General features: G+C 64.3%; 60 protein-coding genes (1 of these 60 only partly in view). 22 read left to right on the forward strand and 38 right to left on the reverse strand.

Annotation, left to right across the window (positions count from 1 at the left end):
* Positions 1-98, reverse strand: a 98-nt coding sequence (locus IE126_RS21975; protein ID WP_139283883.1) for a GTP-binding protein, incomplete at its 3' end; no start/stop codon positions are given.
* 90 nt (positions 99-188) lie between these two features.
* Positions 189-794 carry a hypothetical protein gene (locus tag IE126_RS21980; protein WP_108128394.1) on the reverse strand — a complete coding sequence of 202 codons (606 nt, stop codon included), beginning with the start codon at positions 792-794 and terminating at the stop codon, positions 189-191.
* Between the two features lie 112 nt (positions 795-906).
* Here IE126_RS21980 and IE126_RS21985 point away from each other — a divergent pair, with 112 nt between their 5' ends.
* Complete coding sequence (locus tag IE126_RS21985; protein WP_054303073.1) at positions 907-2,259, forward strand: cytochrome P450; 1,353 nt, start codon at positions 907-909, stop codon at positions 2,257-2,259.
* A 120-nt stretch (positions 2,260-2,379) separates the two neighbouring features.
* Here IE126_RS21985 and IE126_RS21990 read toward each other — a convergent pair whose 3' ends face one another.
* Together IE126_RS21990 and greA are read right to left on the reverse strand one after the other, a co-directional pair.
* Positions 2,380-3,369, reverse strand: coding sequence for a hypothetical protein (locus tag IE126_RS21990; protein ID WP_189382273.1), 990 nt, complete (start codon positions 3,367-3,369; stop codon positions 2,380-2,382).
* Between the two features lie 15 nt (positions 3,370-3,384).
* Positions 3,385-3,855 carry a transcription elongation factor GreA gene (gene greA, locus IE126_RS21995; RefSeq protein ID WP_054303075.1) on the reverse strand — a complete coding sequence of 157 codons (471 nt, stop codon included), beginning with the start codon at positions 3,853-3,855 and terminating at the stop codon, positions 3,385-3,387.
* A 286-nt stretch (positions 3,856-4,141) separates the two neighbouring features.
* Between greA and IE126_RS22000 the strand changes: the two genes are divergently transcribed.
* Positions 4,142-5,785: an electron transfer flavoprotein-ubiquinone oxidoreductase gene (locus IE126_RS22000; RefSeq protein ID WP_189382274.1), complete on the forward strand. Its 1,644-nt coding sequence runs from the start codon at positions 4,142-4,144 to the stop codon at positions 5,783-5,785.
* Positions 5,786-5,861: 76 nt separating this feature from the next.
* On the opposite strand, the gene IE126_RS22005 is transcribed toward IE126_RS22000, so the two are convergent.
* On the reverse strand, positions 5,862-6,533 hold the full coding sequence (locus tag IE126_RS22005) for a hypothetical protein (RefSeq protein ID WP_189382275.1): 672 nt from the start codon (positions 6,531-6,533) through the stop codon (positions 5,862-5,864).
* 189 nt (positions 6,534-6,722) lie between these two features.
* Positions 6,723-8,522, reverse strand: a complete 1,800-nt coding sequence (gene lepA, locus IE126_RS22010) for a translation elongation factor 4 (protein WP_189382276.1) — start codon at positions 8,520-8,522, stop codon at positions 6,723-6,725.
* Between the two features lie 321 nt (positions 8,523-8,843).
* Between lepA and IE126_RS22015 the strand changes: the two genes are divergently transcribed.
* From IE126_RS22015 to IE126_RS22030, 4 genes are all read left to right on the forward strand, one after another.
* Positions 8,844-9,992, forward strand: coding sequence for a Hint domain-containing protein (locus tag IE126_RS22015; protein WP_229825792.1), 1,149 nt, complete (start codon positions 8,844-8,846; stop codon positions 9,990-9,992).
* A gap of 185 nt (positions 9,993-10,177) precedes the next feature.
* Positions 10,178-10,492, forward strand: coding sequence for a hypothetical protein (locus IE126_RS22020; protein ID WP_054303080.1), 315 nt, complete (start codon positions 10,178-10,180; stop codon positions 10,490-10,492).
* A gap of 6 nt (positions 10,493-10,498) precedes the next feature.
* Positions 10,499-11,524: a DUF2332 domain-containing protein gene (locus IE126_RS22025; RefSeq protein WP_189382277.1), complete on the forward strand. Its 1,026-nt coding sequence runs from the start codon at positions 10,499-10,501 to the stop codon at positions 11,522-11,524.
* 38 nt (positions 11,525-11,562) lie between these two features.
* The gene (locus IE126_RS22030; RefSeq protein ID WP_189382278.1) at positions 11,563-12,261 is read left to right on the forward strand and encodes an NAD-dependent deacylase; all 699 of its coding nucleotides are present in this window, start codon (positions 11,563-11,565) and stop codon (positions 12,259-12,261) included.
* A 4-nt stretch (positions 12,262-12,265) separates the two neighbouring features.
* On the opposite strand, the gene IE126_RS22035 is transcribed toward IE126_RS22030, so the two are convergent.
* The 5 genes from IE126_RS22035 to IE126_RS22055 form a co-directional block, all read right to left on the reverse strand.
* Entirely contained in the window at positions 12,266-12,778 is a 513-nt protein-coding gene (locus IE126_RS22035; protein WP_082400953.1) for a copper chaperone PCu(A)C, read from the reverse strand.
* Between the two features lie 39 nt (positions 12,779-12,817).
* Positions 12,818-13,168, reverse strand: coding sequence for a hypothetical protein (locus IE126_RS22040; RefSeq protein WP_054303082.1), 351 nt, complete (start codon positions 13,166-13,168; stop codon positions 12,818-12,820).
* A gap of 121 nt (positions 13,169-13,289) precedes the next feature.
* Positions 13,290-13,577: a 50S ribosomal protein L28 gene (gene rpmB / locus IE126_RS22045; protein ID WP_054303083.1), complete on the reverse strand. Its 288-nt coding sequence runs from the start codon at positions 13,575-13,577 to the stop codon at positions 13,290-13,292.
* A 104-nt stretch (positions 13,578-13,681) separates the two neighbouring features.
* A complete protein-coding gene (locus IE126_RS26120) occupies positions 13,682-14,461 on the reverse strand; it encodes a methylated-DNA--[protein]-cysteine S-methyltransferase (RefSeq protein WP_229825796.1) in 780 nt (259 codons plus the stop codon).
* A complete protein-coding gene (locus IE126_RS22055) occupies positions 14,458-15,138 on the reverse strand; it encodes a thiamine diphosphokinase (RefSeq protein WP_189382279.1) in 681 nt (226 codons plus the stop codon). Before IE126_RS22055 ends, IE126_RS26120 begins: the two co-directional genes overlap by 4 nt.
* A gap of 137 nt (positions 15,139-15,275) precedes the next feature.
* On the opposite strand from IE126_RS22055, the gene IE126_RS22060 reads away from it, so the two are divergent.
* Positions 15,276-17,411, forward strand: coding sequence for a hypothetical protein (locus IE126_RS22060; RefSeq protein ID WP_189382281.1), 2,136 nt, complete (start codon positions 15,276-15,278; stop codon positions 17,409-17,411).
* 92 nt (positions 17,412-17,503) lie between these two features.
* Here IE126_RS22060 and IE126_RS22065 read toward each other — a convergent pair whose 3' ends face one another.
* The 3 genes from IE126_RS22065 to pdxR all read right to left on the reverse strand — a co-directional run bounded on the left by IE126_RS22065 (position 17,504) and on the right by pdxR (position 20,510).
* Positions 17,504-17,731 (reverse strand): DUF2842 domain-containing protein, encoded by a 228-nt coding sequence (locus tag IE126_RS22065; RefSeq protein ID WP_407646077.1) that lies wholly within the window; start codon positions 17,729-17,731, stop codon positions 17,504-17,506.
* Between the two features lie 10 nt (positions 17,732-17,741).
* Positions 17,742-19,034, reverse strand: coding sequence for an adenylosuccinate synthase (locus IE126_RS22070; RefSeq protein WP_054303088.1), 1,293 nt, complete (start codon positions 19,032-19,034; stop codon positions 17,742-17,744).
* Between the two features lie 84 nt (positions 19,035-19,118).
* Positions 19,119-20,510: a MocR-like pyridoxine biosynthesis transcription factor PdxR gene (gene pdxR, locus IE126_RS22075; protein ID WP_189382285.1), complete on the reverse strand. Its 1,392-nt coding sequence runs from the start codon at positions 20,508-20,510 to the stop codon at positions 19,119-19,121.
* 81 nt (positions 20,511-20,591) lie between these two features.
* On the opposite strand from pdxR, the gene IE126_RS22080 reads away from it, so the two are divergent.
* The 3 genes from IE126_RS22080 (at position 20,592) to IE126_RS22090 (ending at position 23,712) form a co-directional block, all read left to right on the forward strand.
* On the forward strand, positions 20,592-21,302 hold the full coding sequence (locus IE126_RS22080; protein WP_189382287.1) for a pyridoxamine 5'-phosphate oxidase family protein: 711 nt from the start codon (positions 20,592-20,594) through the stop codon (positions 21,300-21,302).
* A 208-nt stretch (positions 21,303-21,510) separates the two neighbouring features.
* Positions 21,511-21,909 (forward strand): preprotein translocase subunit SecG, encoded by a 399-nt coding sequence (secG, locus tag IE126_RS22085; protein ID WP_054303091.1) that lies wholly within the window; start codon positions 21,511-21,513, stop codon positions 21,907-21,909.
* Positions 21,910-22,068: 159 nt separating this feature from the next.
* Positions 22,069-23,712 (forward strand): CTP synthase, encoded by a 1,644-nt coding sequence (locus IE126_RS22090; protein WP_108128383.1) that lies wholly within the window; start codon positions 22,069-22,071, stop codon positions 23,710-23,712.
* Positions 23,713-23,730: 18 nt separating this feature from the next.
* Here the strand turns inward: IE126_RS22090 and IE126_RS22095 are convergent, their stop codons facing one another.
* From IE126_RS22095 to IE126_RS22105, 3 genes are all read right to left on the reverse strand, one after another.
* Positions 23,731-24,195, reverse strand: a complete 465-nt coding sequence (locus IE126_RS22095) for a DUF1203 domain-containing protein (RefSeq protein ID WP_189382289.1) — start codon at positions 24,193-24,195, stop codon at positions 23,731-23,733.
* 67 nt (positions 24,196-24,262) lie between these two features.
* Complete coding sequence (locus IE126_RS22100; RefSeq protein WP_054303094.1) at positions 24,263-24,649, reverse strand: HIT domain-containing protein; 387 nt, start codon at positions 24,647-24,649, stop codon at positions 24,263-24,265.
* A gap of 5 nt (positions 24,650-24,654) precedes the next feature.
* Positions 24,655-26,232 (reverse strand): DUF5928 domain-containing protein, encoded by a 1,578-nt coding sequence (locus tag IE126_RS22105; protein WP_054303095.1) that lies wholly within the window; start codon positions 26,230-26,232, stop codon positions 24,655-24,657.
* Positions 26,233-26,379: 147 nt separating this feature from the next.
* Here IE126_RS22105 and IE126_RS22110 point away from each other — a divergent pair, with 147 nt between their 5' ends.
* Positions 26,380-27,198, forward strand: coding sequence for a sulfotransferase family protein (locus IE126_RS22110; protein WP_054303096.1), 819 nt, complete (start codon positions 26,380-26,382; stop codon positions 27,196-27,198).
* 36 nt (positions 27,199-27,234) lie between these two features.
* On the opposite strand, the gene IE126_RS22115 is transcribed toward IE126_RS22110, so the two are convergent.
* The 7 genes from IE126_RS22115 to IE126_RS22145 all read right to left on the reverse strand — a co-directional run bounded on the left by IE126_RS22115 (position 27,235) and on the right by IE126_RS22145 (position 34,461).
* Positions 27,235-27,888 carry a DUF1523 family protein gene (locus IE126_RS22115; RefSeq protein WP_152968413.1) on the reverse strand — a complete coding sequence of 218 codons (654 nt, stop codon included), beginning with the start codon at positions 27,886-27,888 and terminating at the stop codon, positions 27,235-27,237.
* A 15-nt stretch (positions 27,889-27,903) separates the two neighbouring features.
* Positions 27,904-28,170 (reverse strand): hypothetical protein, encoded by a 267-nt coding sequence (locus IE126_RS22120; protein ID WP_054303097.1) that lies wholly within the window; start codon positions 28,168-28,170, stop codon positions 27,904-27,906.
* The gene (locus IE126_RS22125; RefSeq protein ID WP_189382291.1) at positions 28,167-29,537 is read right to left on the reverse strand and encodes a DUF6638 family protein; all 1,371 of its coding nucleotides are present in this window, start codon (positions 29,535-29,537) and stop codon (positions 28,167-28,169) included. Before IE126_RS22125 ends, IE126_RS22120 begins: the two co-directional genes overlap by 4 nt.
* A gap of 76 nt (positions 29,538-29,613) precedes the next feature.
* Positions 29,614-31,545 carry an AAA family ATPase gene (locus tag IE126_RS22130; RefSeq protein ID WP_189382293.1) on the reverse strand — a complete coding sequence of 644 codons (1,932 nt, stop codon included), beginning with the start codon at positions 31,543-31,545 and terminating at the stop codon, positions 29,614-29,616.
* 2 nt (positions 31,546-31,547) lie between these two features.
* A complete protein-coding gene (locus IE126_RS22135; protein ID WP_229825800.1) occupies positions 31,548-32,678 on the reverse strand; it encodes a hypothetical protein in 1,131 nt (376 codons plus the stop codon).
* Positions 32,679-33,752 (reverse strand): hypothetical protein, encoded by a 1,074-nt coding sequence (locus IE126_RS22140; protein WP_189382295.1) that lies wholly within the window; start codon positions 33,750-33,752, stop codon positions 32,679-32,681.
* 130 nt (positions 33,753-33,882) lie between these two features.
* Positions 33,883-34,461, reverse strand: coding sequence for a cyclase family protein (locus IE126_RS22145; RefSeq protein WP_189382297.1), 579 nt, complete (start codon positions 34,459-34,461; stop codon positions 33,883-33,885).
* A gap of 36 nt (positions 34,462-34,497) precedes the next feature.
* Between IE126_RS22145 and IE126_RS22150 the strand changes: the two genes are divergently transcribed.
* Both IE126_RS22150 and hemC read left to right on the forward strand, forming a co-directional pair.
* Entirely contained in the window at positions 34,498-35,793 is a 1,296-nt protein-coding gene (locus tag IE126_RS22150; RefSeq protein ID WP_189382299.1) for an acetylornithine deacetylase/succinyl-diaminopimelate desuccinylase family protein, read from the forward strand.
* A gap of 39 nt (positions 35,794-35,832) precedes the next feature.
* The gene (gene hemC / locus IE126_RS22155) at positions 35,833-36,789 is read left to right on the forward strand and encodes a hydroxymethylbilane synthase (protein ID WP_189382301.1); all 957 of its coding nucleotides are present in this window, start codon (positions 35,833-35,835) and stop codon (positions 36,787-36,789) included.
* A 72-nt stretch (positions 36,790-36,861) separates the two neighbouring features.
* On the opposite strand, the gene ccoS is transcribed toward hemC, so the two are convergent.
* The 6 genes from ccoS to IE126_RS22185 all read right to left on the reverse strand — a co-directional run bounded on the left by ccoS (position 36,862) and on the right by IE126_RS22185 (position 43,188).
* Positions 36,862-37,020 carry a cbb3-type cytochrome oxidase assembly protein CcoS gene (ccoS, locus tag IE126_RS22160; protein WP_108128375.1) on the reverse strand — a complete coding sequence of 53 codons (159 nt, stop codon included), beginning with the start codon at positions 37,018-37,020 and terminating at the stop codon, positions 36,862-36,864.
* A 7-nt stretch (positions 37,021-37,027) separates the two neighbouring features.
* On the reverse strand, positions 37,028-39,247 hold the full coding sequence (locus IE126_RS22165) for a heavy metal translocating P-type ATPase (RefSeq protein WP_189382303.1): 2,220 nt from the start codon (positions 39,245-39,247) through the stop codon (positions 37,028-37,030).
* Positions 39,248-39,250: 3 nt separating this feature from the next.
* Positions 39,251-39,706, reverse strand: coding sequence for a FixH family protein (locus IE126_RS22170; RefSeq protein ID WP_108128373.1), 456 nt, complete (start codon positions 39,704-39,706; stop codon positions 39,251-39,253).
* Position 39,707: 1 nt separating this feature from the next.
* Positions 39,708-41,129, reverse strand: coding sequence for a cytochrome c oxidase accessory protein CcoG (gene ccoG / locus IE126_RS22175; RefSeq protein ID WP_108128372.1), 1,422 nt, complete (start codon positions 41,127-41,129; stop codon positions 39,708-39,710).
* 750 nt (positions 41,130-41,879) lie between these two features.
* Positions 41,880-42,737 carry a sigma-70 family RNA polymerase sigma factor gene (locus tag IE126_RS22180; protein ID WP_054303159.1) on the reverse strand — a complete coding sequence of 286 codons (858 nt, stop codon included), beginning with the start codon at positions 42,735-42,737 and terminating at the stop codon, positions 41,880-41,882.
* Positions 42,727-43,188 carry a carboxymuconolactone decarboxylase family protein gene (locus IE126_RS22185; protein ID WP_229825801.1) on the reverse strand — a complete coding sequence of 154 codons (462 nt, stop codon included), beginning with the start codon at positions 43,186-43,188 and terminating at the stop codon, positions 42,727-42,729. Before IE126_RS22185 ends, IE126_RS22180 begins: the two co-directional genes overlap by 11 nt.
* An 861-nt stretch (positions 43,189-44,049) precedes the next feature.
* Here IE126_RS22185 and IE126_RS22190 point away from each other — a divergent pair.
* The gene (locus IE126_RS22190; RefSeq protein WP_229825803.1) at positions 44,050-44,760 is read left to right on the forward strand and encodes a phage major capsid protein; all 711 of its coding nucleotides are present in this window, start codon (positions 44,050-44,052) and stop codon (positions 44,758-44,760) included.
* A gap of 11 nt (positions 44,761-44,771) precedes the next feature.
* On the forward strand, positions 44,772-45,326 hold the full coding sequence (locus IE126_RS22195) for a hypothetical protein (protein WP_189382305.1): 555 nt from the start codon (positions 44,772-44,774) through the stop codon (positions 45,324-45,326).
* On the opposite strand, the gene IE126_RS22200 is transcribed toward IE126_RS22195, so the two are convergent.
* Both IE126_RS22200 and IE126_RS22205 read right to left on the reverse strand, forming a co-directional pair.
* Positions 45,291-45,755, reverse strand: coding sequence for a hypothetical protein (locus IE126_RS22200; RefSeq protein WP_189382307.1), 465 nt, complete (start codon positions 45,753-45,755; stop codon positions 45,291-45,293). The genes IE126_RS22195 and IE126_RS22200 overlap by 36 nt on opposite strands.
* Positions 45,756-45,768: 13 nt before the next feature.
* Positions 45,769-45,948: a hypothetical protein gene (locus IE126_RS22205; protein ID WP_189382309.1), complete on the reverse strand. Its 180-nt coding sequence runs from the start codon at positions 45,946-45,948 to the stop codon at positions 45,769-45,771.
* Between the two features lie 29 nt (positions 45,949-45,977).
* On the opposite strand from IE126_RS22205, the gene IE126_RS22210 reads away from it, so the two are divergent.
* Together IE126_RS22210 and IE126_RS22215 are read left to right on the forward strand one after the other, a co-directional pair.
* Positions 45,978-46,379, forward strand: coding sequence for a hypothetical protein (locus tag IE126_RS22210; RefSeq protein ID WP_189382311.1), 402 nt, complete (start codon positions 45,978-45,980; stop codon positions 46,377-46,379).
* A gap of 126 nt (positions 46,380-46,505) precedes the next feature.
* A complete protein-coding gene (locus IE126_RS22215) occupies positions 46,506-46,745 on the forward strand; it encodes a hypothetical protein (RefSeq protein WP_189382313.1) in 240 nt (79 codons plus the stop codon).
* A 543-nt stretch (positions 46,746-47,288) separates the two neighbouring features.
* Here IE126_RS22215 and IE126_RS22220 read toward each other — a convergent pair.
* Entirely contained in the window at positions 47,289-47,531 is a 243-nt protein-coding gene (locus IE126_RS22220; protein ID WP_229825804.1) for a helix-turn-helix domain-containing protein, read from the reverse strand.
* A gap of 79 nt (positions 47,532-47,610) precedes the next feature.
* Between IE126_RS22220 and IE126_RS22225 the strand changes: the two genes are divergently transcribed.
* Together IE126_RS22225 and IE126_RS22230 are read left to right on the forward strand one after the other, a co-directional pair.
* Positions 47,611-47,925 carry a hypothetical protein gene (locus tag IE126_RS22225; protein ID WP_054303112.1) on the forward strand — a complete coding sequence of 105 codons (315 nt, stop codon included), beginning with the start codon at positions 47,611-47,613 and terminating at the stop codon, positions 47,923-47,925.
* A gap of 31 nt (positions 47,926-47,956) precedes the next feature.
* Positions 47,957-48,490, forward strand: a complete 534-nt coding sequence (locus tag IE126_RS22230; RefSeq protein ID WP_152968417.1) for a hypothetical protein — start codon at positions 47,957-47,959, stop codon at positions 48,488-48,490.
* Between the two features lie 397 nt (positions 48,491-48,887).
* Here IE126_RS22230 and IE126_RS22235 read toward each other — a convergent pair whose 3' ends face one another.
* From IE126_RS22235 to IE126_RS22245, 3 genes are all read right to left on the reverse strand, one after another.
* The gene (locus tag IE126_RS22235) at positions 48,888-49,697 is read right to left on the reverse strand and encodes a hypothetical protein (protein ID WP_229825805.1); all 810 of its coding nucleotides are present in this window, start codon (positions 49,695-49,697) and stop codon (positions 48,888-48,890) included.
* Positions 49,698-49,713: 16 nt separating this feature from the next.
* Positions 49,714-50,442 carry a HupE/UreJ family protein gene (locus IE126_RS22240; RefSeq protein ID WP_189382317.1) on the reverse strand — a complete coding sequence of 243 codons (729 nt, stop codon included), beginning with the start codon at positions 50,440-50,442 and terminating at the stop codon, positions 49,714-49,716.
* A 74-nt stretch (positions 50,443-50,516) separates the two neighbouring features.
* The gene (locus tag IE126_RS22245) at positions 50,517-50,813 is read right to left on the reverse strand and encodes a hypothetical protein (RefSeq protein WP_189382319.1); all 297 of its coding nucleotides are present in this window, start codon (positions 50,811-50,813) and stop codon (positions 50,517-50,519) included.
* Between the two features lie 124 nt (positions 50,814-50,937).
* On the opposite strand from IE126_RS22245, the gene IE126_RS22250 reads away from it, so the two are divergent.
* The 3 genes from IE126_RS22250 to IE126_RS22260 are packed head-to-tail and all read left to right on the forward strand — an operon-like array spanning position 50,938 to position 52,945.
* Entirely contained in the window at positions 50,938-51,195 is a 258-nt protein-coding gene (locus tag IE126_RS22250; RefSeq protein WP_189382320.1) for a metal-sensing transcriptional repressor, read from the forward strand.
* Between the two features lie 6 nt (positions 51,196-51,201).
* Positions 51,202-52,509: an MFS transporter gene (locus tag IE126_RS22255; protein WP_189382322.1), complete on the forward strand. Its 1,308-nt coding sequence runs from the start codon at positions 51,202-51,204 to the stop codon at positions 52,507-52,509.
* Between the two features lies 1 nt (position 52,510).
* Positions 52,511-52,945, forward strand: coding sequence for a YqaA family protein (locus tag IE126_RS22260; protein ID WP_189382324.1), 435 nt, complete (start codon positions 52,511-52,513; stop codon positions 52,943-52,945).
* On the opposite strand, the gene chrA is transcribed toward IE126_RS22260, so the two are convergent.
* Both chrA and IE126_RS22270 read right to left on the reverse strand, forming a co-directional pair.
* A complete protein-coding gene (gene chrA / locus IE126_RS22265) occupies positions 52,942-54,321 on the reverse strand; it encodes a chromate efflux transporter (protein ID WP_189382326.1) in 1,380 nt (459 codons plus the stop codon). The two genes, IE126_RS22260 and chrA, sit on opposite strands and share 4 nt — an antisense overlap.
* Positions 54,318-54,726: the 3' end of a chromate resistance protein ChrB domain-containing protein gene (locus IE126_RS22270; RefSeq protein ID WP_189382328.1), read on the reverse strand. It continues 428 nt past the right edge of the window; the window shows 409 of its 837 coding nt (coding positions 429-837); its start codon lies beyond the right edge, outside the window — the gene reads right to left on this strand; the stop codon is at positions 54,318-54,320. The genes chrA and IE126_RS22270 overlap by 4 nt, the downstream gene beginning before the upstream one ends.

Below are 54,726 nucleotides of genomic sequence, written 5' to 3' on the forward strand. Positions count from 1 at the left end.
GTGATCGCAGCGGTCAGCGTCGTCTTCCCGTGGTCAACGTGGCCAATCGTGCCAATGTTGACGTGCGGTTTGTTCCGTTCAAACTTTGCCTTTGCCATGGGGGCCCTCGCGGTCTGTGGGGCCCTGAGGACAAGGCCCGTAATCTACACCGGGCGCGACTTAGCCATGAAAGCCGGGAAAATCAAGTATCACTTGCCTTCGGCGCCTGTATCTTCGGCGGCTGCGGCATCCCCGGTCTTCGGCTTTTTGCCCTTTGCAGGCAGGTCAAACCATTCAGGGTTGTCGAGGAACCACTTCTCCACCGCCCTGGCCGCGTTGAAGGACAGCGCCGCCATCTGCTGCTCACGCGTCTTGGTCAGCCCGGAACCCACGACGCTGTCGCCATCGAGGTTCTCGAAAATGGTCATTTTCTTGCCCTCGGCATTCAGCTTCTTCTGTTTCGCGTCATCCCAGACATTCGCCGTGATCGCCAGCACCGACTTGGGCGACAGCACCACCGGAACCCCGGGAGGAGCAAGGGCATAGGCATCGACCGAGATGCCGATATTGTAGATCCGCTTGCCCTCGTAGCGCCCGAAACGATCATCCACCGCCTTCTTCATGGCGGCTTCCCATTCCTCCACCGTCGCCTCGCGGGAAATCGGCACCTTCTGCATCTTGTCGGCCACGACAATGTTGTGCCCCAGCACGAAATCCCCCAGGTCTGCAGGCGGATCGGACAGGTCGTTCTTCGCACAGGCCGCCGTCAGCAGCAGCATCAGAGGCAAGGCAAGGCGGCGGGCAGGTCGCGACATCGGCATTCTCCGGTCTGGGTGCCCTCCGATTACCCGCTTGCCACCGACCATGCAACGACGCGGAATTGCCTCGGGCAATCCCGTGCCTATATCCTGGGAACAGGAGGTCCAGATGGATTCAACCACCGCCCTGCCCGTCCGCGTGCCGCTCGCGACCAGGCCTCTGGGCATTCTCGGCTCGCTGCGCGCCGGACGCCGCAACGTGCTGGAACTGATCCCCGAAATCGCCACCCATGCCCCGATCCTGTCGGGCCGCACCGGCAAGCGCTGGCATATGGTGATGGACCCCGGCGCGCTGCGGCAGATCCTGCGCGACCGGGTGCAGGATTACCCGAAATCCGTGGTCACCAAACTGCTGCTGGAACCCGCCATCGGCGACAGCCTCTTCGTGGCCGAAGGGCAAAGCTGGCTCTGGCAGCGCCGCACCGCCGCGCCGGTCTTCTCGCATCGCAACGTCGCAGCTCTCGCCCCGGTGATGACCGCCGCCGCCGAAGCGGCAAGCGCCCGCATCGCCGCCGCCGGGCCGCGCGCGGTCGATCTGTTCGACGAAATGGTGCGCACCACCTTCGACGTCATCTCCGATGTGACCTTCGCCGGCGGCGACGGGCTGAACCCCGCCGCCGTCCATCTCGCCATCGAGGATTATATCGCAGGCACCGCCAGGGTCTCGCTGCTCGACATCCTCGGCCTGCCCGGCTGGGTGCCTCGCCCCTCGCGCCTGCAAGCCCGCAACCGCATGGGGGCCATGAAACAGATGGCCGATTCCACCATAGCGAACCGCCGGACCCGCGGCCCCTCCATCCCGCCCGACCTGCTGGACCTGCTGCTCGCCGGGCAAGACCCGGAAACCGGCCGCCGGATGACCACGGCAGAGTTGCGCGACAACCTGCTGACCTTCATCGTCGCAGGCCATGAAACCACCGCCCTCACCTTGTCCTGGGCGCTCTACCTCGCGGCTTTCGACCCCGCCCGGCAGGCGCGCGCGCGGGAAGAAGCGCAGGCCCGCCTCGGCACCCGCGCCGCGACGGCGGACGATCTGCCCCACTTGCCCTTCATCCGCGCCATGGTCGAGGAAACCCTGCGCCTTTACCCGCCCGCCGCTTTCCTCTCGCGCACCGCACAAGAAATGGACCGGCTCTGCGGGCGCGAGATCCGGCCGGGCGATACGGTGATCCTGCCGATCTACGCGCTGCATCGCCATCACAGGCTCTGGCATGACCCCGACAGCTTCCACCCCGAACGCTTCCTCGACAGCCGCCCCGAACGCTTCGCCTTCCTGCCGTTCGGCGACGGCCCCCGCATCTGCATCGGCGCCAGCTTCGCCATGCAGGAGGCCGTGATCATCCTTGCCACCCTGCTTGCACGCTTCGCCTTCGCTCCGGTGCCTGGCAAGCGCCCAAATCCCGTGATGATCCTTACCCTGCGTCCCGAAGGCGGCGTATGGCTCTCCGCCACCCCGGTCTGATATTTGCTTCCTGCAAAAATACTCCCACCGGAGGCACAGCCGAGGCGATCCGCCAAAGGCGGACGACGAGATAAAAGACGCGCGGGCCCACAAGGGCCCGTTCCGCCTGAAAAGCGCGGGCTACTCGAAAACCCCCGCCACCCGGCCGAACAGCATGAAGGCGCGCGCGGTGCGGGTATCCGCCAGATCAACCAGTTCGGCATCGGTGGCGTTCTTCTCGAATTCAGTAAAAGTCCGGTCGAACGTCCGCAGGAAGTGATGCGCCGCATCGCGGAAGATCGGGTCTTCCCGCATCCGCCCTGCCGTCAGCGCCAGCGACGAACGGTCGCGAATCCCGCCCAGCCCTGAAATTGCCCGCCCGCGTTCGCCTTGGGCGAAACTGCGCCACAGTTCGGGCCGCGCCCGATCCGGCTTCAGGTCATCCATATAGATGCCTTCCTGCGCCAGCAGCGTCAGCACATCCTGCGCGGCGCGGATCAGCTTGGCGACCGTGCGATCCTCCAGTGCCAGACGAAGCGCCCGAAACCCGTCACGGTCATCGGGGTTCTCGGGGAATTGCAGCGCGCGGATGAATTCAGCCACCGACAGCGGCGCACGAAGATCCTCCGCCGGAGTTCCCAGCGCCAGCGCCGGCTGATCCTCGGCCGCAGCGCTCCTTGACGGGGCGACCAGCGCCGCCTTGCGGTCCGCCGAGGCCTGTACAAGCGAGGCATCGCGGCGCGAGGTGAAGGTGGCCAGCACCGTCTCGGCCGTTTTGGCCGCACGCTCGATCTCCTGCAACTTCTGCTCGACGGAAGGCTGCACCTGACTCTGCACCCAGGTTGCCCGCATGGTTTCAACCGAAGCCTGCAACCGCGCGGCTTCGGCCCGCAGATCCTGCACCGACCGGAGCGTCGTAACCCCGATCCAGATCAGCGCGATGGGCAGGAACACCATGACCAGCGTCATCACCAGATCAAGCGTCCCGCCTTCCCCCGGCCCGGCCAGAAGATAGGCGGCGACAGCCACCACCCAGATCACGCTCAGCGCAGCGGCCACGGCCTCCACACGCGAAAACCGGGCGCCGGTCTCTGCCGCGCCACCCATCGGGCTGTCATGCGGTTCGGGCATGGTGCCTCCCTCGCCTCAGATATAACGGACGCTCAGCACTTCGTAACTGCGGTCGCCGCCCGGCGTCTTGACCTCGACACTGTCGCCTTCGTCCTTGCCGATCAGTGCCCGCGCCAGCGGCGAGCGGATGTTCAGCAGCCCGCGCTCCAGATCCGCCTCGACTTCACCGACGATCTGATAGGTCTTTTCCTGATCCGTGTCCTCGTCCACCAGCGTTACCGTGGCGCCAAACTTGATCGGCCCCGACAGTTTCGCGGTGTCGATCACCTCGGCCAGCGACAGCGTGCCCTCAAGCTCCTTGATGCGGCCTTCGATGAAGCTCTGCTTTTCGCGGGCGGAATGGTATTCGGCGTTTTCCGACAGGTCACCCAGCTCGCGCGCCTCGGCAATGGCCTGGATGATGGCGGGACGCTCCACCGATTTCAGGTGCTTCAGTTCGCCATCCAGCGTGTCGAACCCTGCGCGGGTCATCGGAATCTTTTCCATCGGTCTCTCACCAAAAAACAAAGCCACGGCCCGGCCAGGCCATGACTCTCCGTCGTCTTGGCCTCACCAGACCGCACCGGCGCCGCAAATGCAAGGGGCCGCGGCAGGGAAACGACAGATCGGCGGATGGTTGCGTCACAGGCACCGCAAGAATATTTCTCCTATGCCGCGATGCAGCGCTTTGATGTTGCGTCACGATTGACGGGCGCTTTCCCTTGGGGCAGACAAAACCCCGGACAAATCCAGCAAGCGGCGCGTGGCGCCCGTAGCCACAGGGGAGACGCGGATGGCAGAGATCGAACGCGAGAGCATGGAATACGATGTCGTGATCGTAGGGGGCGGGCCTGCTGGTCTGTCAGCGGCGATCCGGCTGAAACAGCTCGACCCCGATCTGAATGTCGTGCTGTTAGAGAAAGGGTCCGAGGTCGGCGCGCATATCCTGTCCGGTGCCGTGCTGGATACCTGCGGGCTGGATGCCCTGCTGCCCGACTGGCAGTCGATGGACGCCCCGATCAAGACCGAGGTGAAAGAAGACAATTTCTACATCCTCGGCCCGGCCGGGCAGGCGCGCATCCCGAACTGGCCGATGCCGCCCTTCATGAACAACCACGGCAAGTACATCGTCTCGATGGCAAATGTCTGCCGCTGGATGGCGGGCGTGGCCGAGGGGCTGGGGGTCGAGATCTTTCCGGGCATGTCCTGTTCGCAACTGGTCTACGAAGGTGACCGGGTGGTCGGCGTCGTCGCCGGCGAGTTCGGCCTGGGTGAAGACGGCCAGCCCGGCCCGAACTACGAGCCGGGGATGGAGTTGCGTGGCAAATACGTCTTCCTCGCGGAAGGCGTGCGCGGTTCGCTGTCGAAGGAGGTCATCGCGAAATATGACCTGTCGAAGGGCCATTGCCCGCAGAAATTCGGCATCGGCATGAAAGAGATCTGGGAGATCGACCCCGCCAAGCACCGCGAGGGCACGGTCACTCACACGATGGGCTGGCCGCTCGGGTCGAATGCCGGGGGTGGTTCGTTCATCTACCACCTTGAAAACAATCAGGTCTATGTCGGCTTTGTGGTTCACCTGAACTACGCCAACCCGCATCTCTATCCCTATATGGAATTCCAGCGCTTCAAGCATCACCCGATGGTGGCTGATCTGCTGGCAGGCGGGAAACGCGTGGCCTATGGCGCTCGTGCGATCAGCGAGGGCGGTTGGCAGTCCATGCCCAAGATGGTGGCGCCGGGCGTGGCGCTGCTGGGCTGTTCGGTCGGCATGGTGAACGTGCCCCGCATCAAGGGCAACCATAACGCCATGCTGTCGGGCAAAGCCGCCGCCGAAGCCGCCTTTGACGCGATCAAGGCAGGCCGCGAGGGCGACGAACTTGCTGCCTATGAAACCGAAGTCCGCACCGGCCCGATCGGCAAGGATCTGAAGAAGGTCCGCAACGTCAAGCCGCTGTGGTCGAAATTCGGCCTCGTCGCCTCGCTGATGGGCGGCGGCGCCGATATGTGGCTCAACACCATCGGCCTGACGCTGTTCGGTACGCTGAAACACGGCAAGACCGACGCGCAGGCCACCGGAAAGGCGAAGGATTTCAAGAAAATCGATTATCCGAAGCCCGATGGCAAACTGTCCTTCGACCGGCTGACCAACGTGGCCTTCAGCTTCACCAACCACGATGAAAGCCAGCCCGCGCATCTGAAGCTGAAAGACCCGTCGCTGCCGATCCGCGTTAACCTGCCCGAATATGACGAACCGGCGCAACGCTACTGCCCCGCTGGCGTCTACGAGGTGATCGGCGAAGGCGCCGAGGCGCGGTTCCAGATCAACTTCCAGAACTGCGTCCACTGCAAGACCTGCGATATCAAGGACCCGACGCAGAACATCAACTGGACCACGCCACAGGGCGGTGACGGCCCGAACTACCCGAACATGTAAGGCAATAGCGGCAGGGGAAACCCTGCCGCTTTTCATTGCAGGACATGCCCCCGCAGCGCTCACCGCAATCCGGCTGTCACCTCAGCATTCTGATATGCAGCTTGCCTTCAACCACCGCGAACAGATGGTCGCGATCATCCTCAGCCGAATACCACTTCCCAAGAAAACCTGTCTTGTCGAGCGCCTCGGCACGTCGCCACATGCAAGCGTTCATCTCCTCGACAATGGCGACATGCCTGTTCCGGTCTTCTTCTGTATTGATGCCATTTCGGAACGATCTGATCACCAGGTCATAGGCCGCGCGACAGGCCGCCGCCTCGCTGTCGATCTGCGCCATAAAATCCCGGCCGGTTTGTTGGCCTACGGTCGCCCCATATGGCACCGGCCTAAAACGATTCTCCGGCGGATAGTCCTCGACCTCACGGGAAGAACCTGTCTGACGTTTCATGCGCGTCTTTTGGCCGTCCTCCTCAAAGGAACAGAACGTAACCCAGCAGTCGCTGCGTTTGATAAGCGCGTGGCGCTTTGCGACACGAGAGCTCCCGCCGGTCAGCGAACTGATGCGTTCCCCCGAAACCTCGCTGACAATCTCTTGGTGCCGACGGCCATTATAAACCCGCGTTCCCTGCGGCGTGGGTGAGCCACACTCGATGCGGGGTTGCCAGTCCTCTTCCGCCACCGCGCGCCCGGCAGGCACGAGCAGCAGCATCCCCGTGATGAGCCTGAAGATTACCGCAAATCCCGACATCCGGCCCGCCCCTGAGGAGATTCGGCCCAAGCTGCCCGGCAGGCAGTCCAGACGTCAACCAGAGATTGCAGACATGGCGGCTTGCGTTGCGGAAACAGGCCAGAGAGCGCCACGCGTATCAAGCGCCCTTTATGGAGACCGACATACCCCCGATACGGTCAGGGGCATGCGCCCTAAATACGCTATGCCTCAGCTATCCATCTTGAGCGCATTGATGAAGGCGCTTTGCGGGATTTCCACTTTCCCGAACTGGCGCATCTTCTTCTTGCCCTCTTTCTGCTTCTCCAAGAGCTTCTTCTTCCGGGTCGCGTCGCCGCCATAGCATTTCGCGGTCACGTCCTTGCGCATGGCGCTGATCGTTTCGCGCGCGATGACACGGCCGCCAATCGCCGCTTGGATCGGGATCTTGAACATGTGACGGGGGATCAGCTCTTTCAGCTTCTCCACCATCACGCGCCCCCGCGCCTCGGCCCGGTCGCGGTGAACCATGATCGCCAGCGCATCCACCGGCTCGTCGTTCACCAGAATGGACATCTTCACCAGATTGTCCTCCCGGTATTCCGACAGTTGATAGTCAAACGAAGCATAGCCCTTGGTCACCGACTTCAGCCGATCATAGAAATCGAACACCACCTCGGCCAGAGGCAGGTCATATTCGACCATCGCGCGGCTGCCCGCATAGGTAAGGTTCAGCTGGATACCCCGGCGATCCTGGCAAAGCTTCAGGATGTCGCCCAGATATTCGTCGGGCACCATGATCGTGGCCTTGATGCGCGGCTCTTCGATATGGTCGATATAGGTCAGGTCGGGCATGTCAGCGGGGTTGTGCAACTCGCGCACCTCGCCATCCTTCATGTGCAGCTTGAAGACCACAGAAGGCGCGGTGGTGATCAGGTCGAGGTCATATTCCCGCTCCAGCCGGTCGCGCACGACCTCCAGATGCAGAAGCCCGAGGAAGCCCATGCGGAACCCAAAGCCAAGCGCGGCCGAGGTTTCCATTTCATAACTGAAGCTCGCGTCGTTCAGCGCCAGCTTTTCGATGGCGTCACGCAACGCCTCGAAGTCATTGGCATCGACCGGGAAAAGACCGCAGAACACCACCGGCTGCGCGGGTTTGAACCCCGGCAGCGGCGCGTCGCAGGGCTTGCGCTCATGCGTGATCGTATCGCCCACGCGGGTGTCGCGCACCTGCTTGATCGAAGCGGTCAGCACGCCGATCTCGCCCGGCCCCAGTTCGGGAATATCCACCATCTGCGGTTTCAGCACCGCCAGCTTGTCGATGCCGTAAACCGCGCCGGTCTGCATCATCTTGACCCGGTCGCCCTTCCTGATCACGCCGTCGATGACGCGGATCATGACGACGACACCCAGATAGGCGTCATACCAGCTGTCGACCAGCATAGCCTTCAGCGGCGCATCGCGGTCGCCCTTGGGTGCGGGCAGGCGCTTCACAATAGCCTCCAGCACATCCGGAATGCCGAGGCCGGTCTTGGCAGAAATCGGGATCGCATCCGAGGCGTCGATGCCGATCACATCCTCGATGTTTTCCTTGACCCGCTCGGGGTCGGCGGCAGGCAGGTCGACCTTGTTCAGCACCGGCACGATATCATGACCTGCGTCAATCGCCTGATAGACATTGGCCAGCGTCTGCGCCTCGACCCCCTGCGACGCATCCACCACCAGAAGCGAGCCCTCGACCGCGCGCATCGACCGGCTGACCTCATAGGCGAAGTCGACGTGGCCGGGCGTGTCGATCAGGTTCAGGACGTAGGTATTGCCATCCTTCGCCGGATATTCGATCCGCACCGTGTTGGCCTTGATGGTGATGCCGCGCTCGCGCTCGATGTCCATGCTGTCCAGCATCTGCGCCTTCATGTCGCGCGCAGCCACCGTGCCGGTCATCTGGATGAGCCGGTCGGCGAGGGTGGATTTGCCGTGGTCGATATGGGCCACGATCGAGAAATTGCGGATACGGTCAAGCTGGGTCATGGGCGCGCATATATCCTGTCATGCAAGGGCCGGGAAGGGGGATTTGCGTGCCGGGGATCAGCGGGGGATCGGGCAGGATCGGCTCCCGTCAGGGGGGAATTTTTGGCCCCTCACAGCACGCCCGACCCGTTTCCATTCCGGAAACAGCCAGATCTTGCCATGATATCCTGCAATTGCATGAATTTCTTAAAGTAAACACGCCTTCGCCACGAATTTTGCACGATTTGACATTCGCCGCGGCCCTTCCCATCCCCTGTAGCTGCGGGCCGCTGCCATGCTCCGCCGCCCGGCAAGGGCGTTACCAGTTCGGGGGAATTTGCGATGCCGACCAGTACGGTCAATTGGCTATGGATCGGGAACCTGCCCGCCATCGACAGCACAGCTTCCAGCAATGTCACTCAAAGCCAGCTCAATGCCGCAGGGATGAACGACTATTCCGTCACCGGACCGGGGCATATCGCGCCGGTGGCGGTTACGGGCACCACCACCAGCAGCGGCGGGGCGCAGGTTTTCACCGCACCGTTCAACCAGACCAACAATTTCCTCAGCCAGTTCAGCTTCGACAGCCCGACAACGCCGGGCACGATCAGCGGCCAGACGATCCAGACCACCTTCCGGGGCGACATTACCATCACTCTGCCCGACGGCAGCACCTCCGGCCAGGTGGCGACCATCGTGCAGATGACAAACGGCGACCTGTTTCTGCGGCCCAACGCCAATTACCTGCCCGACTGGGATGGCATCAACGCGCTGCGGTCCATCACCATCAATCAGGCGACACCGTTCCCGAACAACACGGTTCTGAACGCGGTTATCTCGTTCGATCCTGATATTTTCGATATCGAAATCCCCTGTTTCACGGCAGGCACGCTGATCCGCACCCGCGATGGCCTGCGCGCCATCGAAAGTCTTGCCGTCGGTGATCTGGTGGAAACCGCCGATCACGGGGCACAGGCGCTGCGCTGGATCGGCACGCGAAGCCTGTCTTCCGCCGAACTGGCCGCGTCGGCACATTTGCGGCCGGTGCGCATCGCCGCCGGGGCGCTCGGCCCCGGTCAGCCGGAGCGCGAGATGCATGTGTCACCACAGCACCGGATGCTGGTCCGCTCGCGGATCGCGCAGCGGATGTTCGAGACCGAAGAGGTATTGGTTGCCGCCTGCCATCTGATCGGTCTGCCGGGCATTACGCGCGATGACAGCCTGCGACCCGTCACCTATGTGCATCTGATGTTCGACCGGCATGAAATCCTCTTTGCCGACGGCGCCCCCAGCGAAAGCCTGTATCCGGGCCCGATGGCGATGCGCGCTCTGGGCAATGAGGCAGCGCAGGAAATCCTTGCACTGTTCCCGGAACTGGCGATTCTCGACAGCGGCTGGCTGCGCCCGGCGCGGGTGCTGGTGCCCGGTCGGCGGGGGCGTCAGATGGCCGAAAGGCACCTGCGCAATCACACGGCCCTACTGGCTGCCTGAGCTTCAGGCCACATCATCTTGCGGCGGGGTGCCCTGCGCCCCGCATCATCCGGCGCTGCCCCCGCCGTTTCGGCCAATTTTCGCCGGTTTGCGCCAGATCATTGATAAATTTGCCCCGAATCGTCATAATTGTTGCCAGAAAATGACCGGGGCGGACCCTCGTCCCGGCGGCATGAGGCAGAGACATGAAGAAACTGGTTCTGGCAGGCGCCTTTGGCGCATTGGTGCTTCCCGTCATGGCGACTTCCGTATTTGCAGGCTCGATCGAACGGGCTTGCCTGCGCTCTGATCGCGGCTCGGCCAACCCGGCCATCTGCGGCTGCATCCAGCAGGTCGCCGACATGACGCTGACGGGCCGCGACCAGCGGAAGGCCGCCAAGATGATGGCAGACCCGGATCTGGCACATGAGGTCTGGATTTCGAAACGCGAAGCCGATGACGCGTTCTGGGAGCGTTACAAATCTTTCGGCCAGACCGCCGAGGCCTATTGCGCCGGCTGACCCTCCGTGGCTGACCGTCTGCCTGCGGCCTTTGCCGAGCAGGCAGCGAGTTGCGCCGCGCTTGGCTCACCCTTCATGGAGCGGCTTATGCGCCATCTGGCGGCGCATTGGCCTGATGACACCGATCTGGCGCGTCGTTTCGTGGACTGGCCGGGGGAGATCGGGCCGCGCGGTGCCTCCCTGCCCCTTCGGCTGGCCAGCGGCCTGCATGCGCTTGTGCTGACCGGGCAGGATGACGCGCTGGCGGCGGCTTATCCCGGCGGCGCTGGCGGCGATCTCGGGCTGGCACTGGATGCTGCCCTCCACCGGCATGATGCCTTCCTGAGCCAGTGGTGCAACCGCGCGCCGCAGACCAATGAAATCTGCCGCTCTGCCGTGCTGATTGCCGTGGCGCACTGGCTGACCGCGCGGTTCGGCCTGCCCATCGTATTGTCGGAACTGGGCGCGAGCGCCGGGCTGAACCTGATGTTCGACCGCTACGCCCTGGATATTGCCGGGCGGCGCTTCGGCCCGGCGGATGCCGTTTTGCGATTGAAACCCGACTGGCACGGGCCACTGCCCCCTGCCACACCACCCGTCATCGCCCGGCGGCGCGGCGTCGATCTGGCCCCGCTGCGTGCTGACCGGCCGGAGGATGAACTGCGCCTGCTGTCCTGCCTTTGGCCCGATCAGGCCGACCGGCTGTCGCGCACGCGCGCTGCCTTGCAGGTGCAGGACGCGACCGTCGATCAGGCGGATGCGGTGGAATGGCTGGAACAGCGGCTGACATCAACCAGCCCCGGCCATCTGCATCTGGTCTGTCATACGGTTGCCTGGCAATATTTTCCGCCCGAGGCGCAGCGGCGGGGCACAGGGTTACTTGAAGCAGCAGGCGCGCGTGCGACGCCCGACACCCCTTTGGCCTGGTTCGGGATGGAAGCGGATGCGGGGGCAGAGGGCGCCGGACTGCGCCTGCGTCTCTGGCCCGGCGATCTGGACCTTGCGATGGGCCGGGCGGGTTTTCATGGACAGTGGGTCAACTGGTCCGGCTGACCGCGAAACCATCAGCAGCCCCGCAGGAGCACACCGCAATGGAAACCATCGTCATCCTGACCGGCGCCGGGATCAGCGCGGAAAGCGGGTTGGGCACCTTCCGCGACAAGAATGGCCTCTGGACCCGCTATGACCTGAACGAGGTTGCCACGCCCGAAGGCTTCGCCCGGAATCCCGCGTTGGTGCACGATTTCTATAATGCCCGCCGGGCAAATGCGCGTGCAGCGCATCCGAATGCTGCGCATGAGGCGCTGGCGCGTCTGCAACGCCACTGGCCCGGCAAGGTGCGGATCGTGACGCAGAATGTGGATGACCTGCATGAACGCGCAGGGTCGTCCGATGTCCTTCACATGCATGGCGCACTGGAGGGCGCGCTCTGCGCCGCTTGTGGCCATCGCTGGCCAGCCCCCGCCGCGATGCATCCCGCAACGCCCTGCCCCACCTGCCACGCGCGACAGGTCCGCCCCGACATCGTCTGGTTCGGCGAATATCCGTATCACATGGAAACAGTGTGGGACTTGCTGCGCCGCGCTGATCTGTTCGTCGCGATCGGCAGTTCAGGCACGGTCTACCCCGCAGCGGCCTTCGCACAGGATGCAGCCCGCGCGGGCGCGCATTGTCTTGAACTGAATACCGAGGCGAGCGCCGTCGCCCCGGATTTTCACGAGATCAGGCTTGGCCCCGCCACGCAGCTTGTCCCGCTCTGGGTGGACGAGGTGCTGGACCGGCGGGGTTGAAGGCTCAGTTCGAGGCGCCCGTCTGGCCGTGGTTCATCTTGCTGTGGTCGTGGCCCATGCCGCCGCCCATCTGCATGCCATCCTGACGCTCAAGATCCACCGGAATTTCGACGGTCATTTCACCTGCCTTCTCGAACGTCAGGGTCACGCTGACCATATCGCCCTGCTTCAGTTCGCGCGTCAGGCCCAGCAGCATAACGTGATCGCCGCCACGCGCCAGCGCATGTTCGCTGTGGGCGGGAACGGCAAAGCCTTCCTCCACTTTCATCATCTTCATAACGCCATCGCCCATGTCCTTGTGGGTATGGAGCTCAACCTTCTGCGCCACATCCGACGCGGCCGAGACCAGACGGTCATCCGCATCGCCATGGTTCTCGATCACCATGAAAGCTGCTCCGGACTTGGACATCATGGACGAGGTGCGCGCATAGGCATCCTTCACCTCGATATCCCCGGCAAAAGCCGGAAGGGCAACGCAGAGGGCGGCAACGCTCAGAAGCGATTTGAAAAGGGTCATTTGTTCTGTCCTTTGATTGAGGTCTGTGTCGGAAAGAGATCACGACAGGACAGGTGGACCCCGCGCCGAAGGCCGGGGCCGGGCTTGCGCCATTTCCGCATGCGGAGCCGGCCATTCCGCCCGGGTGATCCGGCCTGCGGGCCGCTCCGGGGGCGGCAGTGACCCCGGCGGGGCGGCAGAGGCGCCGATGACGCAATCGGGGCAAAGATGCACCGGCCCGACAGGCCGGCCGGCGGCGTCCACACTCAGCAGCCGGGTCTGGCCCTCAGAGCAGATTTCCATTTCGGACACAGCCACCGGCAGCGCCCGCGCCACGCCAAGCCCGAGCGCACCGGCCACAAAGGCCAGCAGCACGAGCATTCCGGTCAGATGTCGGATAAAACGGCGCATGACCTTGCCTAGCGCAGCGCCCCGGATTTGACCAGCGCGGCAATGCCCCTGCGGCATCCTGCCCGCACCAAAAGCAAAACCCCGCCAAAGGCGGGGCTTCAACATCCGACCGAAGTCAGGATCAGGCGGCAGCCTGAGCCTTCTCAATCTCTTTCTTGATCTTCAGCGCCTTGGCCGAAAGCTCGTCATCCTTGGCTTTCGCGAGGAAAGCATCCAGGCCGCCACGATGATCGACGGTCCGCAGCGCGGCCGAGGACACGCGCAGCTTGAACGACTGGCCCAGAACGTCCGAGATCAGGGTGACGTCATTCAGGTTCGGCAGGAAGCGCCGTTTGGTCTTGTTGTTGGCGTGGCTGATGTTGTTACCAACCATCGGGCCTTTACCGCTCAGTTCGCAGACGCGCGACATCGTCTTGTTCCTTGTCTTTCGGACCTGTGCCCCGTTGAGCGGCGGCCCGGAGTAACACCCAAAGCGCCCGCAAAGCTGCGGGTACCGAATTCCATCGCAGCCCTTTAGGCGGAAATCCGGTCAGCGTCAAGCGATTCACCGCCCGGAGCCTGCGCGCTTTCCAGCCCGAGCAGGTACTGTTTGCGCCACAACCCACCGCCATAGCCGGTCAGGCTGCCGTCCGAGCCCAGGATTCGGTGGCAGGGGATGAGAATCGCCACCGGATTGGCCCCGTTGGCCGCAGCAGCCGCCCGAACGGCGTCGGGCCTGCCGATCCGGGCCGCAAGATCGGCATATCGGATCGTGACGCCGGGCGGAATACGGCGCAACTCGTGCCAGACCCTGATCTGAAAGGGCGTGCCGAGCGGAGCCAGCGGCAAGTCAGCCGCACCGAAATCTCCGGCGAAATAACGCTGCAAACCATGCGCCAGCCTCTCGGTCATCGTGGATTGCCCCGGAGCGATTCGTCCCTTTGCCGCGCGGGCAAGCGCCCTGATCTCCCGGGCCAGCACCGGGCGCGAGGTGAATTCCAGCAGGCGGACGGCCTGCGCGTCGCAGATCGCCAGCATTTCGCCCAGAGGTGTCGGCAACAAAGCGGCATGCAGCACGACAGGCCCGTCGTCACCGCCGCCAAGCCGCACCAGCGCCCCGGCCAGCCCCGCGTCAAACCCGTTGGCCCGCTGATCCAGCGGGTCGCAATCCGGGCAGGGCCGCAATCCGGCCGCAAGGCAGGTAGCGGGGTTGTCACAGACCTCTGCCCCCTGACGCGGGGCCAGACGACAGCCGGTCCGGCAGAAAACCCCGGCAGCGCCTGCTGCCAACCACCCCGTCGATTCGCCTTTCATGCCACCGCCCCCAGCAGGCCCGTCAAAGCGGCATCCAGACGACCGCGCGGCAGAATCGCCAGCATCCCCGGCCCATCCAGCCGCAATTGCACCGGCCCTTCGGCCACTTCGTTGGAGGTGCCGATCATCCCGTCCGGCGCAAAGGCAATTCCGTCGATAGGCCAGCGCAACCCCGTGCTGCATCCGGAAACGGGCATCATCGGAAACAGCGACAGCCTGTCCCCCGCCCGCAGATTCAGACGAATTTGTGGCGGAACCGCAAAGATTACATCCTCGGGCGTCAGAAGCAGACAAGGCATTGGGTTGGGGCGGGCAGCATGGGCCACCAGCACCGACAGCACCGCAAGCTCATGGTCCATCCGCCCCCCCGTCGCGCCCAGGGCCAGCACGAACGGCGCGCGAATGGATCGCAGCGCCTTGTCGAAATCGGTGGTCATCTGCTCGGTGATCGGGTGCAAGACATCCGCCAGCGACTCTCTCGCGCGCGCGGAAAGGGAATCGAGGTCACCAATTACGGCCTGCGGCTCCACTCCCAGACCCAGTGCCCGGTCAGCCCCACCATCGGCAGCCACAATCACAGGCGCCCGCCGCAGCGCCATCCGCAACTCGGCCCGCCGCACCGGACCGCCCGCCACAAGCGTGACCGGATCGGAGGATTCGACAATGACCGCATTCATGGGGATACTGTTCCGAAATAAGGCAGGCACCGGCGCCACGGGCCATAATCAATCCTTCAAATTACCCCGGTCTGTCCACGGAATTGAGCGGCCGGAAGGTAAATTGGGGTCATAGGTTAGTAGAAGGCGAGCATCCGATGGTCGGAGCAAGTAAAATTCTTACGGTGTCCTATGGCACGTTTTCCTGCACGCTGGAGGGATTCGATGACCCCTTCAACACGATGAAGGCGATTGCCGAGTATTTCCGTGATCTCGCCGCCGAAGACCGCTATTTCGGCGCCGAACCGCCAACCCCCGATGCGGCGATGCTGCACCGGATTGCCGAACGCGAGATCCAGCGCCGGGTCGAGGCAAAGATCCAGGAAAACGGCGTGATCCTGCGGGCAGGCGATTCCGATATCCCGGCCAAGACCGCGATCAGCGCACCCGTTGCCTCCGCACCTGCCGCGCCGGCGCCTCAGGTTGCCGCCGAGGAGACGCCTCCTGCCCCGAGAGCGGCAGAACCTGAGCCCGCGCCGCAATCGGAAAGCGTTGCCGCCAAGCTTTCGCGCATCCGCCGCGCCGTGGCCGAAGCCAAGGTGCCTGCCGCTGCCGTGGTGACGGCCGCGCCCGCTGCTGCCGAATATTTCGAGAATGAGGCCGCAGAGGATGTGCCGGCGACTCCGGTTGCGGAATTGCCTGTCGACGACGTTGTGGAAGAAGATTCTCTGGCCCTGTCTGACCCCGACATGGCCGATCTCGCCCTGCCCGAGCCCGCCGAAATCGAAGATGTGGCCGAATCGGTGGCTGAGCCGGTCGTGGATGACAGCGAAGATTTCACCTCGCCCGAACCCGAAGCCGATTTCGGCGCCGAAGATGCACTGCTGGCCAATCTGGCGGGTCTCGATACGCATGTCGACGAAGACGCCGCTGCTGCGCAAGACTCCGAAGTTTCTGACGAGCAGTCCGAAGACATCCTCGCCGCCCTGCAAGTCGAGGCAGAAGCCGAGATCCTGGCAGAGCCCGAGATGGCCCGTGACAGCGATGACGAAGCAGATGACGGTGATGATCTTGATGATCTGCTGGCAAAGCTGAACGCACCTGCCACCGCCCCGGCAGCGAATCTGGCTGACAGCCTGGATGACGATGATTTCCTGTCGGAGGACGAGGAGGAGATCACGCCGGACGCCGCGCCGGAGCCGGAAGCCCAGGCAGAACCTGCCGAGGCTGCGACCGCCCCTGAAGCGGCCGAACTGCAAGAAGATGAAACCGGCGGCACCGCTTCGGAACGTATCCAGCGCGCTCGTGCCCGTGTCATCCGCATCCGCCGCACGACGCCGCAACCCGCCGACGATGCCGAAGAGGTGATGGAAGCCACCACCCGGCCCGCCGAGGAGGACGCCCCGCTGTCGCCCGAGGCCGAAGCCGATCTGCTGCGCGAACTTGGCGAAGTCGAAGCGGAGCTCGGCGCAGAAACGCCCGATCTGCCGCCGCCGAGCGCCCCCGTGCCGCATGAACCTACCGCCATTCGCCCGGTCCGGCCGGTACGTCCGGCGATTGCCCCGCGCCGCAACGCGCTGGCAGACGGCGAACCCGAAGGCGAGGCTGCTATGTCACGGCTGATTGCCGAGACGAACAACCAGATGCAGGGGGCGGAGAATCGCCGTCGCCTGTCGGCCATCGCCCATCTCAAGGCCGCCGTGGCCGCCACCGTGGCCGAGCGCCGCGCCGGGGCTGCCAAGCCGGTGAACGATACCGAACGGCAAGATCCCTATCGCGAGGATTTGTCCCGCATCGTACGTCCGTCCGCCCCGAACGCGACCCGGCCCAGCCCGCTGGTTCTGGTTTCGGAACAGCGCATAGACCGCGCGCCGGTGGCCGAACCTGCGCCGCGCCCGGCCGAGGTTGGCCCGATCCGTCCGCGCCGCATCGCGGGTTCCGCCGCCCTGGCCGAAGAAGAAGATGACGAGCTGGAGAACGAGGACAACCTCTTCGCCGACACCCGTGGCTTCGCGGAATTTGCAGAACGCCTTGGTGCGCAGGATCTGGGGGCGCTTCTGGAGGCCGCCGCCGCCTATGCCGCCTGTGTCGAGGGCCGCCCGCAATTCACCCGGCCACAGATCATGCGGCAGGTCGCCAGCCTCTCGGACTCCGAATCGAGCCTGCGCGAGGACAGCCTGCGCAGCTTCGGGACGCTGCTGCGCACCGGCCGTATCGTGAAGGTCCGCCGGGGCCAGTATGCACTGGCAGAAGATTCGCACTATCTGGCCGAGGCCCGCAAACTGGTGGGTTGAGCCAAAGGCTCACCCCCTTTTCCGGGTCCGACGGGCTGCCACCCTCCCCGGACAGGCGAAAGGCGGAAGGTTTCCCTTCCGCCTTTCCCTTTTCAGTCGTTCTGTGCCGGGGGCGCATCCGGGTCAGCCTGGCCGATTCCCCTGAAGATGAACCTGAATGGCAGCATCCACAGGAAGCCGAGCCCGACATAGACCAGGAACTCCACCCAGATCGGCGGCCGGTCCAGTGCCCCCATGATCCCCCAGACCGCGCCAATATAAAACGGCAGACCGACCAGAAGGATCACCAGCGCAAGGCGCTTGCGGACGCGATAGCCCATTGCCACGGGATCAATCCTCGAAAGGATCGGTGACGAGAATGGTGTCGTCCCGTTCCGGGCTGGTCGACAGCATCGCCACCGGGCAACCGATCAGCTCTTCGACACGGCGAACGTATTTGATCGCGGCGCCCGGCAGATCGGCCCAGCTGCGCGCGCCTTCGGTCGATTCGCTCCAGCCCTCGATTTCCTCATAAACCGGGGTGCAGCGCGCCTGCTGATCGGCGGCGGTCGGCAGATAATCCAGCGCCTGCCCGTCCAGCATGTAGCCGGTGCAGATCTTGATCGTCTCGAACCCGTCCAGCACGTCCAGCTTGGTCAGCGCGATGCCGTTGATGCCGGAAATCGCGCAGGTCTGCCGCACCAGCGCCGCATCGAACCAGCCACAGCGGCGCTTGCGCCCGGTCACCGTACCGAACTCATGGCCCCGCGTCCCCAGACGTTCGCCATCGGCATCATGCAGCTCGGTCGGGAACGGGCCTTCACCGACACGGGTGGTATAGGCTTTCACGATCCCCAGAACGAAGTCGATGGCATTCGGCCCAAGACCCACGCCCGTCGCCGCCTGCCCCGCGATCACGTTCGACGAGGTGACATAGGGATAGGTACCAAAGTCGATGTCCAGCAACGAACCCTGCGCGCCTTCGAACAGGATGCGTTTGCCCGCGCGGCGCAGCTCGTTCATCACTTTCCAGACCGGCGCGGCATACTGCAGGATCTCGCCCGCGATGGCGTTCAGCGCGGCGATCAGCGCATCACGGTCCACCGGCTCCAGCCCCAGACCGGCGCGCAGCGCATTGTGATGCACCAGCGCCCGGTCGACGCGCAGTTCCAGCGTCGCCTGATCGGCCAGATCGGCGACACGGATCACCCGCCGCCCCACCTTGTCCTCATAACACGGTCCGATCCCACGCCCGGTGGTGCCGATTTTGCCGACTGCGACCTGCGCCTCTCGCGCGCGGTCCAGTTCGCCATGATAGGGCATGATGAGCGGGGTGTTTTCCGCGATCATCAGCGTCTCGGGGGTGATGGTCACGCCCTGCTCGCGGATCTTGGCGATCTCTGACACCAGATGCCAGGGGTCCAGCACCACGCCATTGCCAATGACCGACAGCTTGCCGCCGCGCACCACACCCGAGGGCAGCGCATTCAGCTTGTAGACCTTGCCGTCGATGACGAGCGTATGGCCCGCGTTGTGGCCGCCCTGAAACCGCGCGATCACATCGGCGCGCTCGCTCAGCCAGTCAACGATCTTGCCTTTTCCCTCGTCGCCCCATTGGGCACCGACGACGACGACATTGGCCATGTCCAGACTCCTTCGGAGGTGTGAAACCGGCGCCGGTATATAGAGGCCGCGCGCGCGATGACAGCAGAAAATGCCCGCTGCACCTCAGGTCAGACCAGCCGCCGCCAGACCGCGCCGCACTGCCGCCGCCAGCGTTTCGGGCTCGTGGCCGGAAAAGCCGATGACCAGCCCCTTGCGACCGCCGGGCTGCATCGACATCGCAGAAAGCGACCGCGCGCCAAGCCCTGCGGCCCGGGCCAGGCCCGCCAGTCGCAGATCGTCGGCGGTATCGGAGAGCGACACGACCAGATGCAGGCCCTGCTCGGGGATGCGGACCCGATGCCCTGTCGCTGCGAGTTCGGATACCAGCGCATCCCGCGCCGCCCGGACCCGCCGCCGCGCGCGTTTCAGATGCTGCGCGAAATGGCCCGCAGCCAGAAACTCGGCCATTGCCGCCTGCGTCAGTGCCGAAGGCGCCCGGTCGGCCCGCCCGCGCAGTGCAATCACCGGCGCCAGCAGTGGCTCGGGCAAAACCATATAGCCCAGCCGCAGCCCCGGCATCAGCGCTTTCGAAAAGGTGCCGACATAGATCACCCGGCCCCGCCCATCCATGCCCTGCATCGCGGCCAGGGGCGGCCCGGCAAAGCGGAACTCGCTGTCATAATCATCCTCGACGACCCAGGCACCGGCCTCTGCCGCCCAGTCCAGAAGCGCCAGACGCCGCCGCATGGTTAAAACCACCCCCAGCGGAAACTGGTGCGAGGGCGTGACATAGGCCGCCCGCGCCCCGGCACAAAGTACCCGTCCCGCCGCGACATCCAGCCCCTCGTCATCCACCGGCACCGGCACCAGCCGTTGCGCCGCGAACGCCGCCTTGGCCGAAGGATAACCCGGATCTTCCATCCAGACCGGATCACCGGGCGCCAGCACCGCCCGCGCCACCAGATCCAGCGCCCCTTGTGCCCCGGTGGTGATCACCACTTGCGCCGGGTCCAGCCGCAACCCCCGCGCCGCACGCAGATAGGCGGCGACCTCGGCCCGCAATGTCGCATCGCCCTGCGGATCGCCATAATGGAACAGCGCTGCCGGTGGCCGCGCCAGAACCCGCGCAAGGATGGCCCGCAGGCGGTCAAGACTTTGCGGATCGGGAAATCCCAGACCCAGATCGCCCGGCAGGTCGCGCGCCACAAAGACCGGAGGCACCGGCGCCGGACCCGCCGGCACCAGGCACGGCACCGCCTCGGCCACGAAGGTGCCAGACCCGACCTTTGCCTCGGTGAAGCCCTCGGCCGCCAGCATCTCGAACGCCGCCACCACCGCCCCGCGCGCCACCCCCAGCCGCGCCGCCAGATCGCGCGTGGGCGGCAATTTGGTACCCGACGGCAGGGCACCCTCCTCGATCCGCTGCCGAAGAGCCGCATATATCGCCCGTGCCCTCGGTCCCTGCTCTGGCAGAATGGGCATCAGCGCCGACCAGTCCGGTCTATTGGTCTGCATAATTTTCCCCTGATTGGATCTCTGTCAAACCAATTCTGCCCCTTACATCTGCTGCAAACAACCGGCTTCGACAGGTAGACCATGACCGCCCCCTACACCCCCGGCCCGCGCAGCCGCATCAAACGCAACCCCAAACGCGGCAGCTATGACCGCGCCACCGTCCACGCGATCCTCGACAGCGCCATGCTGGCTCATGTCGCCTATACGATCGACGGCCAGCCCTATTGCACGCCCACGATCCACTGGCGCGATGGGGAAACGCTTTACTGGCATGGCTCCTCCGCCAGCCGCATGCTGCGCGCCCAGGGCCCCGGACTGCCGGTCTGCGTTACCGTCACCCATCTGGACGGGCTGGTGCTGGCCCGTTCGGCCTTCAACCATTCTGCCAACTTCCGTTGCGCCATGGTCTTTGGCAAAGCTCACCTTGTCGACGACGCGGCGGAAAAGGAACGCGCCCTCTACGCTGTGACAGACCGCCTGTTCCCCGGCCGCAATGCCGAATTGCGCCCGATGACCACACAGGAAATCAAGGCCACCTCCGTCGTCCGCATGGAGATAGAGGAAGCCAGCGCCAAAGTGCGGGGCGTCAATGTCGGCGATGACGAGGAGGATGGCACCTGGCCGGTCTGGGCCGGGGTGATCCCGGTGACGACGGTGATCGGCCCCCCCGAACCCTCGCCCGTCCTTCCCGACACCATCCCCCTGCCCGCACATCTGAGCGCCTTCGCAGCGGGACGCGCCCTTGATACCGTCCTGCAAGACAGCTTCACCCGCTGGCAGGAAGAAAGCTGAGCGCCGTTCGCCGTCCCGCCCGGCCTCTGCCGCCTGCTTCTTGTCCAAATACTCAATCAACACCGCCATCCCGAACGCCTTCGGGGTGGCGAACCCGGCACAATCACACCTGACCGGCACAACACCGCCCCCTGCGGCGCACCTGTGCCCTTGCGCCCTTGGCCCCTTCCGCCTAGATAGGCGCGTCAGCACCGAAAACGGCGGGACCATGCAAAACGTCATCCTCACCATCCATCTGATCCTCGCGCTCCTGCTCATCGGCGTCGTGCTGTTGCAGCGGTCGGAGGGTGGCGGCCTTGGCATGGGTGGCGGTGGCGGTGGGGTCGTTTCGGCCCGCGGCGCAGCCAACGCCCTGACGAAGCTGACCTGGATCTTTGCGACGGCTTTTATCGTGACCTCGCTCACGCTGACGATCATGGCAGCGCGTCAGGCCGACGGTGGCTCGGTTATCGACCAGATCGGCGGCTCTGCCCCGGCAAAAGCCCCGGCTGAGCAACAGCCTGCCTCGCCCCTTGGCACCGATCTGCTGCCGCCCGGCACCACCGATGCGCCGCTTACGCCGCCGCGCGCCGATCAGCCGGTCGAAGCCCCCGCGCAGAACAACTGACGGTCACTAATCCTAGGCATATCGCCGCGGCTGCAAACAGCATCTAGCGGGCCTGTTGCGCTTTGCCGAAAATCCGGCTAAGCCATGGCTCCCGTGATGCTGCGATTCCGATGTTGCGAATCGCCTTACCTTTCGAGCGTTTCACGGGAGACCCGCACAATGGCACGTTACATCTTCATCACCGGCGGTGTGGTGTCCTCGCTCGGCAAGGGGCTTGCCTCTGCGGCGCTTGGGGCGCTGTTGCAGGCGCGGGGCTATTCGGTGCGGCTGCGCAAGCTCGATCCCTATCTGAACGTCGATCCGGGCACCATGTCGCCGTTTGAACATGGCGAGGTCTTCGTGACCGACGATGGCGCCGAAACCGACCTCGATCTTGGCCATTACGAACGCTTCACCGGCGTTTCGGCCCGCAAGACCGATTCCATCTCCTCCGGCCGGATCTATTCCAATGTGCTGGAGAAGGAACGCCGGGGCGATTACCTCGGCAAGACGATCCAGGTGATTCCCCACGTCACCAACGAGATCAAGGATTTCCTCCGCATCGGCGAGGAAGAGGTTGATTTCATGCTCTGTGAAATCGGCGGCACCGTGGGCGACATCGAAGGTCTGCCCTTCTTCGAGGCGATCCGCCAGTTCATCCACGAACGCCCGCGCGGCCAGTGCATCCTGATGCACCTGACGCTGTTGCCCTATCTGGCGGCCAGCGGCGAATTGAAAACCAAGCCGACCCAGCACAGCGTGAAGGAACTGCAATCCATCGGTCTTGCCCCCGATGTGCTGGTCTGCCGTTCCGAACATCCGATCCCGGAAAAGGAGCGCGCCAAGATCGCGCTGTTCTGCAATGTGCGCCCCGAAGCGGTGATCCCGGCCTATGACCTGAAAACGATCTACGAGGCGCCACTGGCCTATCATCGCGAGGGGCTGGACCAGGCGGTGCTGGATGCCTTCGGCATCGCCCCGGCGCCCCGCCCGAATCTTGCCCGATGGGAAGATGTGATGGACCGTCTGACCCATGCCGAGGGTGAGGTGCGCATCGCCATCGTCGGCAAATACACCCAGTTGGAAGATGCCTACAAATCCATTGCCGAGGCGCTGACCCACGGCGGCATGGCCAACCGGACCCGCGTGAAAGCCGAATGGATCGACAGCGAGATCTTCGAACGCGAAGACCCCGCCCCGCATCTGGAACGTTTCCAGGCCATCCTCGTGCCCGGCGGCTTTGGCGAACGCGGCACCGAAGGCAAGATTCGCGCCGCGCAATATGCCCGTGAAAAGGGCCTCCCCTATCTGGGCATCTGCCTTGGCATGCAGATGGCGGTGATCGAGGCCGCGCGCAATCTGGCCGGGATGACCGATGCAGGTTCCGAGGAGTTTGACCACGAGGCCGGCGCAAAGCGGTTCACCCCGGTGGTCTATCACCTGAAGGAATGGGTGCAGGGCAATCACAAGGTCGAACGCAAGGTCGGTGACGACAAGGGCGGCACCATGCGGCTTGGCGCCTATAACGCCAGTCTCAAGGATGGCTCCAATGTCGCCCGCGTCTATGGCGCAACCGAGATCGAGGAACGCCACCGCCACCGCTACGAGGTGGATATCCGCTACAAGGACAAACTGGAAAGCTGCGGGCTGATCTTCTCGGGCATGTCGCCCGATGGCCGTCTGCCGGAAATCGTTGAGGTGAAGGACCACCCGTGGTTCATCGGCGTGCAGTTCCACCCGGAACTGAAATCGAAGCCTTTCGCCCCGCATCCGCTGTTCGCCGATTTCGTGCGCGCGGCGGTCGAGGTCAGCCGACTGGTCTGACCTCGTGCGGCCTGCCGCTCAGGCCCGGTCGATCCGGCACTGGTAGCAATTGTTCCGGGCCGACCGGACATGCAGATAGGCGATGCGCGGATCATCCAGCCGTGCCTTCGCCTCGGCGATCAGGCGATCGGTCGGTACCACCGCGCCCGTGCCATAGACGATACGGTCGTCCTGGCCGTAGCCCCGGATGATGTAATCCGGCGAGGCCAGCATTGCGGGCAGATCCGCCCCGCCGCCCTGATGGCAATCTTCCGCACACAGAAAGATCGGCCCGCATTCGGCATAGGGCTGCATGACCGGGAAGGGCCGATGCGCCAGCACCAGCATCGGCGCACCTTCGGGGATCATGCTCAGGCAATGGCGGCAGGGGTTGCCGCTGCCCTGCGCGATATGGCGCTCCGGCGCCATATGGTTGGCATCTGCACCGCCCGCTTGCAGGCGGCGCACGGTTTCGGTGGCAAGGGCTGTGAAGTGTATCGGCATGGGTCTCCTCCGGGGTTTTGGCCAGACTGACGCTTGGCAGCCCCGGAAACGACCCGAAGTCTGCGCATTAGCCCTCGGCGCGCGCCACCATCCGCCCCATGGGGCGGCCCCCCAGGATATGCAGGTGGAAATGCGGGACTTCCTGCACGCCATGCTCCCCGGCATTGGTGATGGCGCGGAACCCCTCGCCCCCCTCGCCCGGCTGAATGCCCAGCAGCGCACAGACCTTGGCCACCGTACGGTGGAAATCCGCGATCTCGGCATCCGAGGCGTCGCGGGCAAAGTGATCGTAGGTCACATAGGCGCCTTTCGGGATCACCAGCACATGCACCGGCGCCTGCGGTGCGATGTCGTGGAAGGCCAGCGTATGCGCGGTTTCCAGCACCGTCCGGTTGGGAATCTCGCCACGCAGGATACGGGCGAAGATGTTCTGCGGGTCATAGGTGTAGGGCATCGGTTTCAGTCCACGAACAGATAATGGGTTTCTGCGATTTCTTGCGCCTTGCCGCGCGACACACCCAGAAAGGCGGCCAGCGGTCCGGCATTATCCTCTACCGTGGCAGCCTGCCGGATACGATGGAAATTCTCGAAATCCGCGTCGCGGATACGGTCGCTTTCAAAGCGCACGTCATAGCGGATGGTCGGCAGCAGCCTATCCAGAACCTCTTGTGGCGTCCTGTCCCCTGCAAGCCCCACCCGCCGGGCGTGGCCCAGAAGATAGTCGTCGGTAAAGTCGCATTCGATTTCCAGCAGCCGCACGTTAGAGCGGTCATTGTAGAAATCCTGCATCAGCTCCACATTCGCGGGGTCGATGCACAGCACCAGCTTGTCGGTATCCCAGTAATCGAACAGCATCCGCACCAGCGCCCGGCGATGGCGCGTGCGCTTTTCCAGAGTAGACTGGATCCCGCCCAGATCGGGCAACGGGGTCGATGCCTCGCTGAACACATAATCCACCGCCGCCAGCCCGGTAACATCGCGGATGCGCTGCACCAGCCGCTTGGCAACGTGCCATTTCTTGCAGGTGACAATCAGCAGCGTGCGTTCGCGTCCAAGGCTCGCCTCGGTCTCCCAGAAGCGCGGAGCGAAACGACGGCCGATCCGGCCCCGGCCAGTCAGAAACTTGTAGAGGCTGCGCCCCTCGTTCGACACCGGGAAATGCACCCCTTCAGAGGTGTACAGGTTGCCCAGCCGCTCTTTCAGCTCCTGCGCATCGACCGAGATCTTGCGGGCGAACAGATAATCCTGCGCGATCAGAAGATCATACTGATCGTTGTAGAAGTTCACCGGCATTCCGTAGTCAGTGAACATCAGGAAGGTAAGCGTCCGGGTGCGGATTTCCTCGTGCGGGACCAGATGGCGCACAAGCGTCTGAAAGAAGGTTTCATCGGGAATCCAGGTGGTGCGGAAGAATCGCATCACATCCTTCCGCTTGCGGCAGAAATCCAGAATCCATTCCACCGTGCGGCGGCGCAGGCACCACCACTGGCTGCCGATCTGGATGGTCAGATCCTCGGGGATCGTCCGCTCCAGCCCGAATTTCTGCTGTAGCCCCATCGAGGTGTAGAACAGCCATTTCTGGGTCCGTTCGTTGAACCAGTGGCGGTAGATCAGCCGCTCGCCCTTGATGCCGGTCTTGATCCAGTCCGAAGAGAAGAAATCGAAGCTCTCGATGTAGTCGGCTTCTTCACGATCCAGGAAATCATGGGCATATTCGGCGGTCTTGATCGGCATGCAGTCGCCCGACAGCATGTAGAAATGCGTCGCGCGCGGAAAATCCTCGACCGCCGCGCGCACTGCCTGCAACGAGGCATCGACCAGGCTCCACTCCCCCCAGCCGCATTTGAGCCGCTTCCGCGCGAAGGTCACCGAGGGGTTGTTCGCCAGCGCGGAACGGATCTGGTCAAAATCTTCCCGCTTCGCGCGGGCATCGAAATGGATCGAGATATAGTCACCAGCCGCCGTCAGGCGCTGCGCCTGAGCGATGATCCCTTCAGGGTCCTTGTGGCACAACAAAATATAGGCAATCTTTGCCATGCAGGAAACCTGACCCCGATGCTATTCGTCACTGTTTCCATAAAATGCTTTACTGGTCATTGAAAAGACAGTGTTTGTTTGCTTTTTGTGACGAGTAAGACAGAAGCCCCGCCCCCGCGGGGCGAAAGGTGTTTGGAGGCGTGGCCGATGGGGTTCCCGGGAACCTGGATGACGGAAAGCGAAAGTGTGGTGTATCGGGTCGTGCCCAAGTGTGCCTGCTCGTCCATCGGGCAGATCATGTTCTATTCCGACCATGGCAAGTTCTTCGACGGCGACATCCACGATTCGACCAAGGGCCTCCACAAATGGAGCCAGGAGGCCAGCCAACCCCTGATCGAGGCGAATGTGAAGGGGCACAAGAGCTATGCCTTCACCTGCGTGCGCAACCCCTATACCCGCATCCTGTCGAGCTTCTTCGACAAGATCTGCGGCATCCAGCGCAATGGCAAACGCTATCGCGGCAACCTTGTACCGCTTCTGATCCAGAAATACGGCATCGAGGTCGGTGGCGACGATGGCAAACAGGAGTTCGACCAGATCGCGAGCTTCCGCCGCTTCCTGCTGTTCGCGCGCGATACGATCCGCTGGCGCAAACCGATGGAGCCGGACATCCACTGGTCGGCGATGTCGGGCCATATCTCGACCTTCATCGTCAACGGCGGCCAGTATGACCACATCTTCTTCACCGAAAAATTCGATGAAGGCATGCAGGTCGTGCTGGACAACATCAAGAGCAAGAAAAAGGTCAACCTGAAGAAGATCCCGAAGTTCAACGAAAGCGAGGGGCATGGCCCCAAGCGGTTGCACCCGGTGGAAGACTACTTCGATGACCTGTCGCGCCATCTGGTCTGGGAAATCTACAAGCGCGATTTCCAGCTGTTCAAATACGATTTCGACAATCCGGGCAACAAGATGCCGATTGGCGAGATTGACCTGGACGAGGTTCACGCCAAGCTCGGCGACTGAGCAGGACGCCGGGGGCCAAGGCCCCCGGCCCTACCGTCATTTCCTGCCGAACAACCGCCCCCAGAAGCCTCGCGCCCGGTCCCGCGCCGCATCGGCCCGCGCATCCACCGCATCCAGCGTGTTGTTCAGATCATCCATTGCCGGTTCGATCATCCGCTCCTTGAACTGGGCCCACATGCGCCACAGCATCAGGACCAGCAGACCCAGCAGCACCAGAACCACGATGTTGACCCAGGGGATCAGTCGCACATCCGGCCCCGCGACGGCCTTGATCTTCACCGCATTGGGATAGATCGAGAAGATCGGCAGCCGCCAGCCGTAATGCGTGACCGCCACCCATTCCGGCTTGTCCTTGGGCGAGATGGCATTGGTCGCCTCGGCCTGAAGGTTGGAGCTGTCGTATTTGAAATAGGGCGGCCAGATCCAGCCGGTATCCTCGTTGCGATAGACCATCGGCCCACCATCGGGATAGACCGCCTCGATGAAACGGATGTCACGCCGGTCCACCGTATTGGTGGTCGTGCCGCTGTCGGGCGAGGCGTAGAAGATCGAGTTCGCCCCCACTTCGGTCAGCCGGTTGTAGGTGCCGGTGATCCGCACGATATCCCGCTGCGGCAAAGTGTAGTGCAGGAAGGCCGCCACGATGATCAGCACCGTGATGCGGAAGCCCCATTTGATATATTTCCACATGCCAAGGGCACTCCTTCAGTCGTAATTCACGAAATAGATGGCCAGTGCCATGCCGATCATCGGCAGGATATAAACCAGCCAGACGAGCTTCAGCTTCAGGCTGCGCCCGTAGTCCTTCATCTGCGCTTCGACCCAGGCATCGCGGTCGCCCGTCATCGCCTCGGCCTCGAACTGCTTTTCCAGCCTCTCGCGCCGGGTGGACCGGAAGTAGATCTTCAGCAGCCAGTAGAAGGCCGTCAGGACGACAAGGCCAAGAAGCCAGGCACGCAGAATACCGATCATCCCCTCCCCCTCACCGCCCCCCAGGGCCCGACACGTTGCAACAGATCGGGCGCCGGTTTCGGCCCCTCACGCATTTCCGGGCGCTGCAACTCATCCATCCCCGGCTCCGGCCCGAACAGCGCGCGTCGGGCACCCTGCCGGTCCACCAGATACTCCCGCTCCAGAAAATCCGCCACATATTGCCGCTTGCGGTCGCTCCAGCCGCGGTAGCTGTCGTAGAACAGTTCCTTGTGGGTGATGTAAAGCTGCCGCACGTCCAACGGCGCCAGCTCGGCCAGAAGCATGTTCACCAGATCGCGAAGGCGACCCGGCCTTGCCCGCAACGTATAGAAATAGGCCGGATGTTCCGAGGTGAGCCGCGGCCAGTCCCCCGCCCCTTCCACCCAGCGCAGCAGCGCGCCCAACCCCTGAAACTCCGCCGGCAGCGCCGCACCCAGCCGATGCGCGATCTTGCGCAGATCGGCCCGCGTCGCCTGCCCCAGATCAAGGTTCAGCGCGTCTGCCGCATCGACCAGAATGAAATCCATCTTCTGCCGCAGGATCGCCGCCACATCCGTGCCCCGCGCCTGCACAATAGGTTCGACCAGCTTGTTCCGCTCCAGCCAATCGGCAATCGCGTTCCGGTCCCCCAGATCCATCACCGGCGCCACTGGCAGGGCGCCGAGCCCCGCTTTCGGCGCGCGTGTGATTACCCCCGGAAAGGCCAGGTCGCGGAAGATATACAGGCCGCCGAAATGCGCGGTCCAGAAATCAGGCTGTTCAAAGCTCATGGCGGGCAACGAGATTGGAACCCGCGTCACATCGCCAGTCTTTTTGGCAAGTTCGATCATCTGCGCGATCAGCACATCGTCGCGCCAGCCTTCCGGCTCGCGCCGGAACCGATCCACCAGCGCGGCAAGCTTGCCCGCATCGCGCACATGACCACCGATAGTGTCGGCCTGCACCGTCACCCGCCGCATGTCGAACAGCCGCGCCGGGGTGGACACCTCGTAAACGCTGTTCTCCAACTCTCCGGCCACCGCATCGCGCGCGGTCAGCGCGAACAACTGCGCCTCGTTCGCCTCGATGAACTGTTGCAGGATGCCGCGCGATGTTGAAAACCTGATATGCAGCAGCGGCGCCGTTTTCTGCGCCGTGGTCAGCAGGATGAACTGCCGGTTGCAGCCATTGGGGTTGAGATAAAGATCATCGCCCAGCTCATCGCCGATCTCCGGCGAATAGCCGGAGATGTCGATGTGAAAATCGGTCAGCGTCGTATCCTTGCCCGTCAGATGCCGCAGCGCCCGCCGATAGCGTTCTACCAGCGCAGGCGAAGAGACCTCGACCAGATTGCCGAACATCAGGCCCTTTTCAATCAGCCGCCGCACCGCAACCCGCTCCTTTCATCTGTTCCCAAATATCCCCGGGGCGCTCCGCAGGCGCGGGGGCAGGGCCCCCAAACGCTCATCCCCGCCCCTCCAGATAGCGCCGCTTCGCCTCTTCCTGCCGGCCGAAATCACGGACCATGGCGCTGATCGCAGCCTCGTCCGATTTGTCCGCATAGCGGAATTCCGAATCCGCGTAGCGGTTGATCTCCTGCACCACCATTTCCACCGTGATTGGCGTCATCAGGCTTCGGATCATCTCCATCTTCCGCTCATAAGGCTGAAACAGGAACAGGTCGGGGGTTTCCATCCAGGCGTCGGGCAGTTCGAAATCCATTGCCCGCACCTTCACCGCGTCGGTGATGTTCTTGATCGCCCGCCCGGTGAAACGGTCATCGGCCTGCTGGATCGCCTTGAGGTAAGTGCCAAGCTTCGCGATCGTGTCCAGCGGCCCGATGTCAGCCGCCACCTTGTCGAACACCCGGATCAGGCCGTCCTCCTGCGGGCGGGCGTGTTTTTCGAAACTCGCCGCCACGGCGCGCTTGATCTCCTGCGCGGCAAACAGGTCATGCTCCCCCAGCGGAATCGCATGGTTCTTGCCCAGCAGCAGCGCGAGGATGTCGATGTAATCCTCGCGGCTTTGTGGTCCGTCCACCAGAAACCGCGCGCCCGCCCGCTGACGCAGCGCGTCATCGACGTTTTCGGGATAGTTCGAGAACATGCCAAAGGTGCAATTGCCGCGCACCACGGTATTGGCGCCGGCGAAGGCCTCCATGAACACCGCCGTCACCTCCTGCTGGCCCGCGCTCGACTGCCGGTCGCCGCGCTTGCCCGCGATCTGGTCGATGTCGTCGATGGTGCCGAAGGCAATCACCGCCGGGTCGATGACATTGGTGATGAAGGCCTTGGCGTTCTGCCCTGATTTGCCCTGATAGCTGTCGATCTGGTCTATCGAGAAGTTCTGATAGCGGAACGGGTAGCCCGCGACCTTGCAGTAATCGTTCAACAGCCCCGCCATCATCTGAATAAGCGTGGTCTTGCCTGTGCCCGGTTTGCCGTCGCCCATGAAGGTGAAGATGAAGCCGCCCAGTTCCGCGAAGGGGTTGAGCTTCCGGCTGAAATCATAGGCCATCAGCATCTTGGCCAGCCGCATCGCCTGATATTTGGCGATATGGTTGCCGACCACCTCGGTCGGTTTCCTGAACTGCATGGTCAGTGCCGTGCCCTTCGCGGCGCGGGCGGGGCTGAAGCCTGCAAGGGTCAGCCCGTCCGCCTCCACCCGCCAGCTTTGAGCGGCAAACAGTGCGGCAGGTGCCACGCCCTCGACGCGGGAGGCGACGCGGGTCATCAGCGCCTCGCAGAAGGCAGCGATGGTGGCGATCAGGCGTGGGTCATCCGTGCCATGGGTGGCGATGTCCTGATCCAGCTCCCACAGCGCACCTTGCAGCGCGAGCGGTGCGTTGTCGGTCAGGATCTCCTCGACCGTGCCCAGTTCCACCGTCACCTCGCCCAGCGCAGGCGCCAGCAGATAGGCCGTGGCATTGGCGAAGGCATGCAGCACCACCAGCGCCTCGGCAGCCAGCAGCGCGGTAAACTCGGCCCGGCGCGGTTCGGGCAGGCGGGCCTCAAGGTTGGCACGTTTCAACTCGGCCAGCGCGGAGCCTTGCGCAAAGGTTTCCCCCATGGCCAGCGCAATGGCGAGACCCCGCCGCAGCGCCGCAAGCGCCTGCGCCTCGGGCGGCGTCACCAGACCCCCGCCCAAAGCCTCGATCCGTTCGACCAGCCGCACGCCGCCGGGCCGGGCCACGGGCCGCGCCGCCATCCCCGGCACGGTCGACCGGAAACGCGGCCGCGCCCCGATCCCGGGCGAGCGTTCGGGTTCCGCCGCCGGGGCCGCCGTTGCCGTGGCGATGCGTGGCGCGTGATCGAAGCCGGTCAGCAGGCCCAGCGCCCCGTCGTAATGGGCACGGATGGTTTCTTCCTTCAGCTCCATCGTGTCGCGTGTGCTCATTTCTACCTCGCGGGAATGAGGCGCCCGCCGGCACCCACAACGAATTTACGGATATTGGCGAAACCGGGCGGGTTCAGCTCGGCCAGCGCCTGATAGGGGCGTTCCGGCAGGATCATCATGCGTTCCAGCCGCGTGGCGCCGGTCTCACCGCCGTTCACCGGATCCAGCCGCCAGACCTGCCGTAAAGCGGTGGAAAACCAGCCGTCCTTCACCTCTTCCTCACGGTCCGAGAGCAGATCTTCGATGGTCCAGACCAGCGCCCAATCCTCGCCCGTCGGGGCCATGGCATTGGCGAGCACCTCGGCGATGGGGCCGGATTGCAGGGTGAAGCTGTGCGAATACATCGGCCCCAGCGTGATCCGCCGCAGCCGCCGGGGGTAAAGATCGGCGAAGTCGCGGTCGAATCCCATGGCAATGGTCACGAGCTTCAGCCCCGCCAGAGATTGCGCCATCAGATGCGCCTGCGCCTGCGGCCAGCGGCGGTCATCGGTCGGAAAGGGGCGGCGGCCGGTATCCTCCACCTCCAGCAGATAAACCGCGGGCAGGTTGGTTTGCGTGTCGTAAACCGCCCAATGCACCAGAAAGCGCCGCCGGTCGCCCACATCGGCCACCCATTGCGCATCGGGGTCGTTGCGCGCCTGAAACAGCCCGCCCGCCTTCAGCGCCTCGTAATAAAGCCGCTGCGACAGCGCGAATTGCAACTGCGTCGGCACCGTCAGATCACCGACGATCTGGCGCACCATCCGGTCTTTCAGCTCCGCCTCCGCCGCCATACCCGCCAGATGCTGCACGGCATGCTGCGCATCCACCGCCATCAGCATCAGTTCCTGCGCGATGGGAAAGCCGCTTTCATGCCGGTCAAAGGTCGGCGCACCGGGCAGCGCGCCCTCCAGCCGCCCGGTCATCAGATATTTGTGGCTGAGCGCGCGGAAGGTCGCCGCGAGCCGCTGCACATAGCCGCCGATTACCCGCGCCTCCAGCCGACCCAGACGCCCCTCGGCCTCCAGTTCCGCCGCGACCCGACCCAGATGGCCGGTGATCGCGTCGAACTTGGCGAAATACCGCCGCGCCAGCAGGCCGTCAGACAGCGTGGCGTGATCGTCGGTCAGCGCCTCTTTCACCGTATCGGACACTTATTCGCCATACTGGTTCTTGTCGTGTTTCTCGACGATCTTGGCAAAGCGCCGCGCAAAGCGTTCGTCAGCCTTGGCCTTCGCCTCCAGCACCTGCCGCGCAAAGACCATATGGCCCTCGTGCGCCTCCAGCATGTCGGCCATGCGCTGATTTGTGGCGGTGCCGATGGCGGCCATGGCGGCCTGCGCCTCCTGGTCGGTCTTGACGCCGATCTCGTTGATCCGGTGCGCAACATCCTGCTGCTGCGCTGTTTTCAGTGAGGACGTCAGCGCGTCATACAGCACCACCCGCTGACGGGTGTCGGTTTGCAGCTTGTTGATCAGCACCATCTGCGTCGCCGCCTGGTTCTGCAAACTGTCGACCCAGGTCTTGCCCTTCTCGATATAACGCTCAAGCGTCTGGCTTTTCGCCAGCTTCACCTGCTCATCCTGCACCAGCGCGTTGTATTCGGCGTTCAGCGTCGCAAGCTCGGTTTCCAGCTTGGTGCGGGCGGCGGCGTCCTGTTCGACGGCGATCCTGTTTTCCAACTCGATGATCTTCGGGTCCATGCCGGACACGCGCGCACGCACGGCTTCCAGCTCGGCCACCGTCGTCTCACGCTCGTCCAGCGTGGTAACGAGGTTCGCCTCCACCTTGCTTTTCTGCCCGTTCAGCAGGTCAAGCTGCCCTTGCAGCAGCTTCACGATCACATCGGATTTCGAGATCAGATCCTGCAACTTGCTGTCGATCGAGGCGGTGCGCAACCGCTCCTGCCGCATCGACTCGGATTTGGAGCCCGAGAAGAAACCGACCACGCTTTCCATCGTGGTCTTCGACCGCAGTTCGTTGAAATCCTCGGTGAAGCCCGCCGTCACATCATCCAGTCCCATGATCAGCTCGGCGATATTGGCGTTCATCAGGTCGGTATGCTTGTGCACATCGTCCAGCGTCGCATTCTCGATGTCGATGGAAGCATCGCCCTGCGACAGGTTCTGGCGCGCGGTTTCGATCCGGGTGGTGATGGCGGCAATCTTTTCCTGAGCCTCTGCGATCTGCTTCTGGCTTTCGGCGATCTGGGCATCAAACGTGGCCATCTGGCTCCTCCAAGTGAATCTTGTTTACATATGTGCGGGTCACAGGCACCTTACCAGAACCACGCGCGGAAAAATTGCGGCGCGGCCTGACACGCTTACCGTCCAAGCCTGCGCCAGCCTTGCGGGAAAATCAACGCAGCACATCACCGCGCGCCAGAACCCGGCGGGGCGATCCGCCGGTGCCGACCAATCGCAGGGGCAGCGCGATGATCTCGCCCCGGTCGGGCAGGTGCGCAGCGGCACTCTCGTCCAGATCCTCGACCAGATAGACCCCGGCACGCGCCAATGCACGGTGCAGGAACAGCGGCCTTTCCCCCGCCACCTGCAAGCCGCCCGCCATGACCCAGACCGGGAACCCCAGCGCCAGCGCAGCGTCGAACCCCGCCCGCGTGATCGGCCCCACCGTGCCATCGACGAACAGGATCGTCGCCGCGCCGCGTTGGGGCACCTCGCCCCGCCGCAGCGTGACGTAACGCCCGACCAGCGCCGAAACCGGCAGCGCCTCCAGCGTGGCGCCGCCTTCCGCCATATGCGCCGGCGCGTCGATATGGGTGCCGCATTGCGTGCCCAGCGCCAGCCGCTGCACCGCATAGCCCTGCCCGGCAATGTCGCACCACGGCGCAACGCTGAACGGCGGGTCGGAATAGCCCGGTTCCGCATAAACCGTCAGCGTTTCGTCCATCGGGCGGGTAAGGTCGATCCAGTCCATTGCGAAACGCTAGGCCGCGTCCCTATGATCCGCAACATGGAACCCGATCTGCACCCCCGCCTCGCCGCCGAAATCGCCGCCCGTCGCGATGACCTGATCGCGCTGACGCAGGATCTGATCCGTATTCCGACGCTGAACCCGCCGGGGCGCCATTACCGCGAGATCTGCGATTACCTGTCCGACCGGCTGTCGGCGCGCGGCTTCGTCACCGCGTTGGTGCGCGCCGAGGGCGCACCGGGCGACAGCGAGACATGGCCGCGCTGGAACATGGTGGCGCGGCGCGAGGGCAGCGGCCCCGGCGAATGTGTGCATTTCAACAGCCATCACGACGTCGTGGAGGTCGGCCACGGCTGGACCCGCGATCCGTTTGGCGGAGAGCTCGACGGCGACCGTATCTATGGCCGCGGCGCCTGCGACATGAAGGGCGGCCTTGCCGCCAGCATCATCGCAGCCGAGGCTTTCATCGCCACCTGCCCCGATTTCACCGGCGCCATCGAAATCAGCGCCACGGCGGACGAGGAATCCGGTGGTTACGGCGGTGTCGCCTACCTTGCCGGACAGGGCTGGTTCGACCCCGACCGCGTGCAGCACGTCATCATCCCCGAACCCCTGCACAAGGACCGCATCTGTCTGGGCCATCGCGGCGTCTGGTGGGCCGAGGTGGAAACCAAGGGCCGCATCGCCCATGGCTCCATGCCCTTCCTCGGTGACAGCGCCATCCGCCACATGGGCGCGGTGCTGGAGGAGATCGAGCATCGCCTCTATCCCCACCTCGCCACCAAGCGCACCGCCATGCCGGTGGTGCCCGAGGGCGCCCGGCAATCGACACTGAACATCAATTCGATCCACGGCGGCGAGGCCGAGGCCGAACCCGGCTTCACCGGCCTGCCCGCGCCCTGCGTCGCCGACCGCTGCCGCATCGTGCTGGACCGCCGCTTCCTGATCGAGGAGGCCCTGCCCGAGGTGAAGGCTGAGGTGACGGGCCTGTTGGACGGCCTGAAATCCAGCCGCCCCGGCTTCGATTACACCATCCGCGACCTGTTCGAGGTGCAGCCCACCATGACCGAACGCGCCGCCCCGGTGGTGCGGTCTACAGCCGCCGCCATCGAAAAAGTGCTGGGCCAGGTCGCCGATTACGTCGTCTCGCCGGGCACCTATGACCAGAAGCATATCGACCGCATCGGAAGGCTGAAGAACTGCATTGCCTATGGGCCGGGCCTGCTGCATCTGGCGCATCAGCCTGACGAATGGGTCGGTGTGCAGGACATGCAGGACAGCGCCCTTGTCATGGCGCTGGTTCTGACGGATCTGCTGGCCCCTGCGGCGCGCTGACCGTTGCAAGGCAGACGCCGCAAGGCTATGCCGATGGGCATGACGCTCGCACTCCCCACCCCCGCCGAACCGCTGAAGATCGGCACCCGCGGCTCGCCGCTGGCGCTGGCTCAGGCCCATGAGACGCGCGACCGGCTGATGGCCGCCTTCGGTCTGCCCGAAGACGCCTTCCGCATCGTGGTCATTAAGACCACCGGCGACGACTCGGTGCTGATCGCCGCTGACCGCCCGCTGAAGGAGATCGGCAACAAGGGCCTCTTCACCAAGGAAATCGAAGAGGCACTCTTGTCCGGGGGCATCGACATCGCGGTCCATTCGATGAAGGACATGCCGGTGGCGCAGCCCGGGGGGCTGATCCTTGATTGCTACCTCCCGCGGGAGGATGTGCGCGACGCCTTCGTCTCCGCCACCGCCACCGGCATCGCCGACCTGCCGCAGGGTGCCCGCGTCGGCTCCTCCAGCCTGCGCCGCCGCGCACAGTTGAAAGCGCGCCGCCCGGATCTGGAGGTGGTGGAATTTCGCGGCAACGTCCAGACCCGGATGAAGAAGCTGACCGACGGCGTAGCCTCGGCCACGTTCCTTGCCATGGCCGGGCTGAACCGGCTGGGCATGGCGCATGTCGCCCGCTCCGCCATCGAACCCGAAGACATGCTGCCCGCCGTCGCCCAAGGCGCCATTGGTGTGGAGCGACGCCTGAACGATCCGCGCACCGAAGCGATGCTCGCCGCGCTGCACCACGCACCCACCGGCCTGCGCCTTGCTGCCGAGCGTGCCTATCTGGCAGCGCTGGATGGGTCCTGCGAAACCCCCATCGCCGGGCTTGCGCTGCTGGACGGCGCCGACCTCTGGCTGCGTGGCGAGATTCTGCGCCCCGACGGTTCTCAAACCATCACCGGTGCCATTCGCGGCCCCGCCAGCGATGGCGCTGCCCTTGGCCGCCAACTCGCCGCCGACCTGCTGGCGCAAGCCCCGAAAGACTTCTTCGCCTGGCGCTGAGCTTTACCTTGGCAAAATATCCTCGGGGGTTGCCCCGTAGGGGCAAGGGGGGCAGACAACCCCCCTTCGACATCACTGCTTGGGGCGGTCATCGTAATCCTTGGTCAGAATGCGGTTTGCATCGCCCTGCGGATCGTCAAACTGCCCCTTCTTCAACGCCCAGAAGAAGGCCACCAACCCGACCCCGCCCATGAACAGCGAGATCGGAATCAGAAACGTCAGGATACCCATTCCAGCCTCATTTCAGCCGCAGCGCGTTCAGCGTCACGGATATGGATGACAGCGACATCGCCAGCGCCGCCGCCAGCGGCGTGGCCAGCCCCACCAGTGCCAGCGGCACCGCAACCACGTTGTAAAGCGCGGAAATGCTGAAATTCTCGCGAATCCGCCGCGTCGATTGCCGCGCGATCCGGGTCGCATCGGCAATTGGTGCCATATCCTGCCCCAGCAGCACGATGTCCGAGGCAGTGCGCGCCGCATCCAGCGCGGTCGCGGGCGAGATCGACACATCCGCCGCCGTCAGCGCGGCAGTATCGTTCAGCCCGTCCCCGACCATCAGCACCTTGTGCCCCGCAGCAGTCAGCGCCGCGACCTCTGCCGCCTTTTCGGCAGGCAGCGCGCCTGCCGTCCAGTGACGGATGCCCAGACGCCCGGCAAGATCGGCCACCGCCCCTTCGGCATCACCGGAGATCAGCCGGATGTCCTTGCCCTGCGCCTGCAAGGCGGCCACCGCCTCGGCGGCACCCGGCCGCAGCCGGTCGGCAAAGGTGAAGGCGCGCGGGCTGCCTTCGCCGGTGCAAAGATAAGTCGCGGTCACCGGCAGGGCCTCGGCCGCGCACCAGCCGGCGCGGCCCAACCGCACCCGGCGGCCGCGCCATTGCCCCTCGACGCCATAGCCCGGCACCTCGCGCAAATCGGATACCTGCGCCGGATGCAGCCCTGCCGCGCGCCCCGCCTGCACCAGCGATTGCGCCAGCGGATGCGCCGAAGCCCCGGCCAGCGCCATCGCCACTTCGGCCGCCTGACGCGGATGATCGCCCAGGTTGGTCAGCTCCGGCACGCCCAGCGTCAGCGTCCCGGTCTTGTCGAAGACAACAGTATCCACCTCGGCCAGACGCTCCAGCGCGGTGCCGTCTTTGATCAGCAGACCCTTGCGGAACAGCTTGCCCGAAGCCGCCGTCACCACCGCCGGCACCGCAAGCCCCAGCGCACAAGGGCAAGTGATGATCAGCACGGCAGCAGAGATATTGACCGCATAGCGCAGATCGCCGCCGGTTTTCCACATCCAGAACCCGAAGGCGGAAAAGCTGAGCAGATGGACCAGCGGCGAATAGGCGCGCGCCGCGCGTTCGGCAAGGCTGGTGTAGCGGGTCTTGGCCGCCTCGGCCACCGCGACCAGATCGGCCATGCGATGCAGGCTGGAATCCTTGCCCGCCGCCGTGACGCGCAGGGTCAGCGGACCTGTCAGGTTGACCTCGCCCGCACTGACCACGGTATCAGGCCCAGCCCAGACCGGCAGACTTTCCCCGGTCAGCAGCGAGCGGTCCAGCTCCGACGTGCCCTCGACGATCACCCCGTCCACCGGCATCCGGCCACCGGGGCGCACCCGCACCAGTTCATCCACCGCAATCTCGGAAATGGCGACCGCCACTTCCTCGCCCTCGCGCACTACGGTGGCACGGGGCACTTCCAGCGCCGCAAGCTCCTCTGCCGCCGACCGCGCCACTGCGCGGGTGCGGTGATCAAGATAGCGCCCGGCGAGCAGGAAGAACGCCAGCATCACCGCCGCATCGAAATAAGCGTGATGCCCGGACTTCATCGTCTCGAAGACCGAAATCGCCGAAGCGAGGATCAGCGCGAGGCTGATCGGAACATCCATTCCCAGTCGCCCGACACGCAGTGAGGCCCAGGCGGATTTGAAAAACGGCTGACCGGCAAAGACCACTGTCGGCAGGGCAATAGCCCCGGAAATCCAGTGGAACATGTCGCGCGTCGTATCTTCGGCGCCCGACCACACGGCAACCGACAGAAGCATGACGTTCATCATGGAAAAGCCGGCAACACCCAGCCGCATCAGCAGATCGCGGCCCTGCTTGTCGGTCTCGGTCGCGCTCAGCAGGCCCGCGTCCAGTTCATGTGCCTCGTAGCCTGCGCCTTTCAGCGCGGCGATCAGGGGGGCGGCCTCAAGTGCGGGATCGGCATCGACGGACACCCGCTTCAGCGTCAGGTTCATCCGGGCCAAGCGGACGCCGGGCACATCCGCCAGCGCCCGTTCCACGGTCGAGATACAGGCCGCGCAATGAGCCATCGGCACCGAGAGCATCAGCCGCGCATCCTGCGGACCCGCCATCTGCGCCAGACGTTCCGCCGAAGGTGCAGCCACGCAGGCCGGACAGGCAGAAGGCGCCCCAAGGCCGGTGTCTTCCGGCCCCCGATCAATCCGTTGCGCCAGCGTCATGGCCTACCCCCGGATGAACAGATCAAGCCGTTGCCGGAACAGCGTGCCATCCTCGGCATGCGCCTCGACGTGCAGCATCCACTTGCCCGGCGCCAGATCGACGGCCGCCTTGTATACCCCGGCCTCGCGCACGAATGTCGGGGTCTGGTCGTCAGCCGCGGTCGTGGTGCGGCCGATCAGAACGTTCAGGTCGCGCACCGGCACCAACTGTCCCGAGGCATCGGTAAAGGTCAGATGCAGGCCCTCGCCGTTGCGATATTCGGGCACCAGCATCCAGCCCAGCGCCTCCTGCGCCTTGCGGTCACTGTCGAAGCTTTGCGAGGCGACATAAGAGTTCTGTACCTCCAGCCCTGGAAAGGTGCTGATCGCCTTGTAGGCCATCAGAACATTGACCGCGATGATGATGGCGAAGGCCCCGACGGTCACCACCAGCACCTGACGCCCTGTGATTTCTGCCATCTCAGTTGTCCTTCCCGTGGAACACGGTGTCATGGTGAACCCGCGTATCGCCGCCATCGGCGTCGTTGATCCAGAGCCGTACTTCGGTGCGTTCCTGCTGCGCCGCCTCGCTGCCCGGCTGGGCCTCAAGATACATGCGGACAGAGAGGGTGTCATTGGCAGGGACGCTCACCGTATCGCCATCCGTTCCCTCGATCCGAACGCGCAGATCGGCCTCCGACGTCACGCTGATCGCATAGTCGTGCGCCGCCCCCAGCTTGTTGCGCAGCCGCAGGTCATAGGCATTGCGAATCGTACCATCCGAGAGCGTGACATACAGCGGATTGCGGATCGGCGAGACGTTCACATCGATATCCGAGCGCATGAACAGCGCGACCAGCAGGGCCACACCCACACCTGCCCAAAGCGTCGTGTAAAGGATCGTGCGCGGGCGGAAGACGTGTTTCCACACCGATTTCGGCGGCTGACCCGCCCGCTCGCGGGTCTCGTCGGTCAGCGCCAGATACCCGATCAGATCGCGCGGCTTGCCGATCTTGTCCATGATCTCGTTGCAGGCATCAATGCAGAGACCACAGGTGATGCAGGCCAGTTGCTGTCCGTTGCGAATGTCGATTCCCATCGGGCAGACGTTGACGCAGGCCTTGCAGTCAATGCAGTCGCCGTTGCCCGCCACCCCCGGCTTGCCGCGCGGCTCACCCCGCCATTCGCGATACCCGATGGTCAGCGTGTCCTCGTCCATCATCGCGGCCTGGATGCGCGGCCAGGGGCAGGCATAGATGCAGACCTGTTCGCGGAAGAAACCGCCGAAGGCAAAGGTCGTCGCCGTCAGGATGAACAGCGTCGTATAGGCAATCGGATGCGCGTTGCCAGTCACCAGGTCGCGGGCCAGCGTCGGCGCATCGGTGAAATAGAAGATCCATGCCCCGCCCGTCGCCAGACCGATCAGCAGCCACAGCGTCCATTTCACCAGGCGCTTGCGGATTTTCTCGGCATCCCATTTCTGACGAAACAGCCGCAGCCGGGCGTTGCGGTCCCCCTCGACCCAGCGTTCGACAAGGATCATCAGATCGGTCCAGACCGTCTGCGGGCAGGCATAGCCGCACCAGACCCGCCCTGCGGCCGAGGTGAACAGGAACAAGCCCAGCCCCGCCATGATCAGCAGGCCCGCGACGAAATAGAATTCATGCGGCCAGATCTCGATCATGAAGAAGAAGAAGCGTCGGCCAGCCATATCCAGCAGGATCGCCTGATCCGGCAGTTCCGGTCCGCGATCCCAGCGAATCCAAGGCGCGAGGTAATAGGCCCCCAGCATCAGGGCCATGAGCCACCACTTCAGCGTGCGGAAATTGCCCTTGATCCGCTTTGGAAAGATGGGCTCGCGGGCTGCGTAAAGGCTGTGCGGCTCGGTATCGGGGCTGGTCACGGACGGAACTCCGGTTGGCTGTGTTGCGGCTGGTATCGGACGACAGACCCGTTGCCGCCTTGACCTGCATCAAACTCGCATCCGCAATGCAGCTAAACCATGCGTCATATCGCGCTATGGGGCAACCTGCCCGAGGTCGCTCAAGGGTTTGCAGTGCTCCCGCGCTTCCGGCTGGCGCGGAGCGCCGCCTTCCAGCGCCTCGGTTTTACCTCTCTCGACCATGGCATCGCCGTCGCAGGTCGCCAGAGGGCCGGCCCGTCGCCGCACGGCCTGAACGTCACGGGACCGGCAGCATTGCCCCACGACAACCGGATGTCCGTCCGGTCACGGCCAGCGGAGTTGGCTGTAACGGATGATAGTTGACACACAATTTTGCAGTCTTTTACTCGAAAGTTGCAGCAAGAGTGTTCGGAGATATCCGGGGGGCGGTCCCCAAGGCCGCGAGCGCGACCACCCCTTGTCGTCCATCTGACCTGCCAAATTTGCTGTACCGCGCACTAAGGTCCGCTTTCGGGAACGCGGCGAGGCAGCATCAGGCTTAGTGAATGACCGTCTAGGGCCGGGCCCTGCCCTTCGTGGCCAGTGGCCCGCGAAACTGCAGGTAGGTGCCTCGCAGCATGTTGCTCGGAGCCCTTTGCGGACCGTCAGAGCATGACTCATTTTAGTTTCGCTCTTCCGATGTCTCCTGTCATTCGATTGTTGCTGACAGCCGCATTTTCATGCCCGTGATCCGATATGCGTCGGTCACAATCAATGCGGCAGCACCCCGGTCAACTTGTCCGGGTTACGGGTGATGTAGATCCGGTTGATACGGCCGTCCGTGATGTCCAGCGCCGTGGTTTGCAGAGAGCCGGCAATGCGGGAGATGAAGCCCGGCAATCCGTCAATCGTGGTTGTGCTCAGCAGTTCCATTTCCGCACCGAATTTGCGCGACAGGGCCGCGAACATGCGGGTGATCGCGGCCTCGCCCCGGATCACGTTCAGAACTGCATTCACCTTGCCACCACCATCGGCATGCAGCGTGGCGCCTTCGGCCAGCATGGTGCCAAGTGCTGCCGCATCGCCGGTCTTGCAGGCGTCAAAGAAGGCCCGGGCCAAGGCCGTCCCGGTGTCGCGCGGCACGGTATAGCGTGGGCGGTCGATCTGCACATGCGCCCGCGCCCGGGCCGCCAGCTGCCGCGTGGCGGCGGGGGCACGGTCAATGGTACGGGCCACCTCATCCAGCGGTTGACCGAAAACATCGTGCAACAGGAAGGCCGCACGCTCCAGCGGCGACAAGCGCTCCAGCGCCACCATCAGCGACAGTGTCAGGTTGTCAGGGCGCAGCGCATCGTCGGGTTCTTCGATCAGCGGCTCGGGCAGCCAGGTGCCGGGATAGGTCTCGCGCCGCGCGCGGGCCGATTTCATCTGGTCGAGGCAAAGGCGCGACACGACCCGCGTCAGCCAGGCCGCCGGTTCTGCGACCTGACCATGATCGCCATTCTGCCAGCGCAGCCAGGCCTCCTGCACCATGTCCTCGGCCTCGGCATGGCTGCCCAGCATCCGGTAGGCCAGACGCAGCAGCCGAGGCCGCTGCGCCTGAAAGATATCAACGGGATCAGGCCGCATGGGGGCGTTCGGCGGGCAGATCCAGCCCATGCGCCACGCTAAAGGCAATTTGGGTCCGGTTCCACAGGTTGATGCCGCTGATGGCAAAGGTCAGGAAGGCCAGCTCATCCGCATTGAATACCGCCGAGACCGCCTCCCAATCTGCATCCGTGGGATGCGCCGCGGCAACTGTGGTCAGCTTTTCCGTCCAGGCCAGCGCCGCCCGTTCGCGCGGCGTGAACAGCGTGCTGTCGCGCCAGCCTGCCACCATATGCAGCCGCAGATGGCTTTCGCCATCTTTCAGCGCGTCGGAGACATGCATCTGGATGCAGAAGGCGCAGCCGTTGATCTGGCTGGCGCGCAGTTTGACCAGATGCAGAAGCACATGGTCCAGCGGGCCCTTGCGCAGCTCGGTCTCGAAGGTGACAAGGCCGTTGAAGGCGCTGCCAATGCGTTTGAAATGGTCGGTCATGCGAGGTGTCATCGTCTATCTCCAGGTTGATCTGACACCGAGAAGACGAGACGGCCTAGGCTTTTGTGACATGGCACAGGCAATATTATTGCACAGGGTTCAGGCCGGACAGCCGGCCCACCTCTGGCTTGCTGTAGCGATTAACGGCAGCAAAGTCCTGCGTAGCCGCCATTATGGCCTAAGCTTTGCTGCGACGCCAGTCGAACGGCAGCTTTCGGGAACGCACTGATACTACACTCTGACACGTCGACCGGCAGCTCTGGGGCTGTTCCTGCCAAGCGATATGCGTTAACGCTACACTTTGATCGGCCCCGAATCTACAGCCTCTGTCGCACGCTGCAAGGGAGCAGGAAGTCAAAATCTGTTCCATGTTCAGCGGTCTTTCACAGTGGGGCTGTCAAAGGAAATATGTATAAATTTCATTATCATACCCAAACATGGAACAGCCGAAGCAAACTTGGCACCTGATTTCCATGTTCGGAACTGTCGCCCGATGGCGGTCTCTCGGCGCATATCCCCGATTCCGCCTTGTTTTCTTGGGCTTTCGGCCTTCTGGCACATAACGCCCGCCACGCCTTCAAATGGCCTTCAACGCCCCTTGAGGGGCCTTTTCACGACTTACTGCATGACAGCGCGCCGCAGCGTTGAAGCCGGCCTGCGATCACTGCAACCCCCTGTTTTTCTTGACTTGCCCGAGGTCTTCCGGGGTCAGTTGGGATCTTCCGGGTTCATTGTAGGTGATAGCTGACACGCAAATTTGCAGTGTTTTACTTAGAACGTTGCAGCATGCCGGTTGCTGCTGAAGTGGCGTTTAAGGGGTCTTGAATACCCCGATCATACCCCACCGACTCTGGCACCAGCGTGACGACCCGCACCGGCATCACGAATGCCAAGTGGAAGGGCGAGACGCAGGCGCAGGAAGAGTCAGCGCCGGGCTTCGGTCAGGCCGAAGTCGTGGTGAACGAACTGACCACCTATGTGGACATTTCGAACACGCTGCTGGCCGATGCTTCGCAGGCCGAAGCTGAGGTGCGGCAGGCCCTGACCGAGGATTTCGGGGCCAAGGAAGGGCTGGCCTTCGTGAAGCGTTCGGGCGACGGGCAGCCCGAGGGCGTGATGACCAAGGCGGGCATTGCCGAAACCGTCAGCGGCCACGCAACCCAGATCACTGCCGACGCGCTGGTGACGCAGATGTATGCGCTTCCCGCCATGTATCGCAACGCGGGCACCTGGGCGATGAACGGCACCACCTTGGGCCTTCTGCGCCTGCTGAAGGATGGGGGCGGGCGGTTCCTGTGGCAACCGTCCTATCAGGCGGGCCAGCCGGAAACCATCCTCGGGCGCCCGGTGATCGAGCTTCCCGACATGCCCGATGTCGCGGGCGGAGCCTTCCCGATCATCTTCGGGGACTGGTCGGGCTACCGGATCGTTGACCGCGTGTCGCTGTCGGTTCTGGTCAACCCCTACATCCGGGCGACCGAAGGCATCACCCGCATTCATGCGACCCGCCGCACGGGCGGGCGCGTCATCCAGCCTGCGAAGTTCCGCAAGCTGAAAATCGCCGCTTCCTGAGGGGGATGAACATGCGCGACCTTTACAGCAACATTGCCGCGACGCTGGCCCTTGCCCCTGCTGTGCAATCGGCGGCGGCACAAGGGCCTGCGGTTGACCTGATCAGGGGCGTCGAAACGGCAGAGGGGATCGATGCCCAGACGGCGGCGATGCAGATCCTGCTGCAGCAGGTGGAACAGCTGGTCGCGCTGAACGGCGACGAAGCGCAGGCGCGGGGCAATGCGGTGCAGGCGCTGGGAGACCAGATTGCCGGGGTGGCGGATGGCATTGCGGCCGAGGCCGAGGCGCGCGGCACTGCCATACAGACGCTGGCCGATGGTCTGGCGGATATCGCACAGGATATCTCGGACGAGGTGGCCCGCCGTGCCGACAAGCCGGACCAGCAAAACCGAGACTGCCGTGAAGACCGGCGGCGCGGCGACCACCAGCCTGCGGGCCAGCCTGTTGCCACTGGCCTCCGAGGTGCTGGATCAGGGCTTTGCCGAGTTTCTGGCGCGCCGGAAGGTGCGCAAGGCTGTTGCCGAGGCGGATCAGTCGCTGACCGCACAGATCCGGGCGGTGGATGACCGGCTGATCCTGACGGCCGATGCGGTGACGCGGCTGGAGCTGGATCTGCCGAAGCTTGCCAGCGCCACCGCCGTGGATGCTTTGCGGCTGAGGGTGACCACCGCCGAGGGCAGGATCACCTCGCAGGGCGAGGCGATCACCGCGCTCAACACTGCCTTGCCGGGCAAGGCCAGCGCCTCGGCGCTGGAGGCGCTGACCTCACGGGTCACGCTGACCGAAAGCGGAATCGTCTCGCTGGGGCAGTCGGTCACCGATCTGGGCACGGCGGTTGCGGGCAAGGCCGGTACTGACGTGGTTGCCGCACTGGAAAGCCGGACCAGCAAAACCGAGACTGCCGTGAAGACCGGCGGCGCGGCGACCACCAGCCTGCGGGCCAGCCTGTTGCCACTGGCCGCATTGCTCTTTTCGGGCGATTTGCAGCACTTCATTGCTGCGGCCCCGCTACACCGTGACCGGGAAATTCGACACCAGCAGCTCGGCTCGCGCCCCCGCTTGGTCGTTGCCGGTGCGGCTGATGGTGTAGCTGGTGGTCACGCCGGTCAGCTGGAAGCGGTCGAAGATCTCGCGGATCTCGGGCACGTCGTTGACCGAAGGGGCCGAGGTCCGGGGCGCCCAGCGCAAGGAAGCCTATCGCATCGTGAGGCCCGCCCATGCTGTTTGACGTGCAAGCCGCTCTGGCCGAAATTCTGGCGGCCTCCGTTGCGACACCTGCGACACCCGCGACAAACAGCCCGGAAATGCCCCCCGTGTCGCAAGTGTCGCGGCTGTCGCAGTCGCAGCCCGCCGAAATCCCGGCCCCGGCAACTGTGCTGCCCTTCACTCCGCCGCCCGGTGCCCCGGCACCTTCACGGGATGAGGGCGACACCTTCCGCCATGGTCATTCCTTCGAGGGCAGCCCCCGCACTTGGACAGGCCGGATTGTCAGTCTGGACGAATGGCGGCGCCTGTCGGCTTGGGACCGCCACGGCCCCGATGGGCGCCTGTTCTGCGGCTTCTGCCGCGCATGGGTGGCCCCCGGCGGCTGCCCACATTGCCAAGGCGGCACGACATGACCGCACCCGCCGCTATGGGCGAGGTCCGAGGCCGCAGTTTCGGCATCGCATGACCCGCAAGTCAGCTTTCGCCGCCCGTGCCATTACATGCATTTGACCCCGCTTTGGCCCCTCGGAAATCAAGTGATGCCGCAACCCGATCCCTTCGCCCTGTCCTATGACGAAACCCAGGAAGGCACCCCGATGGTGCACTCGGATGTGTCGCCCAACTCTGGCCCCTTCGCGGGCAACCGGCGGCATCGGATAGCCCGCGCGGTGGCGGTGCTGCGGCGCTTGCAGCGCAATGGCTGGATCTGCCCGCATTGCGGCGACCCGGTGCCGCTCTGGCGCCGCGCCGATGCGGTGTTCTGTTCGCCGGGCTGCTAGAAACGCGCCAAGCGCGCCCGGCAAGCCCGAGGGGGTGGGGGTGGGTAAAAGTCTGGACCGGCAAGGAAGGGGACCGGCGGGCTTCATGCAGGGCGTTTGCTAACACAGTTTTTTGGACCGGACGCAGCGCCGCACCGATTTATTGGACATCATCACGCGAGGCAGCCACACCGATTCAGGTGAGGTCATAACGCGAGGTCGCACCGATTTATCGGTGGTCGTGACGCGAGGCCCGGCGCCGCGCTTTCACGGGAACAGGCTGAACCCTTGGACGTGAAAAGCGCAATTCACGCGCGCGCAGGCGCGCGATTGGTGACATAAAATAGGCGCCGATAGGCGAAGAACAGGCCGGGCGGCTGGCCCTGCGCGGGTAGTTTCCTCCCCCGGCCTTTCGCTATGCGGGGCAGCGAAGCGCCCGGCGCCGCAGCCGCTAAACCTGCGACGAAGCCTAAACTAAACGCCCGAGGTAAAACGGCGGCACCCCGATCTGCGAACCGGGGGGCGGGCTGTTCCCCTCTCCCGAAAAAATCCGGGGGCTGCCCGTCATTCCTTGCCGCCCAGCGCGACCCCCGGCCCGGCGGCAACCTGCCCGGCTTCGAGGAACTGGACGCCTTGGGCTTCGAGGGCCTTGCGGATGGCTTCATGCGTCTGGCCGTAACCGGCAAGCGGGCCGTTTTTGCTTTCAAGCCTCTGGATTGTCGCCCAGCCGATCCCGCTGGCATCTGCCAATTCCCGCGCCGACCATTTCAAGAGCGCGCGCGCAGCCCTGATCTGTTCCCCTGTCATGTGCAAACCTGATATAATTTATATTGATCATAGATCGGCCCATGGATAGTATAATTTATATCAACCCGAGGGGCTAGCCATGGCCATTGACCGCGCCGCACTGTTCCGCCTCGCATGGACCTGGGCCAAGCAAGACCTGTGGAGCGTCCGCGCCCCGGCTTCCCGGCTGCGCGCCTTCTTCAAGGTATCGTTGGCACAGGCATGGCGGGAGATGAAGCGCCGGGCTGCGGCCCGCGCCGCCGCGATTGCCCCCGCAGCCAATGCCCGCCCGGTGGAAGTTGTCCGGGCCGAGATCTGGGCCTTCGAGTGCAAGGACAGCATTCGCGGCGCCGACTGGCAGACCCTTGCCGCCTTGAAAGCCGAACTTGCCGCCGCCGAACTGCGCGCGGCCTAAAACTTCCCTCTGACCAATGGAGATATTGCCCATGACGACCCAAAAGGAACAAAGCCCGGTTGCTGTTCACGCCGCGATGAACGCCACAGATCGGCGTATCAGCCGCGCCCTTGGTCTTGCCCATATTCTCTATGCCCAAGCCGAAGATTTTCCGGGCTTGAACAACCCGGAACCGAAGGCGAATGGCCTTATGGTGCTGCTTGACCTGTTGTTGGACGAAATACAGGCAGCACAGGACGCGCATGAAGCCGAATGGCGGGCAATCCGCGAGGCGAATGAGGGCGGGGCCGTGCAAGTCGCCGAAACCCCTGTCATGCAACTCTTTCGCCAATGGGTTGACGCGGCGTCGAAGCTGGACGCCGCAGCGCAGGCCGATGCCGAGGGGTGGGAGGTCATGCTAGACCGGCAAACGGATCTGGAAGATTCCATATTGCGCGCGCCCGCCGTTGACACCCGCGACTTCGCCGCCAAGGTTCTGGCCTATTGCAATGAAGGCCACGCGAACCTGCCTAACCTGCCCGAACTCTGGGCGGAGGGGCGCCGGGTGCTGGGCGTTACACCCTAGAAGGCTATCCGCGCACCGATCCGAAACCCAATGCCCCGCCCAGCGCGGGGCTTTGTCGTTTCATGGTCTGGCATCGGCGCCCTGTCCGGGGAGGGGGTGGTTCAATCTCTGGCAGGCTGCGGAGGGAACCGGCGCCATCCGTCAAATTCTCACTCGGAAGAAACTGAGACAGTTTTTTGGGGCCGCTTCGCGCGCAAGCTGTCGCAAGGCGTAGCTTCCAAGCGTTTTTGGGATGGCGGGTTCTTTGGAGGGTAAGCCAGAAAAACCCCTGACTTTTCCAATGTTTTCAATGGGTAATGGCGGAGGGGACGGGCCTGACGTCGAACCTTCTCCACTTAGCACGACCGTTCTTGCCCTCATTGGGACCGCGCCGGAGCGGGCCCCGGCGCAGCAAGGTTCACGGCGTCAACAGCCGTTCATACTCACCCCGGACATGAAGCGTCATGGTCACCGGCGCCTCCGTGCGGTTGCGCCAGAACCAGCCGTGGTTGCCGGTGAAGGCGGCTGTCAGAATGCCCGCTTGACCGGGCACTGCGCGCCCTTGTTCGTAGCTGATTTCCTGACCGCTGCCGTCCCCGTGCATGTCGTGGTTGAGGACCGCACCGTTGGCCGTCCATTCGAACTCGGCCTGCTCGCCCTCCTGCATGCGAAGCTTGGCTTCGATTCCTTCGCCGGGCTGCAAAGTGAAGCTCCAGGTGTCGCGCCAAACCGGGGCGACCGGGGCCTCTGCGGCTGCGACGGCGGGCGCTTCCACCTCTGCCGGGGCGGCGACAGCGACTTCCGGCGTCTCGGGGGCGCGCTCTGCGCCAACGATGGCGGCGATGGCGGCGACCTGAGTTTCGATCGCAACAAGTCGATCCAGGACTTCGGGATCGGAACTTGTCGCCACGACCGTTGGCGAGGTTGCAGCCAAGGCGGCATCTTCGGCTGCAGCCTCGGCATAAAGCTGTTGCTTGATTTCACCCATCTGCGTCAGCCCCATCACACGTCCGAGACCGGTGGCGTCGATCCCATATTCGGCGGGCAGCCAGAACAGGACCAAGATGGCGCCGGCCGCAGCGGCCGAGCCAAGGGTGGCACGGATCAGGCCACCGGAACTGGCCTCAACCCCGCGGATATGACCTTCCGCATCCATCGTCCGGCCGCGGGGATCGGCGCGAAGGGGTTGCGCGGGCGCCTTGCTGATGTCGAATTGTTGTCTTTGCATAGGAAGTCTCCGGAAATCAGGCAGTGACAAGGCCGGCGATCTGGAACCCCATCAGGGCAAATCCGGCGGTCATCATGAGGACGTTCACGGCATAGGCCTGCCGCGCGAATGAGGGGGTGGCCCGCCAGCGGGTCATCACTACGAGAATGGCCGCAAGCGCGAGAAGCTGCCCGATCTCGACCCCAACGTTGAATGCGATGAGGTTCGGCAAGAGCCCGTCCGGCGAGATGTCATAGTCGATGATCTTGGACGCGAGGCCGAAGCCATGCAGGAAGCCAAAAATCAGGGTTGCCAGCTTGGTATTCGGTTGGACCCCGAACCACTTCCGGAGCGCGCCGAGATTGTCGAGCGCCTTGTAGACGACCGAAAAGCCGATGATCGCGTCGATGATGTAGCTGTTGATGCCGAAGTCGAACCAGACGCCCGCGAGCATGGTCGTGGAATGGCCGATGGCGAAGAGCGTCACATAGATGCCGATTTCCTTCATCCCGTAGAGGAAGAAGATCACCCCGAGCAGAAACAGGATGTGATCATATCCGGTCACCATGTGCTTGGCGCCGAGGTAGAGGAAGGGGATGATGTTCACCCCCGTCACCTCCTGGATATAGCCCTTGTCGCCCAGCGTGACGGCATGGGCAAAGGCTGAACTAGCCCAGAACAGGGCCAGAAAACCGATCAGCAGCAGGCAGAGTGCCCGCCCGATTGCATGTGCCGGAAAGCGTTTTCCGGCTGTAGTGTAGAACATCGAATTCCCTTTCGTCTGACAGATTGCGGATGCGGCCCCGGGCCGCCCCCGTTCCGGTCCCGTTTCCGGGCGTGTCAGACGAGGCGAGGAGGTCGTCGCAAAGAATGCGGCGAATGCTCGGAAACTTGCAGAACGACATTGGTCGAATGATCGTCCATCTGCTCCAAGCCACGCCATCCGGAAACGGCGAGCACCGTCTCGCTATGATGTTCATGATCGGTGGCGTCGTGACCGGCGGTGCGGTCGACATCGACATCCGCATGGGCGTGTCCATGCGCAAGGGATGCATCCGATAGGGCGATCGCCGAAGGAGCATGGGTCAGCGCGACCAGGATCGGCGCAAGGACCAGCGCGAACACGACGAACCACATGCCAATGACATGCGGCAGTCCTGTCGCTGATCGCCCCGTTCTCGTCATCTGCCTGTTTCTGCCTCTGATCTGCTGGCGCTTGCGCGCTCTTGCTGTATCCCCCCTGGGGGGATATGACTTGTATATGTCAGATGATCACCAGCACGCAACCCACCCCGAATTGATCAAGCGACTGAAGCGCGCCGACGGCCATTTGCGGCATGTGATCGAGATGATCGAGGCAAGCCGCCCCTGCGCCGATATCGCGGTTCAGTTGCAGGCGGTCGAAAAGGCGGTGACGGCGGCCAAGCGCACGCTGATCCATGACCATATCGACCATTGCCTCGGGCACGGTGGCGAGGATGACCTTGCCGAAATTCGTGCGCTGGCGAAACTCCTCTGAGGCCCCATGCTCGCCATTCTCGCCAACCGCACCTATCGTCACCTCTTCAGCGCGCAGGTCATCGCGCTGATCGGCACCGGGCTGATGACCGTGGCACTTGGCCTTCTGGCCTATGATCTGGCGGGGGCGAATGCTGGCGCGGTGCTGGGTACAGCGCTGGCGATCAAGATGACCGCCTATGTGTTCATCGCACCGGTGGCGCAGGCTTTCACGAACCGGCTGCCGCGCCGCGCGGTTCTGGTGTCGCTGGACCTGATCCGCGCTGGTGTGGCGCTGTTTCTGCCCTTCGTAACCGAGATCTGGCAGATCTATTTGCTGATCTTCGTGCTGCAGGCAGCTTCGGCCGGATTCACCCCGACCTTTCAGGCGGTAATCCCCGATATCTTGCCAAAGGAAGAGGAATACACCCGCGCGCTCTCGCTCTCGCGGCTGGCCTACGATCTGGAAAGCTTGGTCTCGCCGATGCTCGCGGCCGCGCTCTTGACGGTGATCAGTTTCCACAACCTGTTTGCGGGAACGGTGGTGGGGTTCCTCGTCTCGGCGGCGCTGGTGGTCAGCGTGACCATTCCGACACCCACCCCCGGCCCGATGCGTGGCATCTGGGATCGCACGACGCGCGGCATCCGCCTTTACCTTGCGACGCCCCGTCTGCGCGGCCTTCTGGCGATCAACCTCGCCGTGGCTGCAGCGGGCGCCATGGTCATCGTGAACACGGTCGTCATCGTGAAGGCGGGCTTCGGCCTTGCCGATGCCGAGGTCGCCTGGGCGCTCGGGGCCTTTGGCGGCGGCTCGATGATCGCGGCGCTCACCCTGCCAAAACTGCTGGAGAGCGTCCCCGACCGCCCGGTGATGATCTTGGGCGCGGCGGTGCTGGTCATCGGCACCGCCATCGGCGCGCTGATCCCGTCGTTTACGCTGCTGTTGCCTCTGTGGTTTGTCATCGGCTTCGGATATTCGGTGGCGCAGACCCCGTCAGGTCGTCTCCTGCGCCGCTCCGCGCAGGCCGAGGACCGCCCCGCGATCTTCGCCGCGCAATTCGCGCTGAGCCATGCCTGCTGGCTGATCGCCTATCCGCTGGCGGGGCGGTTCGGTGCGGGGATGGGGCTGCCTGCGACCTTCGTGCTGATGTCGGTGATCGGGCTTGCCGGCGTGCTGCTGGCGCTGCGTCTTTGGCCTGCGGGAGACCCCAGCGACATCGCACATGAGCACCCCGACTTGCCCGCCGACCATCCGCATCTGCGTGAACATGAGCCAGCCCATCATCATGCCCTGATCATTGACGATCTGCACCGGCACTGGCCCGTTCGGCCCTGAGATGCTTGCCCTGTCCGGCTTGTTCGCGGCGGCGCTGCTGGCCGCCACCCTCGTGCCGGCCCAATCCGAGGCGGTTCTGGTCGCGTTGGTGCTGGCGGGCGGGCATCCGGTCTGGCTGCTGCTGGCCGTGGCCACGATTGGCAACGTGTTGGGCTCGGTGATCAACTGGGGGCTCGGCCACGTGCTGGCCCGCTTTGCCAACCGGCGCTGGTTTCCCGCCTCGCCGCGCCAGCTTGACCGAGCAACGCGCTGGTATCATCGGTGGGGGCACTGGAGCCTGCTGGCGGCTTGGGTGCCCATCATTGGCGATCCGCTGACCCTTGTCGCGGGCGTCCTGCGCGAACCACTCTGGCGCTTTTTCCTGATCGTGACGCTGGCCAAGGGCGGGCGGTATCTCGCGCTGGCGCTGATCACCACCCGCCTGGATGCAGCCTAGGCCAGTCCCGCGACGTGCAGTGCGACGCCCAATGCCGCGGCCCCGCCCAGAACCGTCGCCATCCCAAGCCTCAGCCGGAAGACCGCGACAAGGGCAAGCGCGGAGAGAGCCGCCGCAGCCCAGTCGATCGAGCCTAGAACCGGCAGATCAAGCGACAGCGGCCCGGCTTGCCAGGTGACGACCTCGCGCCAGATCACATGCACCGCGAACCAGATCGCAAGATTCAGGATGACGCCCACGACGGCCGCTGTCACCGCGCCTAGCGCCGCCGACAGGGCTGCGTTGCGGCGGAGCCGCTCCATCCACGGCGCACCAAGAAATATCCACGCAAAGCACGGTGCGAAGGTCACCCACGTCGCCAGCAACCCGCCCATCGTTCCGGCCAGCAGTGGCATCGCCCATCCGGCCTCGCGGAAGGCGCCCATGAAGCCCACGAATTGCAGCACCATGATCAGCGGCCCGGGCGTCGTCTCGGCCATGCCGAGCCCATCGAGCATTTCCCCGGGCGCGAGCCAGCCATAGGTGCCGACGGCCTCTTGAGCGACCCAAGCAAGCACTGCATAGGCGCCGCCGAAGGTCAGCACCGCAAGTTTCGAGAAGAACACCGCGATGTCAGTGAAGACGCTCCCAGGCGCGAGCAGCCAGAGCGCCGCCACCGGAACAAGCCAGAGCACCAACGCACCAAAGCCCGCACGGAACGCGCCCCGATCCGCGGCGCCGTCTGTCTGGATGTGTTCCTCTCCGAGAAGGGTCTGTGCATCCGCCACATGGTGCTTGCCCACGGCGCCATGCCCGCCGCCGGGCCGGAAGGCATCTAGCCCCGCCTTGGCGCCCGCCCAGCCGATCAGCGCCGCCGCGAGCACGATGGCCGGGAACGGGGCATCGAAGAGGAAAATCGCGGCAAAGGAGGCCGCGGCAATGGCCCGCATCGCCCGGTTCTTCAGCGCCCGCTTGCCGACCCGGACCACGGCTTGCACCACGATTGCGAGCACCGCCGCCTTCAGTCCGAAAAACAGCCCGGCGACAAATCCCACATCGCCAAAGGCGGCGTAGATCCAGCTCAGCGCCATGATGGCGATGACGCCCGGTGCGATGAACAGGAGCCCCGCGACCAGTGCCCCCCGCACGCCGTGCGTCAGCCAGCCGATATAGGTGGCGAGTTGCTGCGCCTCGGGCCCCGGCAGCAACATGCAGAAGTTCAGTGCATGCAGGAACCGGTCGTCGCCGAGCCAGCGCTTCTCCTCGACCAGGATGCGGTGCATCACTGCGATCTGCCCTGCCGGGCCGCCAAAGGACAGTGCGGCGATCCGGGCCCAGACGCGGGTGGCCTCGGACAGGGTCGGATAGGCCAAAACCATCGGTTCGGAACCGGTCATGCCGCACCTCCGGGCCGGTTGGTCGGCCAGTTATGTGTTTCCTCCGTCGCGTCGCGGCACCAGCGGTAGAAGGCGTCGTAGAGCGCCATCCCGGCTTCGAGCTGTTCGAGGTCGTCCGAATACATCCGCGACAGCCCGAGAGAGGCCGCCAGCAGGCCGGGCGCCTCGGGTGCCAGGTCCGGCCGGGCCGTATCGGCCCCGCGCACGATCCGGGCAAGCCGGTCAAGGGCAGGCATTGTCAGCCCGAACTCGGCCAGCATCACGTCGAAGGTGCAAAGTTCGCCCCGATGGCTCCAGAACGTGTCTTCGACATCGAAGGGCATGCCGCAATAGAGCGCCGCAACATTCGCCACCTCGGCGGGCGCGACATAGAGAAACACCGCGCGCGGATCGATGAACCGGCGG

Origin of the sequence: Gemmobacter nanjingensis (genome assembly GCF_014652195.1) — a bacterium.
Taxonomy (GTDB): Bacteria; Pseudomonadota; Alphaproteobacteria; order Rhodobacterales; family Rhodobacteraceae; genus Gemmobacter; species Gemmobacter caeni.

What these genes read in the sequence shown, in the direction of transcription:
- IE126_RS21980 (WP_108128394.1), bottom strand. Translation starts at nt 794, where the DNA reads ATGTCGCGACCTGCCCGCCGCCTTGCCTTGCCTCTGATGCTGCTGCTG.
- IE126_RS21985 (WP_054303073.1), top strand. Translation starts at nt 907, where the DNA reads ATGGATTCAACCACCGCCCTGCCCGTCCGCGTGCCGCTCGCGACCAGG.
- IE126_RS21990 (WP_189382273.1), bottom strand. Translation starts at nt 3,369, where the DNA reads ATGCCCGAACCGCATGACAGCCCGATGGGTGGCGCGGCAGAGACCGGC.
- greA (WP_054303075.1), bottom strand. Translation starts at nt 3,855, where the DNA reads ATGGAAAAGATTCCGATGACCCGCGCAGGGTTCGACACGCTGGATGGC.
- IE126_RS22000 (WP_189382274.1), top strand. Translation starts at nt 4,142, where the DNA reads ATGGCAGAGATCGAACGCGAGAGCATGGAATACGATGTCGTGATCGTA.
- IE126_RS22005 (WP_189382275.1), bottom strand. Translation starts at nt 6,533, where the DNA reads ATGTCGGGATTTGCGGTAATCTTCAGGCTCATCACGGGGATGCTGCTG.
- lepA (WP_189382276.1), bottom strand. Translation starts at nt 8,522, where the DNA reads ATGACCCAGCTTGACCGTATCCGCAATTTCTCGATCGTGGCCCATATC.
- IE126_RS22015 (WP_229825792.1), top strand. Translation starts at nt 8,844, where the DNA reads ATGCCGACCAGTACGGTCAATTGGCTATGGATCGGGAACCTGCCCGCC.
- IE126_RS22020 (WP_054303080.1), top strand. Translation starts at nt 10,178, where the DNA reads ATGAAGAAACTGGTTCTGGCAGGCGCCTTTGGCGCATTGGTGCTTCCC.
- IE126_RS22030 (WP_189382278.1), top strand. Translation starts at nt 11,563, where the DNA reads ATGGAAACCATCGTCATCCTGACCGGCGCCGGGATCAGCGCGGAAAGC.
- IE126_RS22035 (WP_082400953.1), bottom strand. Translation starts at nt 12,778, where the DNA reads ATGACCCTTTTCAAATCGCTTCTGAGCGTTGCCGCCCTCTGCGTTGCC.
- IE126_RS22040 (WP_054303082.1), bottom strand. Translation starts at nt 13,168, where the DNA reads ATGCGCCGTTTTATCCGACATCTGACCGGAATGCTCGTGCTGCTGGCC.
- rpmB (WP_054303083.1), bottom strand. Translation starts at nt 13,577, where the DNA reads ATGTCGCGCGTCTGCGAACTGAGCGGTAAAGGCCCGATGGTTGGTAAC.
- IE126_RS26120 (WP_229825796.1), bottom strand. Translation starts at nt 14,461, where the DNA reads ATGAAAGGCGAATCGACGGGGTGGTTGGCAGCAGGCGCTGCCGGGGTT.
- IE126_RS22055 (WP_189382279.1), bottom strand. Translation starts at nt 15,138, where the DNA reads ATGAATGCGGTCATTGTCGAATCCTCCGATCCGGTCACGCTTGTGGCG.
- IE126_RS22060 (WP_189382281.1), top strand. Translation starts at nt 15,276, where the DNA reads ATGGTCGGAGCAAGTAAAATTCTTACGGTGTCCTATGGCACGTTTTCC.
- IE126_RS22065 (WP_407646077.1), bottom strand. Translation starts at nt 17,731, where the DNA reads ATGGGCTATCGCGTCCGCAAGCGCCTTGCGCTGGTGATCCTTCTGGTC.
- IE126_RS22070 (WP_054303088.1), bottom strand. Translation starts at nt 19,034, where the DNA reads ATGGCCAATGTCGTCGTCGTCGGTGCCCAATGGGGCGACGAGGGAAAA.
- pdxR (WP_189382285.1), bottom strand. Translation starts at nt 20,510, where the DNA reads ATGCAGACCAATAGACCGGACTGGTCGGCGCTGATGCCCATTCTGCCA.
- IE126_RS22080 (WP_189382287.1), top strand. Translation starts at nt 20,592, where the DNA reads ATGACCGCCCCCTACACCCCCGGCCCGCGCAGCCGCATCAAACGCAAC.
- secG (WP_054303091.1), top strand. Translation starts at nt 21,511, where the DNA reads ATGCAAAACGTCATCCTCACCATCCATCTGATCCTCGCGCTCCTGCTC.
- IE126_RS22090 (WP_108128383.1), top strand. Translation starts at nt 22,069, where the DNA reads ATGGCACGTTACATCTTCATCACCGGCGGTGTGGTGTCCTCGCTCGGC.
- IE126_RS22095 (WP_189382289.1), bottom strand. Translation starts at nt 24,195, where the DNA reads ATGCCGATACACTTCACAGCCCTTGCCACCGAAACCGTGCGCCGCCTG.
- IE126_RS22100 (WP_054303094.1), bottom strand. Translation starts at nt 24,649, where the DNA reads ATGCCCTACACCTATGACCCGCAGAACATCTTCGCCCGTATCCTGCGT.
- IE126_RS22105 (WP_054303095.1), bottom strand. Translation starts at nt 26,232, where the DNA reads ATGGCAAAGATTGCCTATATTTTGTTGTGCCACAAGGACCCTGAAGGG.
- IE126_RS22110 (WP_054303096.1), top strand. Translation starts at nt 26,380, where the DNA reads ATGGGGTTCCCGGGAACCTGGATGACGGAAAGCGAAAGTGTGGTGTAT.
- IE126_RS22115 (WP_152968413.1), bottom strand. Translation starts at nt 27,888, where the DNA reads ATGTGGAAATATATCAAATGGGGCTTCCGCATCACGGTGCTGATCATC.
- IE126_RS22120 (WP_054303097.1), bottom strand. Translation starts at nt 28,170, where the DNA reads ATGATCGGTATTCTGCGTGCCTGGCTTCTTGGCCTTGTCGTCCTGACG.
- IE126_RS22130 (WP_189382293.1), bottom strand. Translation starts at nt 31,545, where the DNA reads ATGAGCACACGCGACACGATGGAGCTGAAGGAAGAAACCATCCGTGCC.
- IE126_RS22140 (WP_189382295.1), bottom strand. Translation starts at nt 33,752, where the DNA reads ATGGCCACGTTTGATGCCCAGATCGCCGAAAGCCAGAAGCAGATCGCA.
- IE126_RS22145 (WP_189382297.1), bottom strand. Translation starts at nt 34,461, where the DNA reads ATGGACTGGATCGACCTTACCCGCCCGATGGACGAAACGCTGACGGTT.
- IE126_RS22150 (WP_189382299.1), top strand. Translation starts at nt 34,498, where the DNA reads ATGGAACCCGATCTGCACCCCCGCCTCGCCGCCGAAATCGCCGCCCGT.
- hemC (WP_189382301.1), top strand. Translation starts at nt 35,833, where the DNA reads ATGACGCTCGCACTCCCCACCCCCGCCGAACCGCTGAAGATCGGCACC.
- ccoS (WP_108128375.1), bottom strand. Translation starts at nt 37,020, where the DNA reads ATGGGTATCCTGACGTTTCTGATTCCGATCTCGCTGTTCATGGGCGGG.
- IE126_RS22165 (WP_189382303.1), bottom strand. Translation starts at nt 39,247, where the DNA reads ATGACGCTGGCGCAACGGATTGATCGGGGGCCGGAAGACACCGGCCTT.
- IE126_RS22170 (WP_108128373.1), bottom strand. Translation starts at nt 39,706, where the DNA reads ATGGCAGAAATCACAGGGCGTCAGGTGCTGGTGGTGACCGTCGGGGCC.
- IE126_RS22180 (WP_054303159.1), bottom strand. Translation starts at nt 42,737, where the DNA reads ATGCGGCCTGATCCCGTTGATATCTTTCAGGCGCAGCGGCCTCGGCTG.
- IE126_RS22185 (WP_229825801.1), bottom strand. Translation starts at nt 43,188, where the DNA reads ATGACCGACCATTTCAAACGCATTGGCAGCGCCTTCAACGGCCTTGTC.
- IE126_RS22195 (WP_189382305.1), top strand. Translation starts at nt 44,772, where the DNA reads ATGCGCGACCTTTACAGCAACATTGCCGCGACGCTGGCCCTTGCCCCT.
- IE126_RS22200 (WP_189382307.1), bottom strand. Translation starts at nt 45,755, where the DNA reads ATGAAGTGCTGCAAATCGCCCGAAAAGAGCAATGCGGCCAGTGGCAAC.
- IE126_RS22210 (WP_189382311.1), top strand. Translation starts at nt 45,978, where the DNA reads ATGCTGTTTGACGTGCAAGCCGCTCTGGCCGAAATTCTGGCGGCCTCC.
- IE126_RS22215 (WP_189382313.1), top strand. Translation starts at nt 46,506, where the DNA reads ATGCCGCAACCCGATCCCTTCGCCCTGTCCTATGACGAAACCCAGGAA.
- IE126_RS22220 (WP_229825804.1), bottom strand. Translation starts at nt 47,531, where the DNA reads ATGACAGGGGAACAGATCAGGGCTGCGCGCGCGCTCTTGAAATGGTCG.
- IE126_RS22225 (WP_054303112.1), top strand. Translation starts at nt 47,611, where the DNA reads ATGGCCATTGACCGCGCCGCACTGTTCCGCCTCGCATGGACCTGGGCC.
- IE126_RS22230 (WP_152968417.1), top strand. Translation starts at nt 47,957, where the DNA reads ATGACGACCCAAAAGGAACAAAGCCCGGTTGCTGTTCACGCCGCGATG.
- IE126_RS22235 (WP_229825805.1), bottom strand. Translation starts at nt 49,697, where the DNA reads ATGCAAAGACAACAATTCGACATCAGCAAGGCGCCCGCGCAACCCCTT.
- IE126_RS22240 (WP_189382317.1), bottom strand. Translation starts at nt 50,442, where the DNA reads ATGTTCTACACTACAGCCGGAAAACGCTTTCCGGCACATGCAATCGGG.
- IE126_RS22245 (WP_189382319.1), bottom strand. Translation starts at nt 50,813, where the DNA reads ATGTGGTTCGTCGTGTTCGCGCTGGTCCTTGCGCCGATCCTGGTCGCG.
- IE126_RS22250 (WP_189382320.1), top strand. Translation starts at nt 50,938, where the DNA reads ATGTCAGATGATCACCAGCACGCAACCCACCCCGAATTGATCAAGCGA.
- IE126_RS22255 (WP_189382322.1), top strand. Translation starts at nt 51,202, where the DNA reads ATGCTCGCCATTCTCGCCAACCGCACCTATCGTCACCTCTTCAGCGCG.
- IE126_RS22260 (WP_189382324.1), top strand. Translation starts at nt 52,511, where the DNA reads ATGCTTGCCCTGTCCGGCTTGTTCGCGGCGGCGCTGCTGGCCGCCACC.
- chrA (WP_189382326.1), bottom strand. Translation starts at nt 54,321, where the DNA reads ATGACCGGTTCCGAACCGATGGTTTTGGCCTATCCGACCCTGTCCGAG.